Source organism: Sandarakinorhabdus sp., assembly GCF_987265915.1.
Genome location: NZ_OZ503948.1, coordinates 3,160,883 through 3,217,905, shown reverse-complemented (window position 1 = coordinate 3,217,905; position 57,023 = coordinate 3,160,883). Strand labels below are relative to the sequence as shown.

The following is a 57,023-nucleotide window of genomic DNA, read 5'->3' as shown; positions in this document are numbered from 1 at the left end:
CACGCCTGCCGAAGTCGCCGCGTTCAAGGCGGCCGGGTATGACAATCGTGCGATGCTTGATGTGCTGGTGCTCGCGGCAACAAAGCTCATCTCGAACTACACCAATCACTTCGCCGCCACGCCGCTCGACCCGTTCATGAAGGGTGCGGAATGGGAGGCCCCGAGGGCGCCGAGGAACGCCGCCTGAACCGCCGCCCCCGCCTTCGATCGAAACGAAGGCGGAGGTGAGGCGTTTTTTGTCCGGTCGTTGCGACAATTGCAGCGCCACAACCAGATCTCCAACTGAAACCAGGAGAAGCCAAATGATCGATGTCTATGCCTTTGCCACGCCGAACAGCGTCAAGGTGCCCATTGCTCTTGAGGAAATGGCACTCGAATACAGTTTGCACGGTATCAACATCCGCCAAGGTGCGCAGAAACAGCCTGATTTTGTTGCGCTCAACCGCAATGCAAAAGTGCCGGTCTTGGTCGATCATGGCGCGGAAGCTGCTCCTTTCGTACTGACCGAGAGCGCGGCAATCCTCGTCTATCTGGCCGAGAAAACCGGGAAGCTTCTGCCAGCAGCCGGAGCGGATCGGGCACGTGTGTTTGAGCAGCTCTTCTTCCATGCCTCTGGCCTGGGTGTCGCATTCGGCAATGCCGGTTACTTCAGGACGCTGGCACCGGAACCCCTGCCGCTTGCGATCGATCGCTTCGGCAATGAGGCAGACCGCGTCGTGCGCGTTCTGGACGCGGTTCTTGCCCAACATCGCTACGTTGCCGGCGACACGCTGAGCATCGCCGATATTGCGCACTTCGGTTGGATGTGGCGGCGTGCGTTCGCCGGTGTCTCACTGGACGCTGCTCCCCATGTGCAGCGCTGGTTCGATGCGCTGCTCGCACGCCCCGCCTTTGCCCGGGGGATCGATCGCACATTGTCCCTGGCGCCAACCGCGTGAAAGGGGCGGATGCTCCAGTGCCGGCTCTATGGAATCGCCAGCAATCGATTTTTGAGTCGCGGGCCCAGGAAGTCTCGGAAGGCGCGCAGCTTCAGTGGCAGCAGTGTGTGACCGGCGTGCACGAGATGTACCGGTATCGGATCCGGTTCAAACCGACGCATGATCAGCTGTAGTGCGCCATCGGCGACCGGCTGGGCAACCTGGTAGGACAGCACGCGCGTAATTCCCGCACCCGAGATTGCGGCCGTGATTGCGGCATCAGCGGTGTTCACGGCGAGGCGCGGTCGTACCGGCTGTACAAGCGCCTCGGTTCCGGATCCGAATGTCCAGAGATTGTTCGAATAAACTCCATCGAACATGATGCAGTCATGGTTCTGGAGCGCGTCAGGCGTTTCCGGATTTCCGTTCGTTGCGAGATAATCGGGGCTGGCACATGTCACCCAGCGGATTTCGCCCAGTCGCGCTGCGACCATGTTGCTGTCTGCCAGGCGACCGATCCGGATCGCAGCGTCTATATGGCCCTCGATCAGGCCAACCACCTCGTCCGACAGGATCAACCGAACGGTGATCTCGGGGTATGCCCTCAGGAAATCGAGGACCACCGGCGCGACGTGGAGCCGCCCGAGCATGATGGGAGCGGTCACCGTCAAGTGCCCGCGCGGCATCCGATATTCGCCCGATGCGGCACGCTCGGCGTCGTCGACCTCCTCGAGAATACGCCGGCTTGCAGCGACATAGGCCTGTCCGGCCTCGGTCAGCATCAGTTTGCGGCTCGTTCGGAACAGCAACTGGGTCTGCAGATGTGCCTCAAGATCCGACACTTTTCGGCTGACCGTGGCCAGCGGCATGTTCAAGGCGCGTGACGCTGCCGACAGGCTGCCGCCGTCGACAGCGGCAATCAACGTCTTCATCGCATCGAGCCGGTCCATCGAAGCTACCAATTCATGGAAGGATAGTTCCCGAAAATACCGGATACTGGATGAAACAAGAAGCACCTAAAGTAAACGTCACCGGCCAATCACGGTCGTTTACCAGCAAAGGATTGCTCTGATGTCCCGTATCCCCACGCCCGCCACGATTGCCGACGCCCCTGAAAAGTCGCAGCCGCTGCTCGATGCCGTCAATGCCCAGCTCGGCGTTGTCCCCAACATGTTCCGCCTGATTTCGACCAGCCCGCACACGCTTGAAGCCTATCTCGGCGTGTCCGGCGCGCTAGGCAAAGGCGCCTTGCCCGCTGCAACCCGCGAGCGGATCGCGCTGGCCGTCGCCGAGGTGAACAGCTGCAACTACTGCCTGTCGGCGCACACCTATCTTGGCAAGAACCTTGCCAAACTCGACGATGCCGAAATCACTGCCAACCGCAACGGCGCGTCGAACGATCCCAAGGCCGATGCTGCCGTGCGCTTCGCCGCCAAGATCGTCCGTGAACGCGGCCAGGTCAGCGATGCCGATCTCGCGGCGGTCAAGCTTGCCGGATACGCCGACGCGCAGGTGCTCGAGATCATCATGCACGTCGCGATCAACACCTTCACCAACTATGTCAACGAGGTGCTTGGCACCGAGATCGACTTCCCGGTTGTCATTGCTCGCAAGGCCGCCTGACCCCCCTTCCAGCCTGGCGATCCGATATCAGCCGGCCATATTGACCGCCGACAGCGACGGCGATTTCGAACGCGCCAAAAGCGCGGCTGCGGCCTGACATCCTGATTGGCGAAGGGCGTGAAGATGATGAACCTGCCCCCCTCCAGCGACATTGCCTTCACGCCAACCGTCAAGGCGCTTCAAACCATGCGTGGTTCGCGTGAGGCCTATGAGCGGCAGGAAGCGCGTGGTGGCTTTCGCACGCTTGTTGATGACAGCCTTGCCGACGTCCTGGCCGGGATCGACACCGCCTATCTCGCGACCGCAAACGCCGCCGGCCAGCCCTATGCCCAGCACCGCGGTGGGCCGAAGGGGTTCATCCGCGTCCTGGATGACCGCACGCTCGCCTTCGCAGACTATACCGGGAACAAGCAGTATATCTCGACCGGAAACCTTGCCGACAATGACAAGGCGTTCCTGTTCCTGATGGATTACGCCCACCGGCGCCGGATCAAGATCTGGGGGCGCGCGCGCGTTTCGGATGATCTTGAGGTGATCGCCGCCTTGATGCCCGAGAATTACCGCGCCAAGCCCGAACAGGCCATCCTGTTCACGGTCGATGCCTGGGACGTCAATTGTCCTCAACACATCCCACAAAAGCTGGATGCGGCCGACGTCGCTGCTGCCATTGAACGCCTGAACACGCGCATTGTCGAACTCGAAGCCGAAAACGCTCGCCTGAAAGCACAAGCCCGATGAGCCGACCACCACTGCCGCCGTTCACCGATGAAACCGCCGCCCAGAAAGCGCGACTTGCCGAAGATGCATGGAACAGCCGTGATCCTGCACGCGTCGCGCTGGCGTATACGCCTGACAGCCAGTGGCGGAACCGTGCCGAATTCATTATCGGGCGAAGCCAGATCGAGGCCTTCCTCACACGCAAATGGGCGCGCGAGCTCGAATATCGGCTCATCAAGGAGGTTTGGACCCATAGCGCAAACCGCATCGCCGTGCGCTTCGCCTATGAATATCGCGACGACAGTGGCCACTGGTTCCGCGCCTATGGCAACGAAAACTGGCAGTTCGACGCCAGTGGCCTGATGGAACGCCGCATCGCCAGCATCAACGAACACCCGATTGCGGAGGCCGACCGAAGGTTCCGCTGGGCCATCGGCAATCGACCCGATGACCATCCTGGCCTGAGCGATCTTGGATTATAACCCGCAGACGTCGTCGGGCGGCAATTTCAAACCTTGGCCGACCGATCAATCATGGGTCGTCCCAATGATGCCGATCATCCGGTGAAAAACTGTTTGACCCAATTTTCCAGCGCCGAATGTGAACATCGGGATGCTCCAGAACGCTGGCGCCAGACGTTGCATGTGGCAATGATCTGCCTGGGCAACTGGTCCCGGATGAAGCCGCCGCCTACAGGGTCGTTGTGGCGGTGATGGCCCAATCCGGCGACGCGGCAACGATCACGCTTTCCACCCGCCGGTCATAGCCGGTGATGATGAACAGACCCACGGCCAACAGCACGGCACCGAGCGCGCGCTTGCCGGTATTGCCGGTGGCCATCAGCTTGCCGCGCCAGCGGGAAAGCAGGCTGCGTGTCGCTGTTGCCAGCAGCAAGAGCACGGTGGCAATGCCAAGGCCGAACGCCAGCATCGTCAGCGCCACCTGCACCAGATCCTTGCCCTGCGCCGCCAGCACCGTGGCCGCGCCCAGCGTAGGACCGACGCACGGGCTCCAGACCAGCCCGAGCAGCGCGCCGATGGCAAACTGGCCTGCCAGCCCAAACCGGTCGAGCCCGGCCTGACGCGCGCTCGCCCAGCCCGCCAGCGGGGTGGCCGCGCGGGCGAGCGCCGCCTGGATGCCCGGCACCACCAGCGCCAACCCGGCGAGCACCAGCACAACCGCGCCGGCCGACCGCACCAGGTCACCCGAAAGGCCCGCCGACGCGCCCAGCACCGCAACGGCAAAGCCGACGCCGGTGAACGAAAGAACAAGTCCGCAGGCGAGCACCAGCGGTCCGAACCGGTGGCGCTGGGCAGCGCTGCCGAGCACGATCGGCACCAGTGGCAGCACACACGGCGACAGGATGGTCAGCGCGCCGGCGGCAAAGGCAAGGGCGGGATTGAGCGTCGACATGTCAGCGCAGCGCGGTCGCCACAAGCGCCTTGATCGCCTGCTGATCGGTTGTTCCGAGGCCGCGGGCGGTTTCGCGCGCGCCCTTGTAGACAATCAACGTGCTTTGCTTCTGCACGCCAAGCGCGGTGCGTTCCGCTACCTGGCTATCGAAATCGATTTTCAGGATCACCAGCTTGTTAAAGGCCGGATCGTGGGACAGCGCGTCGATCGTCGGTGCCTGTTTGCGGCAGGTGGGGCACCAATCGGCGTGCACGTCGACAAGGATCGGCGCGCCTGCACGCTGCGCCGCCTGCAGAGCTGCCGTTGAATAGGGCCGGATCGGCTGCGCGGCGGCAGGGGCGGCAATCGCCATGGCGATGGCGGCGCTGATCAGAATTGCTTTCACGACATTTTCCTTCTTGGTGTGATCATCCATTCGTCATGCCGCCACAGACGTTACAGGCGCGTTGGCGGCAATGTTGCGACGCCGTGACATGGCATCGAGCCCAGTGATCAGCCGGGCGCCGCGATCGAAGGTCAGGTAACTCCACGTCCATGTGGCACCGACCACCCAGCGGTTGCGAAAGCCGACCAGAAAATACAGGTGCGCCGTTGACCAGATCAGCCAGGCGATCAGCCCGCTCAACTGCAGCCAGCCGAAATCGACCACGGCCCGTTTGCGCCCGATCGTCGCCAGCGTGCCGAAATTGCGATAGCGGAACCGGGCGGGTGCCGGCTTGTCGTGCAGGCGCGCCGCAATCATGCGCGCGACGTGCTGGCCCTGCTGCTTGGCCGCCGGCGCGATGCCTGGCACCGGATTTCCGGCCATATCATTGACCGCCGCCGTGTCGCCGATCACGAACACATCGGCATGGCCGGGCACCGAAAGATCGGGCGCCACTTTCACGCGGCCGGCGCGATCGGCATCTGCGCCAAGCCAAACCGCCGCCGGGGAGGCCTGCACGCCAGCGGCCCAGATGATGGTCGCCGCCTTGATTCTGGTCGAACCAATCTCCACGCTGTCGGCGTTGATCGCTGTCACTCTGGCATCAAGCTGCACTTCGACACCCAGCATTTCGAGCGAGGCCTTCGCCTTGGCCGACAAGGGCGCTGGAAAGGCCGCGAGCAGCCGCGGGCCGCCTTCGAGCAGGACGATGCGCACGCATTTCGGCGTGACATAGCGAAACTCCATCGCCGTCGAATGGCGGGTCAGTTCGGCGATGGCACCCGCCATTTCGACGCCGGTCGGGCCGCCGCCGATCACCACAAAGGTGAGATATTCGTCCCGGCTCGCGACATTTTCCTGGCGGTTGGTTTCCGCCTGTTCCAGCGCCAGCAAGATCCGGCGGCGCACCTGCGTGGCATCGTCGATGGTCTTGATGCCGGGGGCATGGCGCGCCCATTCATCACGGCCGAAATAGCTGTGCGTGGCCCCGGTGGCGAGCACGAGCGTATCGTACGGCACCGAGGCGCCGCTGACCAGATTGACCGCCTTGGCAACGGTATCGACGTTGCACACTTCATCAAGCAGGACATGCATATCCTTGCGGTGGCGCATGATGGTGCGCACCGGCGCTGCGATATCGGCCGGCGACAGCGCCGCCGTCGCCACCTGATACAGCAGCGGCTGAAACAGATGATGGTTCTGCTTGTCGATCACCGTGATTTCGACGCCGGAGCGGGGCAGGCCCTCAACACAGGCCAGGCCGCCAAAGCCGGCCCCCACAATGACGATGCGGTGGAGCGGTTCGGGGGCGGGATCGGTGCTGTTCATGCCGGCTGCATAAACCCCTGACCACTGCCAACGAAAATGCCGATGGCGCATGGGTTTTATACAGAGCGGCATTGTAACGGCGACGGCTGCCAATCCGGATTGGTGAGCACAGGGGACAACTCTGGAAAGGTCCGTCATGAAAATCTCTGAAATTCTTCGCCACAAGGGCAATCTCATCCACACGTTGGGCCGCAACCAGGCCGTTCGGGCCGCTGCCGAAAAGATGCAGGATCACGAAATCGGCTCGGTGGTCATTGTCGATGATGCCAGCGGCGCGCCGCTGGGCATTGTCACGCAGCGCGAAATGATGATGGCCCTGCACGAACTGGGTTCGGCGGCCCCGGGGCATTGCCTGACCGGCATCATGCAACGCCCGGCCCCAACATGCAGCCCCGCCGATGACGTGATGGCGGTGGCGCAACGGATGACCAATCAGCGGCTGCGGCATCTGCTGGTCATGGCCGATGGCCAGATGGTTGGCGTGATCTCGATGGGCGACCTGGTGGCGGCTCGGCTGCGATCGTCACTGCTGGAGGCCGACGTGCTGCGCGACATGGCCCGTGCGCGGGTGCTAGCGGCCTGACCGGGTCGGTACCCGGCGCGCGATCAGCACCAGCGGGACGATGGTTGACATCACCAGGAAGGCGGTGATCCCGCCGATCGTGGCCGCCGGTATGGACGCCAGCAGCAGGGCATCATTGCCTCCGGGGACAAGCGTCGCCCCGACCGCCATGATCGCCCCGCCGATGCCCAGCAGCGCCGCCCCCATCACCAGCCTGGCCGAGACACCCTGATCGGGGACAACATGTGCGGCCGTGCCCAGCAGCCAGGCCATCGGCAGGCAGATCAATCCGGCCACCCCGATCGCTATGGCAAAACCCACCAGCATGGTCAGTTCGCGCTTATGGACCAGCTGTTTGGCGACTGTGACCGAGCAGGTGCTGCCTTGATTGATTGAAAAACCCGTCAGGAAAGCGCAAGCGGCCGCTGTGACCAGAACAAGCAACGACATCAGCATGGAGAACCTCGCTTTGCAGAACCAATCGACCGGGGGCTGCATCCGCGTGATGACAAAGCGACTGTCGGTCGGCAATGCACGCTGGCTATCGAACCCATACCGCGCACCCGCTTCAAATACGCCATCGCATCGCGCATAGTGACAACATGATGACAAATGCCACCACGCTGTCCAATCAGCTGCGCGCTCATGCCGAAGGCACGCCCGAATGGCAGGAATTGTGTGACGGGTTTGTTGCCCGCAAACGGGCGCTGGGCGCGGGCAGCGGTGCGCCCAAGGTGGGCGCGGCGTTTCCTGCACTGACCTTGCCCGATCTTCAGGGCCGCCATCGCAACCTGTCCAGCCTCTATGCCGAAGGGCCCATCGTCCTCAGCTTCAAGCGGGGTGACTGGTGCCCTTACTGCCAGCTCGAGCTTGAAAGCTGGCATCAGGCGGTTCCCGAATTGGCCGATGCGGGCGGCAGGCTTGTCGTGGTGGCCGGGCTTGTCGGCGGACGATCCACGGCGCTGTCCAATATGCTCGGGGATCGCGCGACCATATTGTGCGATGTCGATCACGGTGCCGCTTTGGCGCTGGGCCTTGCCATCCATGCCGGGTTCGATGTCATCAATCGCTATCGGCAGATCGGGCTTGATCTTTCCAGCATGTATGGAACCGCGAGCGGGTTTCTGCCGATCCCGGCGACATTCGTGATCGATCAACAGGGAATCATCCGGTTTGCGTTCGTCAATCCGGATTTCCGCGTTCGTGCCGAGCCTGCTGACGTGCTCGCCATCGTCCGCAGCATCACCGGCCAAGCCTGAAGCGAATTTCGGCGTCCCGGGCAATTCCAGCTGCTTGCCGCTGCGCGCTGCCTGACCACGGGCATGGCACAGGCCACCGCCCGATCCCAGCCGTTCATCCCAGTGACAGGGCGGGGAATCATCTGCTTCTGAACCCTGCTTGACCCGCGCTGCATACGCCGCGTGCATGATCTCCATGCGTGTCTGGTCCGTTCGCAGTGCGCCTGCGATCTGCGAAAAATGTTTCATCGGCAGGGGCATGGCGCCTCCGCCTGGTGGAGACAGTCCATGCACAGCGCTACCGCACTCGCCGCCAAACCTGTCCCGGCCCCAGCGGCCGCCCCGGCTGATGATATCTGGGGCGGGCTGATGGCCGCCGCGCTGGCCGGCAATGGCGGCGCTTACAATCGGCTGCTCAACGAAATCCGGCCCTGGCTGCAGCGCTATTATGCGCGCCGCCTGCCGCCCGGGATGGTTGAAGACGCGGTGCAGGACATGCTGATCGCCGTCCACCAGAAGCGCCACACCTATGAGGTCGGCCGGCCGTTCAAGGCCTGGCTGGGCGCGATTGCGCGGTACAAGTGGATCGACCGGCTGCGCGCCATGGGCCGTCAGCCCACGGTTTCGCTCGACGACGAACTGTTTGAACCTTCTGTTGAGGGCCATGAGGAGTCGGTCACCAGCGCCATCGTGCTCGAAGAACTGATGACCCACATCAAGCCGGCCCAGGTTGCCGTCATCCGACTGGTCAAGCTGCAGGGCTTCAGTATCGAAGAGGCCGCCACTGCGACCGGCCAATCGGAATCGCTGGTCAAGGTCAATATTCACCGCGGCCTGGCCAAATTGTCGGCCTTGATCCAGGGCAACGCCGCCTATTGAGGCGGCGCCGTTACTGCTGCCAGGCGGCCCTTGCCCGCCAGAGCGTTGGTGTGGTGGTTCACATGACATCGGCGCGCGCTTTGGCAAGGCGGCGCCTGCGCAGTGTCTCGACGGGTGCATCGAGCGCCGCGAGGGCCGTCGTCATCGCCTGCTCCCCAGCGGCAACAGCGCGATCATAGGCCCGCCAGTTGCGGATCTCGATCGTCTCCACATCCGGCACCACGTATAGATCACAGGCATCGCGGCTGCGTGCCAGCTCCGGCCCGGCCCCAACGGTCGCCGCCCGCATCAGGATCGACACAATCGGCGGGCCGCGGCGCCAGCTTCCAGACAGGAACCAGCGTGCCAGCGGCTGCGGCCGCGCGACATCGGCGGCCATCAACCCGCGCGATTGTGAGACATCCACACCGATGATGGTTCCACCATGGCGGCCGCGCATCATTTCAGATGGCAGGTTGCGCAGCACGCCGCCATCGACCAGCACCTGGCCGTCGGTCACAACGGGCGGCAAGATGCCGGGAAGCGCCACGGAAGCGCACAACGCCTGCACCAGTAGGCCGCGCTGATGAAGAACGGGGACGCCTTCATTCAGATCGGTTGAAACGCAGAAATAGGGCAGCGACAGATCGGCGATGTCGATGTCGCCGAAATGCTGCGTCAGTCGGCGCGCCACTTTCCGCCCGCGGGTCATGGCAACAAAGGGCAGTGCAATGTCGTCAAGCGGGCTGCTGGCCACAAAGGCCTGTCGCAGTCGGTTATCGATGTCGTCATCGCTCCAGCCGGCAGCCACAGCGGCGGCGATGATCGCCCCCATCGACGTGCCACACACAGCGTCGATCGGCACGCCGGCACGCCGCAAGGCGCGAACCGCGCCAACATGCGCAAAGGCGCGGGCACCGCCGCCCGACAGCACCAGCGCGACGGCTGTGCCGGTCAGCATCCGGGCCAGTCGGTCGGCGCCAGCGGCCTGATCGGCGACCCGCAGGAACCGCGCGGGCATGACCCCATCCAGCCACGCCGCGATATGCATGCCGCCAGCACCGGCCAGCACAAGATCGACTAGCCCGAGATGGTGCTGGGCATAGTCACGCACCGCCGCCGGCACTGCGGGCGGTGGTTGTGAACCGCAACCGATCATCACCACACGATCGACCTGGCGGCGACAGGCCTGGCCCCAGGCGGGATCGTCAAACTCGACCGAGCAAATGACGAGATCATGGTGCGCTTCGATGGCCGACCACTGGCCTGGAGTCAGCCCGTGGTCCTTTGCGGTCAGTCTTGCCACCGACACGCCCAGCGCGGTCACCGCGGCTGAGAGCCCATCGGCCCAGCCGGCCGCGTTGATCGGCGGGTTGGCCGCCAGGATTGCAATGATCTTCGGTTGGGATCGCAGGATATCAGGATCGCCCATCCGGGTGCGCGACACCAGAAGCTGTGCCAGACCGGCCATCGCCGGCGGATGATCGACCAGCGCAGCGAAGAATTGGACGGCAGCAAGGACGACGACCTCGCTGTCGCGCAGTGCCACAATCGTTGCGCTGCGCAACGTTCCAGCCAGCAAGGCCGACTCACCGACAATTTCACCCGGTTTGACCACGGCCACCGGGCTGACCATTGCGCCTTCGCCGCGGAGCACCGCGAGCGCTCCGGCCCGCACCAGGTAAACCGCATCGGCCGGATCACCCTGGCGATACAGGGCGGTGCCGCCCGGCAGCACGCGCACCGCCAGGCCGGGATCGTCAAACAGCCGGGCCAGATCGCGAAACATGGTGCCGGCCCGCCAGCGCCTTCAATATGACGGCCGCAGGCGGTCGATGCCGAACAGATTGTCGAGCGACCAGGCGCCTGGCCCGCGCGCGATGATCGGCAGCAGCAGGCCGGCCCAGAGCAGGTGCGTCGGCCATGCATCGGGATAGACGAAAATCTCAATCACCGCGGTCATGCCGAGCAGACCCAGGGCCCCGAGCCGGCTGAACAGGCCCAGAACCAGCAGGATCGGAAACAGATGCTCCTGATAGGTCGCCAGATGCGCCGCGACATAGGGATCGAGCAGCGGCACGCCGGAATATTCGGTTTCAAACAGCGTATAGGTGGAATCAGTGATGTGCAGGATGCCATCAACCTTGGTGCGGCCAGACAGGAAGAACACCGCCGCAATGCCCACGCGCGCCGTGAGCAGCAGCAGGTTCGACGGGATCAGGTTCAATGGGGAGACCAGGCGCTCATACAGCGACAGCTTGCGTGCAGTCATTGAGGGGGCCAAGGCGGTGCCGTTCATCGTCATTCTCCCACATCTGAAGCTCTGAACACACCGGCGCCGATCAGTTCGGCAAACATGGTGGCCAGATTGCCGCCTTTGTCTGCGGCCGCTGCTGCTGCTTCGCCAAGCGGCAGGCCGGCGTTACAATCATCAAGAAAATCAGCGGTAATGCTGTCGATGGGGGTCACCGTCACCGCGCCCGCCGGGCGCGTCACCAGCGCGGTCTGCGCCATCCAGACCAGGTCTTCCAGTCCGTCCGGATCGCCGCCGGGCTGGTGGGCGAGCCAGATGGAGACCGCCGGTGCCGAAAGGCGCAGCACGCGGCTGGAACTGCGCAGCGCCAGCGCGCGTTCAAGATCGAGCGCCTCGCCGCCGAACGCCCGATCATCGGCAGCGAACAGCGCTTCGACCACGGCGCGCTCAAGTGCCGCAACGTCATCCAGCCAGCCCAGGGCTGCAAAGGGCGCGTAGCCAGTCAGGAAGGGCGCAAAGCCATCACCGTATAGGCACAGACGGGGTTCAACCGGCGGATGTTGCGCAACAAAGGCCGCCGCACAGGCCATGAATGCCGCCTCGCCGACGAGCTGCACAACAACCGGATAGTTCGCCACCAGCGCATCCTGGACGGCCTTGTGGCTGGTGTTGCGGTGAATGATCAGGGCCTGCTGGATGCGCGTATCGGCGCTCCAGCCATCATGGTCGCCCGCCAGTGCGGCGCCGAACGCCTGTTCGAACCGGGCGTGCTCAGACATTGGGCTGAAGCGCGCATGGTGCACCGATGGATATTGCCAGCATGTCATGCGCGCGGTTGCGCTCAGCCATCAGCTGCTCGAACGATGGAATTGCATCGTCGCGCTCGATCAGGGTCGGCCGCGGGCCGACACGCTGGATCAGTTGCGCATAGAGCGTCCACACTGAATCGGCGATCGGCGCGCCGTGGGTATCGATCAACAGTGACGTTTCGCTGTCTTGGCTGTGACCGGCGAGATGAATCTCGCCAATGGCATCTGCATCGATGGCGGCGATGGCGTCGCCGGGATCAAAACCCAGGTTGATCGCACTGACATAGACATTGTTGACATCGAGAATGAGGCCGCAGCCGGTGCTGTAGGCCAGCGCGTTGAGGAAGTCGGCTTCGGCCAGTTCATGGCCCGGCAGATCGACATAGGATGATGGATTTTCGATCAAGAGCCGCCGGCCCAGCGCCTGCTGGATGATATCGACGTTGCGGATCGTGATGGCCAGCGCCTCACGTGTGCGCGGAAAGGGCAGGAAATCGGCATGGTGGACGCCGTTCCAGCGCTGCCAGGCAAGATGGTCCGAAACCAGCAGCGGCGCGATCCGGTCACATAACAGCTTCAGTCGCGCCAGATGGTCCGGCCACGGCCGTGCCGACGACACGATCGACAAGCCAACGCCGTGCACAGACACCGGATGTTGGGCGCGCAGTGCGGTCAACGCCGCCAATCTGGGGCCGCCATCGACCATATAGTTTTCGGCATGCACTTCAAACCACAGGCCTGGGTCGCGCGATGCCAGAGCCTCATCGAGGTGCTCCATCTTGAAACCCAGGCCTGCAGTCTGTTGCACAGCCAACTCCTGTTCGCGGCAATCCGCTGATGGCTCAGCTTTCGGTCAGCGAACCAAAGCCCTTGGGCGTCTTGATCTTGGTGCAGGTGCCGGCCGGAACCAGCTTCCAGGCGTTCTTCTGGTAGTTGACGGTGCTGGTCCCGGCGCAGCTGGTGCCGGCCCCGGCCTTGCAATCGTTCTTTCCAGCCAGCGAAACGCCGAAGCATTTCTCCATCGGCTTCTTGTCGGCGGCATTGGCGGCGGTCAATCCAGCCGAAAGAGCGGCCACCAGAACAGCAGCACGAACGGCAGTCGAAGTGTAGTTGGTCATGTCAAACTCCCTCATTTCTTTGGAATCCATGCCCGGAAGGCGGCGGCTTGCCGGGGGGAATGGCAAGCCGCCGCGGTGACTGATTGGGCGTTGCATCAAGTCACAACAGCCATTCCGCCGCGCCCAGCAGATGCGTTACAGCACGGCGAAATTTTATTTGGCGGCGGCTTTGTCCCCTGCGTCAAACTGTGCCCTGTAACAATTGCGAGCCCGGCGGCGGACCTGTGATCAGACATCCACCGCGATCCGTCACTCTGGGCTGACGCCGCCGCAACGCGAAAAGAACAATGAAACATCATGACCTCATCCTGGCACTGACCGCCGATTTGCAACCCGTCAGTCCGCACCAAGCGGAGCGCGAATTGACGTTGGCGCTTGGCATCGGCGGCGTCGTATCGCTGGCCGCTCTGGTTGCGACACTCGGCGTCCAGCCGGGTCTGGCGGGACCGGCGCTGGGGCCATTCGCGATGAAGGCTTTATATGGTCTGGCGCTGGCCGGCATCGGCGCGGGCGCGGTCGTGCGCCTGGCCCGGCCGGGGCGCGCCCCCAAGGCCTTGGCGATCCCGTTGGCAGCCACGGCAGCCGGGCTTGCCAGCATCGCAGCCCTTCAGTTGTGGCAGGTTGGTGCTTCGCACTGGTCGGCTTTGGCCGCTGGTTCATCCTGGCCGTGGTGTTCCCTGCGCATAACGGCGCTGGCGCTACCGATCCTGGGCGCCCTGCTGGTCATGCTGCAGCGGCAGGCGCCGGTCAATCCGGGCCGCGCCGGGGTCGTGGCCGGGCTGGCGGCCGGCGGCGTGGCATCCGTCATCTATGGGCTTGCCTGTGCTGAACAGTCGGCAGCGTTCGTCATGATCTGGTATTCGGCAGGCATTGCTGCGGTCAGTGCGATTGGCTGGCTGCTTGGCCCGAAATTGCTGCGCTGGTAGTTTTTTCAGCGGCTGTTGTAACGGCCTTGTGGCCCGCAACGGACAGTATTTTGCCAACCCGGCACCATCATTCATCACCCCAAGGAGAAATAGCATGTCCAATGGTTTCAGCATCGCCGCCGCCGCCGCCGTCGTGGCCGTTGCCAGTATTTCGGGCGTCGCCCATGCCGCTCCGGCGCAAAAGGGTGGCTCGGTTGTCCACTGCTATGGCGTCAACACCTGCAAGGGCACGTCGGATTGCAAGTCCTACGGCCATGACTGCAAGGGCCAGAACGAGTGCAAGGGTCAGGGCTTCAAGGCGCTCTCCACCAAGGCCTGCAAGGCCGCCGGCGGTAGCCTGTCCGAGAAGTAAGCCGCAAGCGTGCGGCCCGGTGGCGTTGATCGCTGCCGGGCCGTTTTCGCGTTTCCGACAGGAGCGACCGATGACGACCAATCAGGTTGCGCGCTTTGCCGGCTTTGGTCTGGGTATGCGCGCGCCGCATTATCCTGCCTTCCTCGACGGTGCGGCCCCAGTCGATTTTGTCGAGGTCATCTCCGAAAACTTCATGGTCGCTGGTGGCCGGCCCCTGCATGTGCTCGATCAGGTTCGGGCCCATTATCCCGTCGCACTGCACGGCGTCTCCATGTCCATCGGCGCGGCCCATGGTCTCGACGGCGATTATCTGGCCCGCTTGAAGGCGCTGGCCGATCGCATCCAGCCGCTGTGGGTATCCGATCATCTGTGCTGGACGGGGATTCAGGGTTTCAACTCCCACGATCTCCTGCCGCTGCCCTATACCGATGAAGCCCTGAAGGTTGCCGCTGCCAACATCACCCAGGCCCAGGATGTGCTCGGCCGCGCCATGCTCATCGAGAATCCGTCAAGCTATCTGACCTATGTTGACGATGCGATGAGCGAATGGGATTTTCTGGCCGCGCTGACCCGGCAAACCGGCTGCTATCTGCTGCTCGACATCAACAATATCTATGTCAGCGGCCGCAACCATGGCTTTGATCCGCAAGCCTATATCAACGCCATTCCCGTCGACCGCGTCCGCCAGATCCATCTCGCCGGGCACAGCGCCGGCCGCGACGGGCTGCTGATCGACACGCATGATCATCCGGTCCCTGATCCGGTGTGGCAGCTTTATGCCGATGCCATCGGCCGTTTCGGCGATGTCGCGGTCATGATCGAACGCGATGATGATATTCCGCCGCTGGACGATCTGCTGGCCGAACTTGAAACCGCCCGCCAATGCGCGCGGCAACCGCTGCCGGCATGAGCCTCGCAGCGCTCCAGCACGAATTTGTTGCCTTTCTGAAAGGCGATGGCCCTGATGTGGCCGGCGTTCGCCCGACCGCCGAGCGCGGTCTGGCCGTCTACCATTATGCCTATCGCGCCGCACTGATCGCGGCGCTGCGCGACACGTTTGAGCGCAGCCATGCCTGGCTGGGCGACAGCGCGTTCGATGAAGCCGCCCGCGCCCACATCGCCGCTGTGCCCCCCAAAAGCTGGACCATGTCCGATTTCGGGCTGGGCTTTGATGCCACGCTCGATCGGCTCTATCCCGACGATGCGGAAGTGGCCGAACTGGCCTGGCTCGACTGGTCGATGCGGCGTGCCTTCGATGGCCCTGATGCGCCGGACCTGGATCGGGCCAGCCTGGCCGATGTCGATTGGGATGCGGCCAGATTCGTGCTGGTGCCAACCTTGGCGATGCGCACCATCGTCACCAATGCGCCGGCATTGTGGAATGCCCTGGCTGAGCCCGGCGAGACACCGCCCGCGGCGCAGCGGCTCGATGCGCCGGCCGCTGTGGCGGTTTGGCGCGACGGTCTGCAGCCGCGGTTCCAATCCATCGCCATGGCAGAGCATGATGCGATCATGATGGCGCACAGGGGCGAAACCTTCGGCGCCATCTGCCGATCCCTGGTGTCGATGGCGCATGACGAAGCAGACGTCGCCACCATGGCCGGCGACATGTTGGGCCGCTGGATTGCGGGCGGACTGCTCACGGCCATTGCCTGAACGCCGCAAGCGCCGGCCTGGTGCTCAATCAGGCGCGAGCAGCGGGTCACTGGCAAAGGCCTTGGCCAGATACTCAACCAGAGCCCGGGTTCGCGCTGCGACGTGCCGCACCGACGGCAGCACGATGGAGATCGGCAAGGGCAGCGGCCGGTGATCCGGCAGAACGACCTCCAGACGGCCGTCTGCCAGCTCGCGTTCAAACAACCAGATCGCATTTACGGCAATGCCGACATCCGCCAGCACGGCCGCCCGCAGGGCATTGGGGCTGTCGGCCCGCATCGTGCCCGTAATGGGCACGGCAAGATCCTCGGAAAATCGCCACTGCATACCGGCGTTGCTCAACGAATAGGCAATACAGTTATGGCCTGCCAAATCGCCGGGCACGCGCGGTCGCCCGCGCGCCTGAAGATAGGCGGGCGATGCCACCGCAACGCGGCGGGCGAGACCGACTTTGCGGGCCACCAGCCGTGTATCGCTCAGATGGCCGACGCGCACGGCAAGATCGAGGTTGTCGGCAACCAGGTTGAGCGCATGGTCAGACAATGTCAGATCGATCTCGATGCCGGGGTTGCTGGCCAGAAAGCCGCTCAGCATCGCCATCAGTCGTCCCTCGACCAGCGATAGCGGCGCCGTGATCCGCAACACGCCGCGTGCAGCGCTGATCCGGCCAACGGCGGCTTCGGCTTCATCGATCGCGGCCAACGCCACAACCGCGCTTTCGTAGAACACGGCGCCTTCATGGCTGAGCACGACAGACCGGGTCGTGCGCTGGATCAGGCGGGTCTGGAGATAAAGTTCCAACGCGGCGACATGTTTGGAAATGGTCGATTGCGTGGCATCCAGCCGCAGGGCAGCTGCCGAAAAGCTGCCGGCATCGGCCACAGCGACAAAACTCTTCATCCAGTTTGTGATATCTGACACGGCGCGCTCTGCTTTCACGCTACACTAATTCCGAATCGGACTATGTTAAAGTCCCCAAGTGGCGATTGACGATCGTGATTCGATAGGTAGCACTGACCACATATGGAAATGCACCAGGTCAGATATTTCTTGGCGATGGCGCGCGTCTTGAATTTCACGCGCGCGGCGGCGGAGTGCAACGTCACCCAGCCCTCGCTGACCAGGGCGATCCAAAAGCTTGAAGAAGAATTTGGCGGCCCGCTTTTTCGCCGTGAGCGGTCACGCACGCACTTGACCGATCTTGGCCGGCTGATGCAGCCGCACCTTGAACGCACCTATGAAGCGGCGATGGGGGCGATGCAACTGGCGCGTGGTGTTGGCAAAACCCAGGTCACGCCTTTGGCATTGGGCGTGTCTTCGGTGATCGATGCCGGCACCTTGAACGAGGTGCTTGCCGAAATTGGCGCCTCGCTGCCGGGCTTCGATCTGTCGATCACCAGCGGCACCTCATGCGATCTGATCGAGCAGGCGCTGAGCGGCACCCTGGACCTGGTGATTGTCGAAGCCCCGGACGACGCACCCGATCGCTTCGAAGCCTGGCCGCTCTATGCGCATGAGTATCGGATGGTGACAAACAGCAATCACCCGCTGGCCGCCAAGGCGCACATCACCCTGGCCGATCTACGCGACGAGGTGTGGGTCGATTGCGGCAGTGATGGCACCATGCGCCTGAAGGCTCTGGCCAGGGATGCCGGCTTCGATCCGGTCCTGCGGCACCACGCGACCAGCGATGGCGACATGCATCGGCTTGTGGAAGCGGGGCTGGGCAGCCTGTTTTCGATCAGGTCACACGGCGACAAGATGGTGGCGCTGCAGATAATGGGCGTCGATACCACCCGTGCCGTTGTCCTGGGCGCCATCGCCGGGCGCCGCCGCTCGGCCGTTGCCGATGCATTTCTCCGCGCGTCGCGGGCACGGAACTGGGACCTGCGATAGGAACTCGGTGCAGCATGGTGCGGCTCATGTCCGAAGACCACACAATGGCTGATCGTCGAGATGGTCAGATCGCTGCCAAAACGGCCAACTACAATCATCAATAACTGCATCAGCGTGCATCGCTCCAGCAGCCGTTTTGCGCGATGCAGAGACGAAGGCTCGAAGAGGTCAAAATCAGCCCGGTTGGAAGCGTCTCTCGCCGCCATGGAGTTGCGGGTGCTCTGGCAAAGCCCCGGAAAGCCGGCCAGAAATCCCGTATCATCCCGAAATGTCCCGGCCAATCCCGGGATGGCTGACTGTGTGGTGCGGCCAAGAAGACTCGAACTTCCACGGCCTTTCGGCCACAACGACCTCAACGTTGCGCGTCTACCAATTCCGCCATGGCCGCACACGATGGAATGGGGCCAGGCCCCTTCGGCAGACGGCGCGGGTAGCAGGGGAGGGCGCGTGGTGCAAGCCCTCCCCCGCCTGCCACGCTCTCAATTATATTTGCGCAGCTCGTTCTTGGCGATCGCCTGGCGGTGCACTTCGTCCGGGCCGTCGGCGAGGCGCAGGGTGCGCTGCCCGGCATAGCCGCTGGCCAGGCCGTAATCTTGGCAGACGCCGCCGCCACCATGGGCCTGGATGGCGTGATCGTGGATCAGGCAGCTCATGTTGGGGGCCACCACCTTGATCATGGCGATCTCATTGGCGGCGCCCTTGTTGCCCACCGTGTCCATCATGTAGGCGGCCTTCAGGGTCAGCAGCCGTGCCTGTTCGATAGCGATGCGCGAATCGGCGATGCGCTCATGCCACAGGCTGTGTTCGGAAATCGGCTTGCCGAAGGCGACACGGCTCTTCAGGCGCTTCACCATTTTTTCCAGCGCACGTTCGGCGGCGCCGATGCTGCGCATGCAATGGTGGATGCGGCCCGGCCCCAAGCGGCCTTGCGCGATTTCAAAGCCGCGGCCTTCGCCAAGCAGCATGTTGCTCACCGGTACGCGGACATTGTCGAGGATCACTTCGAAATGGCCATGCGGGGCGTCATCATAGCCGAACACCGAAAGCGGGCGCAGCTTGGTGATGCCGGGCGTGTCGAGCGGGACCAGCACCTGGCTCTGCTGCTGGTGGCGCGGGGCGGAGGGGTCGGTCTTGCCCATCACGATGGCGATGGAGCAGCGCGGATCGCCCACACCGCTCGACCACCATTTGCGGCCGTTGATCACATATTCATCGCCTTCGCGGCGAATCGAGGTCTCGATGTTGGTGGCGTCGGACGAGGCAACCGCCGGTTCGGTCATCAAGAAGGCAGAGCGGATTTCGCCAGCCATCAACGGCTTCAGCCAGCGCTGCTTCTGTTCCTCGGTGCCATAGGTGCGCAGCACTTCCATGTTGCCGGTGTCGGGCGCCGAGCAGTTGAACACTTCCGATGACCAGCCGGCGCGGCCCATTTCTTCGGCCAGCGGCGCATATTCCAGATTGGTCAGGCCCGGGCCTTTCCATTCGCCCTTGTCGTGATCGCAGATGTTGAGGAACAGGTTCCACAGCCCGGCTTCACGCGCCTTGGGCTTCAGCTCTTCGATGATTGGCAGAACCTTCCAGCGCTCGCCTTCCCGCACTTCCTGGGCGTAACGCTCCTCGTTGGGGAAAATATGCTGATCCATGAAGCCGCGGACCTGTTCGATCAGGCCTTTGGTCTTGTCGCTATATTCGAAAAACATGGATCTTCCCCTTCGGTGGACGCTTGTGTCGGAACAGACGCTGTCACGCCACGCCATGCTTGGCCACTGGCAAAAAGGAAAGAGCGGGCATTTGCGTAGGGCGCAGCGTGTGCGGCCTGCGGCTTCACCGCAGGTTTAGAAGGAAAGATGCAATGTACAATCATGGATCATAGCTCACCCCACAAGTCGCCAGACCCGGCCCGCAGCCGCCTTTCGCCGTGGCTGAAAGGGGTGGGCGTGGTGGCTGGCCTGATGGTCTGCGCCTATGTCTATCAATATGTGACCAGGGGTGCCTTCTGGAAATCGACCTTCGAGCGGGTGGTTTCGGATCGTGCCGGCCGCGACGTGCGGGTGGCGGGTGATTTTCAGCTGTATCTGGCGCCCGACATCCGCTTCCGCGCCGAAGGGCTGACCGTCGCCAATCCGGACTGGGCCGAGGCCGATCAATTTCTTGCCGCACGCCGCATCGCGATCGACGCCCCGATCTGGCAGGCGCTGTTCGGCGATCTCACCCTCAGCCGCGTCAGTGTCGATGGTGCGACGCTGAACCTCGAGCGCCGGGCAGACGGGGCCAACAGCTGGACGTTCGGCGGCGGGCCGCTGGACCTGCCCGACATCCTCCGCGCCGCCGCCACCGACAGCTGCGTCGCGTTGATCGATGCGCCCACGCGCACGCGCATGATGTTCACGCTGGGCACCATTGCCGGCAGTGCCGGCAGCATGGGGGCGGGCGATGGCCAGCGCATCGATGGCCCGCTGCTGTTCGCCGGCACCGGCACCACCAGGGGCGCCGCCGCGCGCATCAGCGGCCGGTTGACCACCCCCAACCAGGCCGTGGCGGGCGGCCGGCTCGGGCTGGAACTGGCTGGCAATGTCGCCCACACCGATATCACCCTCACCGGCACGCTGCCCGGTGCCACGCGGCTGGATGGCGCCGATCTGCGCCTGACGGTGAAGGGCCGCAATCTGGCCGAGCCCGGCCTGTTGTTTGGCGTTCCGTTGCCCGCCACGCGGCCTTATGATCTGGCCGCCAATCTCACCCGGCTGGGCAGCGACTATCGCCTGACCAAATTGAATGGCCGCATCGGGGACAGTGATCTGGCCGGCACGCTTACCGTGATGACGGCGGCGCGCCGCAAGCCAAGGCTGGTCGGCGTACTGCGGTCGAATGTGCTGGATATCAAGGATGTCGGCCCGCTGGTCGGCTATGATCCGGCGCGCATCGAGGCGGGGCGGGGCGTGGTTACCACGGTGGCCGGCCGGCCGCGGCTGTTGCCCGATGCGCCGCTGGCGGTGGACGCGCTGGGGGCCTTTGATGCCGACATCGATTATCGCGCCGAAACGCTGCGCACCGGCAAATTGCCGTTCACCAATCTGCGGCTGCGCCTGGGGCTGGACAATAAATTGCTCAGCCTGTCGCCGCTGGCGTTTGATATCGCCACCGGGCGGCTGATCGCCGAAATTGCCATCGACGCGCGCCAGCCGTCGGTGCGCACCGATTATGATATCCGCCTGACGCAGATACCGCTCGGCAAATTGTTCACCGGCTTCAAGGTGGAGGATGCCGGCACCACGGCGTCCTTGCGCGGTCGGCTGCAGCTGCAAGGCATTGGCAACACGGTGCACGCATCGCTGGCCAGCGCCAATGGTCGCATCGCCTTCGTGGTGCCTACCGGCACGTTGTGGCTGCGCAATATCGAATTGGCGGAGCTGGATCTGCAGAATTTCCTCACCGGGCTGATCGGCAAGCGGCTGAAGGAAAAGCGCGACATCAATTGCGGCATCATCGCCTTCACCGTCACCGGCGGCAAGGCGGTGGCTGATCCGATCCTGATCGATACCAATAAGACGGTGCTGCGCGGCCGCGGCGGTTTCAATTTCGGCGATGAATCACTGGCGATGTCGCTGGAAGGCGACAGCAAGCAGTTCAGTCTGTTTTCCGGCCAATCGCCGATCCGCATCAAGGGCTGGTTCGCCGATCCGTCGATCAATCCGATCTCGGGCGAACTGCTGGCCCGCGGCGCGGCCGGGGTGGCGCTTGGGGTTGCAGCCACCCCGCTGGCGGCGCTGGCGGCGTTCATCGATATCGGCGATGCAAAGGATGTGAACTGCACGCCCATCCTGGCCGCCAAACGCGACACGCCGCGCAGCCGGGCCGCAAACGCCAGGGCGAAGAATTAAGGCGCCAACGAGCAGGCCAGAGCTGTGCCGCAGGCGCAAGATGACGCCGGCTGGGGGGTAAACCCCCGCAGCGAAACCACGGCTTTACCGCTCAGCGCACCCGGCCAGAAGGCCATCTGGCAAAATGCGATAGGCCGGACGGCTTGCCCCGGCTCAGGCGGCCGCTGTCTCGACAGCGCTGCGGCGCTTGATTGTCTCCGTCAGCGTGTCGAGAAGCGCGCGCTGGTAAACTGTGTCGAGGTTGCCTTCGAGCTGCTCCCCCTTCGTCTCAATCACCACGATCCGCTCCCGCTGGGCTTCGTCCCGCAGCGCGCCAATCAGGAAGTCGGGATACCCGCACTTGTCCAGCCACCGCCCATCGCCTGGAATAGCGCAATTCGATTGTTCAATTGGTCGGCCTCAATCTGGATCAGCGACAATTCGGCGCTCAAAAGCGCGCGCTGGGCATCGAGTTGTTCGAGAAATGGCGAATAGCCGGCCCTGAAGCGATTGGTCGCGAGGCGAAGGCCGCCGGCAAGGGCATCGCGCTGCGCTGCGATCGCCATCCGCTGCTCGCTCAGGTGCCGGGCGGCGGCAAGCGCATCCTCGACCTCACGAAACGCGGTAAGCGCAGTCCGTCGATAGGCCCAGGCCGCCTGATCCCGCTGCGCACCTGCCGCTTCGGCTTGCGCGCTCAGGCGGCCGCCCTGGAACAAGGGCGCCAGGATGCTGCCGCCGATCGACCACAGCGCGATCGGATCGCCGATCAGCGACGACAGTGCCGCACCGGCTGACCCCGTCAATCGCACTTGCGGCAAGAAGCGCTTGCGTGCGGCCGCGAGCAGCCGGTCACTTGCCGCCAGCTGCAATTCGGCCTGCGCCACATCGGGGCGCCGGCGCAGCAGTTCCGATGGCAAACCCGCGGGAATATCAGGTTGGACAATCCTGCCCAGCGTGGGCGCCCGCACGATCCCACCCGGCAGATCGCCGACGAGGATGCTCAGCGCATTTTCCTGTCGCAAAATTGCCAGCTGTGCCTGCGGCATGATCTGCAGCGTCGCCTGATATTCGGCTTCGGCCTGGCGCAGTTCGAGCAGTGGCGAGTAGCCGTTGCGGGTGCGTGATTGCGCAATCCGCAGCGCATCTTGCCGTGCATCGAGGGTGCGCCGCGCGACCTCAAGCCGCGCGTCGAGCGCGCGCAGCGTGACATAGGAACTGGCGATGGCGGCGGCGATCCAGAGTCGGGTAGCATCCCGCGCGGCCGCACTGGCCAAAAAGGCGTTGCGCGCCGCCGCCGATTGATCCGCCAGGCGGCCAAACAGGTCGATCTCATAGGCGATCTGGAGCGTCGGTTGCGCGCCAATGGAGTCCTGCGGGGTGCCGAACGGACTGGCCGCGCGCGACGCCGCTGCACCCAGCCCGGCGTCGAGTGTCGGGACGGATTGCGCCCGCGCCAATCGGGCCTGCGCACGCGCTTCGCGCAGCCGTCCGATCGCGATGCCGATATCACTGTTGTTCGCCAGCCCGCGTTCGACGAGTGCGTTCAGCTGCGGATCGCCAAAAGCTTGCCACCATTGCTCATCGACCGCGGCCCCGGTGCTGGTCGTTTCTCGCCATTGCAATGGCGGCGTCACCGGCGCGACGCGCGCCCGTTCGACCGTCGGCCCGGCACAGCCAGCAAGCCCGCAGGCCAGCAGCAGAAGCGTCGCGGGCTTGATCACGGCTGTGTTGCAATCCGCACTTCGACCGATATGCCCGGTCGCAGCCGCGCTGCAGACGCCTGTTCCGGATCGATCGCGATGCGCACCGCGATCCGCTGCGCCACCTTCACGAAATTGCCGGTCGCATTGTCCGGCTTGAGCACAGCGAACTCGGAGCCCGCCGCGGGGGCCATGCTTTCGATCCGGCCCGTCAGCGCCGCGCCACCAAGCGCATCGACCGTGAAGGTCGCACGTTGCCCGACGGCCATCACGCGGGTCTGCGCTTCCTTGAAATTGGCGATGATCCAATTTGTCCGCGGTACCAGAAACATCAGCTGGGTTCCGGCGGTCACGAAGGCACCGCGGCGGACGCCGATCTCACTCAACTGGCCATCGGTTGGCGCGCGGATGATACTGTTGTCGAGATCAATTTGCGCCAACCGCAACTGGGCTTCGGCGGCCTGGACTCCGGCACGCAGCCCCCCACGTCCGACCTGCACCGATCTTATGTCCTGCGCGCCGATCGCCCGCGCCGAACGGGCCTGGGCGAGCGCGGCCTGCGCTTGCAACAAGGCGGCGCGGGTCTGATCGCGTTCGCGTGCAGAGATCGACCCGTCGGCCACCAGGGCGTTGGCGCGCTGCATGTCTGCCTGCGCGCGTGCCAGTTGCGCCTGCGCATTGGCGATGCCTGCGTCCTGCGCGCCCAACGCGGCGGCGCGCGATCGTTCGGCCTGTGCTGCGTTCGCCAGCGTCGCATTCTGCGCGGCGACATTCGCCCGCGCCTGTTCCACCCGTGCACGGTAGATCCGGTCGTCGATCGTGGCGAGGATCTGACCCTGCCTGACCGACGCGAAGTCCACGCCCGGCACCGATGTGACATAGCCGCTGACCTGGGGACTGATGATCGTCACGCTGCCCTTCACATAGGCATTGTCCGTGCGCTCATCTCTGCCCGCGAACGGAAACAGCTGCCACGCATAAAGGACGGCGAGGACGGACAGCAGCGCGGCCGCAACAGCAAGCCACGTCGCCCAGCGTGATCGGGCGGGCGGGCTCCATGTTTCGGGCGCCTGTGTTTTCGCAGTGCCGGTCGGTTCGGCGCTGATGTCATTCATGGCGTGTCACCGCGGCTGAGGGGGGCCTGCATCTGTTGCTGCAGCTGGATGATCGGCGAAATCTCGCCCCGGCGGCGCATCGAAACGCGGATCGCCAGTGTCCAGACAAGGGCAGCGCTGGCGAGCACGCCCACAGCCAGGAACACGTCGTTGAAGGCCAGGATATTCGCCTCGCGTGCGACCTGTCGGCCGAGCAGCACCAGTCCCTGAGCGCTGCGTTGATCGGGATCGGTCACCACCGCGCCGAAAGCACCGCCGCCGCCGCGGATGCGAGCGGCAACCAGCGGATCGGTGAGCACGATGCGCTGGACCAGCTCGTTTGAATGGAATTTTTCGCGCAGCGTCTGGAATGTCCCCAACGCGGCCGAGCCCGCCAGCCCGCCGATGCTCTGGCTCACGCTGAACAACACGACGAAGCTGACCAGGTTTTGCGTGCCGGCAAGCAAGGTGCGCGCCATCCCGATGACCATCGCGGTGCCAAGGAACAGGACCGAGGCAAAGCCGATCATCGCCTGCGTGAGGTAGAAATTGGCGGGACGCGTGAGGTTCGTCGTGCCGGCATCCATGAAGGCCGCGACCGCGATCATCAGGATGGCAACGCCGATCGGCAGGCCAACGTCGTCCGGCCGGAACGTGGCGACCATGACGATCACGCCAGCGACGGAGGCCAACACCACGACGAGATTGAGGGTCAACATCTGTTCGACGCCCATGCCCACGACCGTGAGAAAGCCGACCGAACCGAAGCTTTGTTCAGACAGGAGGATGCGGACCGAGGCGGCGACCAGCATCAGCCGGATGATGGCGCCAGTGCCGAGCCAGCGCGTATTGATCAACGGATTGCGGCGACCATGTTCGACCAGGAGCGCGGCCGTGATCAGCACGATCGCCACTGCGATGGCCAGGCCGATCCACGGCGTTTCGGTCCACCAGCGCAGCCGCCCCTGGCACAGCACCGCGATCACCAGGCACAAGCCCGGCGCAAGCAAACCGAACGTCAGGAAATCAGTCCGCTCGAAGGCCTGTTCGCGCTCGCTGGGCGGCAGCGGCAAAAGGATGACGGCCGCCAGTGTCGCCAGCGCCAGGCCGCATTCGAAGACATAGGTCATCCGCCAATCCCCCCAGGTCAGCAGATCGGGCGACAATACGCGGGCGAGCGGGATGGCAATCTGCGGCACGCTGATGCCGAGCATGATCCCGGCCAGCCGCTTGGGCGCGGGCAGGCCCTGCATGAAATAGAGGATGGTGAGCGTGCTGAGGCCGCTCCCCGCCAGCCCGCTGAGCGCGCGAACCGCCAGTGTCGACCAGAAATCGTGGAGGAACAGGTGCGCGACCGTCGCGAGCACATAGGCCCCGAGAATGTAGCGGATGAACGGCTGCAAGCCGAACTGCTGGCGATACTTGATCAGCAGCAGATTGGCGGTGACATTGGTCATGTAATAGGCCGCGAGCAGCCAGGCCCCCTGGTCGGGCGAGAGGCCCAGCGTGCCCTGGACGAACGGCAGGTTGGCAGTGACGAACGCACTGCCGAGGCCGCCCGTGATCCCGATCAGGATCGCGGCCAGAAGATAGAGGATCCGGCGGTGCGCGGGATGATCGGGATTTGCCGGCGAGCCTGGCAGGGTTGGTCGCTCGTGCGGCTTGAACACATAAACGGGTACGGCACTGCTCACGATCAGGTGTGCCTTTGGTTGTGGTACGCTGGAGAAACACCGGCCCTCGGGTCTGGTTCCGCTTTCAGTTCAGGAAACTGGCCTGCAAGAAATGACATTGCGGAGCCGGTGGCCTGACGTCCACAGAACCGGAAATTGCGCAGGGCGAAGAGGAGCAGCTTCAACCCTTGTCGTCAGCAATAGTTCCGAACATTCAAAACGCAGAAAATTGTCATAAAGCTGAGTATTTTCCGAGTCTGCTGGCGCGTGACTCTTCGCTGTTAGGCTTTTTCTCTACCTTAGAAATTCGTGCATTTGTTATAGATCAAATGCTTTGATCATCTGGGGCGCAGAATGATTTCAGATCGTGGCAAGGTCATTGATTGATGAGCAAATATTATTTCGTCGGAAGTGGCATTGCATCATTGGCGGGTGCGGTCATCCTCATTCGCGATGGGGGTGTTTCCGGCAATGACATCGTGATCTTCGAGGAGAGCCATGCGTTCGGCGGTGCGTTCGATGCCCATGGCGATGCCGAAAACGGCTATTTCATGAGCGGCAGTCGCATGTTCGAAGCGATGTATCAGTGCACCTTCGATCTGATGGCGTCGATCCCATCCGTCAGCAATCCCAATATCTCGGTGAAGGAAGAGACCGATCAGGCCAACGCCAGATTGCCGTGGCACAACAAGGTTCGGCTGGTTGACCGCGACGGCCATGTGCCCGATTTTCACACCCTGGGATTTTCGGAGCGCGACCGGATCGATCTCGTCAAGATCATCGCCGAACCGGAATTCATGCTCGATGGCAAGCGCATTACCGACTGTTTCGGCGCGCATTTTTTCGAAACCAACTTCTGGATGGAATGGTGCACGCTGTTTGCCTTTGAACGCTGGCACAGTGCGATCGAGTTCAAGCGCTATCTGCAGCGCTTCATCCACCATTTTTCGACGATCGATACGCAGGAAGGTATCTACCGGAGCCTTTACAACCAGTATGACAGTTTCATCGTGCCGATGGTGCGTTGGCTGAAGGATCGCGAGGTCGATTTCCGGTCCGGTGTGCGCGTCAATGATCTGGGCTTCGCGTCCGACAGCAAGCTGATCACGGTAATCGGGATCGATATCACCACGGCGGGCGTTGCCGACCGCATCGATGTCGACCCGACCGATCTGGTTTTTGTCACCAACGGCTCGATGACCGCCGACAAGACGTTCGGATCGATGACGACGCCGGCGCCGTTTGATCGCAGCGGCAAATCCGGCGCCTGGCAATTGTGGGAAACCCTTGCCGAAGGTCGGCCGCAATTCGGCAATCCTTTGGCGTTCAATGGCGTGATCGCGGAATCGTCGTGGATTTCCTATACGGTCACCGTCAAGGAGCCGCTGTTCTTCGAGCTGATGGAAAAATTCAGCGGGCAACCTGCCGGTGCTGGCGGTTTGATCACCTTCAAGGATTCCAACTGGCTGATCACCATTTCGATCTATCACCAGCCGTTCTTCGTCGGGCAACCCGAAGGGGTCTTTGTCTGGTGGGGTTATGGCCTGTTCCATGACCGGCCCGGCGATTACGTCAAGAAACCGATGATCGCGTGCACCGGCGCCGAAATCCTGGAGGAGGTGCTCGGCCATCTGCACTTTGCGCAAGGCGATACCGCTGCGATCATGGCAGCATCGAACTGCATTCCCTGCACCATGCCTTACATCACCAGCCAGTTCATGGTGAGAACCGGCAAGGACCGGCCAAAGGTGGTTCCCGATGGATCGACCAACCTCGCCTTCATGGGCCAATATGCCGAACAACCCGACGACGTGGTGTTCACTGTCGAATATTCGGTCAGGTGCGCGATGACGGCGGTGTACACGCTGCTCAAGCTCGATAAGCAGCCGCCGCCCGTCTACAAGGGCCTGCACAGCCCGCAGGTCATCGTTGACGCGATCCGCACCATGCATCGCTGATCGGGGGCCACAAGCCGATGAACGATCGAGCCCCGGTCAGCGCACTGCCATTCGATCGAGCCGGTCTCGACACCGCCGCTGTCGACGCGGCGCTGGCGGCGCATGGCCCGAACGCGCTCGCCAAGACCGGCCGGCGATCGGTCATCGGGATTGCCGGCGAGGTGGTGCGCGAACCGATGCTGGCCTTGCTGCTGGCCGGCGGTCTTGCTTATCTTCTGCTGGGCAATCTGGCGGAAGCGCTGATCCTGCTGGGCTTTGCCACCTTTTCCGTGGGCGTTACCGTGGTGCAGGAAGCCCGCACCGAACATGTCCTCGACACCTTGCGCGATTTGTCGGCACCGCGCGCGTTGGTTGTCCGCAATGGGATGCGCGTTCGCATCGCCGGGCGCGATGTCGTCACCGGCGACCTGCTTGTGCTCGAACAGGGCGACAGGGTGGCAGCGGACGCGACCCTGCACGAAGCCAGCGACTTGCAGATCGACGAATCATTGCTCAGCGGTGAATCGCTGCCGGTCACCAAGCTTGCGTTGGCCGCGGCGGACCCGGGCGCCGATCATCGTCCGGGCGGCGATGCGCAGCCCTTTGTCTATTCGGGCTCGCTTGTCGTCCGGGGCAATGGCCTGGCCATTGTAAGCGCGACCGGCGCGCGCAGCGAGATCGGCAAGATCGGTGCCTCGCTGGCGACGCTCGATAGCGAAGCACCGCGCTTGCGTGCGGAAACGGCGCGGATCGTCAAGCTGTGTGCGCTGGGCGGGAGTGCGTTCGCCCTGGCGGTGGTGCTGCTTTACGGGCTGCTGCGCGGCGGCTGGATCGATGCCGTTCTGGCCGGCATTGCCATCGGCATGTCGATGCTGCCCGAAGAGTTCCCGGTCGTCCTCACCATATTCCTCGCCATGGGTGCGTGGCGGATCGGCCAGGCCGGGGTGCTGACCCGCCGGGCAGCAGCCATCGAGACGCTGGGCGCGGCCACCGTGTTGTGCACCGACAAGACCGGCACGTTGACCGAAAACCGCATGCAGGTTGCCGAAGTCTGGTTGCCAACCGGCGAGGCGATGAAACTTGTACCCGACGCGCCTTTGCCCAAGGAATTTGCGCCCATCATCGGCACCAGCGTGCGGGCCAGCGCCATCGATCCGGTGGACCCGATGGAGGTTGCGATCATCGCCGTGCCAGGTGCCCTGCCCGCAGATGCGGGGGCACAACTGGTTCACGCCTATGGTCTGCGGCCGGAATTGCTGGCGATGGCCAATGTCTGGAAGGCTGCCGGGGCGCCCGGTGACTACAACGTGTCTGCAAAGGGCGCGCCCGAAGCGATCGCGAACTTGTGCCGATTGAATCCGGCACAGCAGGCCGCAATGATGGCTGGTGTGGAGGCGATGGCATCGCGCGGCATTCGGGTGCTGGGGGTGGCCGAAGCGAGGACGTCGAGTTCCGACTGGCCTGAAACCATGCGGGCATTTGCCTTCACGCTAACGGGCCTTGTCGGCCTCGCCGATCCGTTGCGTGCCAGTGTGCCCGCGGCGCTGGAGCAATGTCGGTCGGCGGGAATCAGGGTGGTGATGATTACCGGCGACCATGCCGCCACCGCGCGCGCCATCGCTGCGCAGGCGGGGATCGCCGCCGGCGATGTGCTGACCGGCGCCGATCTTGAAGCGTTGGACAACACACAATTGGCGGAGCGGCTGAAGACGGTGACGGTCTTTGCGCGGATCATGCCCGAACAGAAATTGCGCATCGTCACGGCCTTCAAGGCGCGCGGCGAGATCGTCGCGATGACCGGTGATGGCGTCAACGACGCGCCATCGCTGAAATCGGCGCACATCGGAATTGCCATGGGCAAGCGCGGCACCGATGTCGCGCGCGAAGCATCGGCAATTGTCCTGCTCGACGATGATTTCGGCGCGATCGTGACGGCGATCGGGCTGGGGCGGCGCATTTATGACAATATCCGCAAGGCGATGGCGTTCATCTTCGCCGTGCATGTCCCGATTGCCGGCCTGGCGCTGTTGCCTTTGGTGATGGGCCTGCCCCTGTTGTTCGGGCCGATCCACATCGCCTTGCTCGAAATGGTGATCGACCCTGTCTGCGCGCTGGTTTTTGAAGCGGAAAACGCCGAACAGGACATCATGCGTCGGCCACCGCGCGCTGCGGACGAGCGGTTGTTCTCGTGGCGGATGATCGGCTGGAGCGTGTTGCAGGGTGTGATCGCCTTCGTCCTGCTGGCAACGCTGTTCCTTGTCGCGAGCTACCGCGCCATGCCCGAAGGCGAGGTGCGCGCGCTGACATTCTTTGCATTGATCGCGATGATCCTGGCGCTCATCCTCGTCAATCGTTCGTTCAGCACCTCGCTGCGCGACGCGTTGGGCCAGAAAAACCGGGCGCTCGCCCTGGTGTTTGCCGCGATCTCGCTGGTTGCCGCCACCATCCTGCTCGTCCCGGCAGTGCAGACGATCCTGCGCTTCCAGCATTTGCGTGGGGCTGATCTTGCGGTCGCAGCCGGGCTTGGCGGGTTGCTGTTCCTGGCGCTTGAAATCCTCAAACCCTTTGCCAATCGCGCGATCCTGGCGCCAGCGATCAGTTCGTCCAACCCGGTCGCCGCGTGACGACGACTGGCAGGATAGCGGTCCCCGATGGCAGCATCCTCACGCTGAACGGCGGTTCTTCTAGCATCAAATTCGCGCTTTTTGCGGGCGTCGGCCCGGACCGCGTCTGGTCCGGCGCAATCGACCGCATCGGGCCGCACGCGCGGCTGCGTTCAGGCACGCGGCACATGGAGGAAGCGGCGGTATCCGCCGCCGATCATGCCGCTGCCATCGCGACGCTTCTGGCCCATATCGCCAAGGCCCTTGGGCATTGCCGGCCGATCGCCATCGGGCATCGCATCGTGCATGGCGGTCCTGATTTCGTTGCCGCACACCTGCTCGACCCCGAAACCGTCGCCGCCTTGCGCCGGCTGGCGCCGCTCGATCCCGATCATATGCCGCCCGAACTCGCGCTGGTGGAAGCGGCTGCGCGCTGTTTCCCCGGCATCCCCCAGATTGGCTGTTTCGACACCGGCTTCCACCACGATCTGCCGCCGGTGGCGCAAAGACTGACCATCCCGCGCCGCTATCAGCACGGCCTGGTGCGGCGCTATGGCTTTCACGGTCTGTCATATGAGTATCTGATGCACGCGCTGCGCCGGCTGGCGGGTTCAGGCGCTGCCGATGGCCGGATCATCCTCGCGCATCTGGGCAGCGGCAGCAGCCTTTCGGCGGTCCATCATGGCCGGCCTGTGGACACCAGCATGGGCTTCACTCCGGCGTCGGGCGTGATGATGGCGACACGTTCGGGCGATATCGATCCCGGCCTGGGCCGCTATCTGGCGGGCAGCAACGCACTGACGCAGGCACAATTCCACCACATGCTCAATTTTGAATCGGGGCTGCTGGGCATTTCGGAAACCAGCGGCGACATGCACGAACTGCTGGCCAGCGCGCCCACGGACCATCGCGCTGCCGAAGCGATCGAATTATACACGTATCTCGTGAAGCAGCGGATCGGGGCGTTCGCAGCGACGCTGGGTGGGCTCGACACGCTGGTTTTTGCCGGCGGCATCGGCGAGCATGCCCCAGCCATTCGGGCAGCGATTTGCGATGGCCTTGGTTTTCTTGGCATCAGCATCGATGCGGCGCGGAACACGGCCGGCGCGTCGGTGATATCCGCCGACCACGCCGCTGCAACCGTCCGCGTTATCGCGACCGACGAGGAAATCATGATCGCGCGCCTGGTCCGTAACTTCACCGCACCCGCGCAAATGACGGTGTAGTTTCCGACCCTGCTGACAGCAACGCTGCGCGGCTAACCTTCATATTCGCTGCGAGACAGGACCACCGCCATGCAACCGCCGACAGCCATTATCGCGGCGGCTGGAGCCAATCCGGCAGCAACCGCCGCGCTGGCCCACGACGAGCTTCGCCGCATCGATGAATATTGGCGCGCCGCAAACTATCTTTCCGTCGGCCAGCTTTATCTTTGGGACAACCCGATGCTGCGGCGGCCGTTGACGCTTGCCGATATCAAGCCGCTGCTTGTCGGCCATTGGGGCACCACGCCCGGTCAGAATTTCATTTATGCGCACCTGAACCGCGTGATCTGCAGCCACGACCTTGACATGCTCTATGTCGCCGGACCCGGCCACGGTGGCCCGGCCTTGGTTGCCAACACTTGGCTGGAAGGCAGTTACAGCGAAATCTATCCTGACATCAGCACCGACGAAGCCGGCATGACGAAACTGTTTCGGCAGTTTTCGTTTCCCGGCGGCATCTCCAGCCACGTGGCGCCGTCAACGCCTGGCTCCATCCACGAAGGCGGTGAGCTTGGCTATTCGCTGGCCCATGCCTTTGGCGCCGTGCTCGACAATCCTGGCCTCATTGTGGCGTGCGTCGTCGGCGATGGCGAAGCCGAGACCGGTCCGCTGGCTGCCGCATGGCTATCGACCAATATGCTCAGTCCGGTTGGCGATGGCGCCGTGTTGCCGATCCTGCATCTCAATGGCTGGAAGATCAGCAATCCGACGCTGCTGGCCCGCATGCCGCCCACCCAGCTCGACCAGTATCTGCGCGGGCTCGGCTGGGCCCCGCATTATGTGGAAGGCGACGACCCGGCGCTGATGCACAACCGCATGGCAATGGTGCTCGACACGGTCATTGCGGATATTCACCGGATTCAGGCCGCTGCCCGGGCGGGTGAAACAACAGCCCGGCCATGCTGGCCGATGATCGTGCTGCGTTCGCCCAAGGGCTGGACCGGCCCGGAAACCATCGATGGCCAGACGGTCGAGGGCAGTTTTCGTTCGCACCAGATCCCGATCAGCATCGATCCGGCGCACCCGGATCATCTCAGCATTCTCGAACATTGGTTGAAAAGCTATGGGGCCGATGCGCTGTTCGATGCAGGCGGCCGCCTGCGCCCCGATCTCGCTGCGCTCGCGCCCAAAGGCAATCGCCGCATGGGCGCCAATCCCCATGCCAATGGCGGGCTGCTGCTGCACGACCTGACCATGCCCGATTTCCGCGATCACGCCGTCGCGGTGCCGGCGCCGGGCGCGGTCACCGCGCAGGACACGCTCATCCTTGGCCACTTCCTGCGTGACATCATCGAACGCAATGCGGACCGGCGCAATTTCCGCATCTTCGGCCCCGACGAGACCCTCTCCAACTTGCTCGGCGCGGTGTTCGAGGTGACCGACCGGCAATGGGATGCGGCAACGATCAGCGCGGATGAATATCTCGCACCCCAGGGCCGTGTCGTTGATTCCATGCTCAGCGAACATTGCTGTCAGGGTTGGCTCGAAGGCTATTTGCTGACTGGCCGTCACGGCCTGTTCAACAGCTATGAAGCCTTTGTCCGCATCGTCGATTCAATGGCCAGCCAGCACATGAAATGGTTGAAGGTCACCGCCGAACTGCCATGGCGCCGCGAGATTGCCTCGCTCAATTACCTGCTTGCTTCGCATGTCTGGCAGCAGGATCACAACGGCTATACCCATCAGGATCCCGGCTTCATCGACCATATCGCCGCCAAGAAGGCGAGCATCGCCCGCATCTATCTGCCGCCCGACGCCAACTGCCTGTTGGCCGTCATGGATCACTGCCTGCGCAGCCGTCACCGCGTGAACGTTGTCGTCGCCGGCAAGCACGCGATGCCGCAGTGGCTGACGATCACGGATGCGGTGCGCCATTGCCAGGACGGCATCGGCATCTGGCAATGGGCGAGCTGCGCTGCACACGCCCGGCCCGATGCCATCATGGCCTGCTGTGGTGACACGCCGACGCTTGAAGTCCTCGCCGCCGTTTCCATCCTGCGCGCGGCCCTGCCGGAGGTGCAGATCCGGGTCATCAACATCGTCGATCTGATGAAGCTGCGGCCTGCGGCGGACCATCCGCATGGGCTGGACGATGTCGAATATGACGCACTGTTCACGCGCGATACGCCGATCATTTTCGCTTTCCATGGCTATCCGGCGCTGATCCACAGCCTGACCCATGCGCGCGCCAACCGCAATCTTCAGGTCCACGGTTACGAGGAGGAAGGCACCGTCACGACGGCGTTCGACATGCGCGTCCAGAATGCGATCGATCGGTTCCATCTGGTGCAGGACGTCATCGATCAGCTGCCACAGTTGGGGACCCGCGGCGCCGATCTGAAACGGGTGATGGCCGGCCGGCTGGCCGAGCATCACGGCCATATCCGCCGCCATGGCGAAGACATGCCTGAAATCCGGAACTGGCGTTGGGATGCCATGTCATGAGTTCTTGCCGACCTCGTCGAAACGGCGCGCAGCCTTGCTGGCTATGGCCGGGGCATCCTCGCGATGGACGAAAGCATCGCGACGATGGACCGCCGCCTGGCCGCAGCCGGGATTGCGCCGACCGTGGCCTCCCGCCTGGCCTGGCGCGACCTGCTGATCACCACCCCTGATCTGCATGTGGACATCAGTGGCGTCATCCTTTGCGATGAAACCATCCACCAGCACGCGACCGACGGGACCGCGTTCACCGCCGTGCTGGCGGCGCAGAATATCATCACTGGCATCAAGGTTGACACCGGTGCCCGGCCATTGGCCCTTCACCAGGGCGAAACGGTGACCGAGGGCCTCGATGGCCTGCGCGCGCGTCTGGCGCATTATGCCAGCCTTGGCGCCCGCTTCGCAAAATGGCGGGCCGTGCTGGCGCTGGGGCCGGCGCTGCCGAGCGCCGGGGGAATCGATGCCAACGCGCATGCACTGGCGCGGTTCGCCGCGCTTGCTCAGGAATGTGGCCTTGTTCCGGTGGTCGAGCCGGAACTGATCATGGCCGGTGACATGCCGCTTGCGCACAGTGAAGCTGCCACCGAGGCGGTTCTGCAGGGCGTGTTTGCCGCGCTGCATGCGCAAAATGTTGCGCTCGAAGCCATGGTCCTCAAGCCCAACATGGTGCTGCCCGGCCGTGACTGGTCAGGCCAGGTCTCGCCCCATGATATCGCCACGGCAACGCTTGACTGTCTGCTGCGCACCGTTCCGGCTGCAGTGGCAGGCATTGCATTTCTTTCCGGCGGGCAGGCCGGCCCGCTCGCGTGCGCACGGCTGAACGCCATCAATGGCTGCCAGGGCCTCGATCGCGCCTGCCCGCCGTGGCCGTTGGTGTTTTCGTTCGGCCGGGCGCTGCAACAACCCGCAATCGACATCTGGCAAGGCAAGGCCGAAAACCGCGGCGCGGCGCAGGCGGCGCTCCGCCATCGCACCCGCTGCAGCCACGCCGCCATCCATGGCCAATATTCCGACGCGGTGGAAGCCGACCCGGCGTGAGCGCTGCCACGATCACCTTGATCCGACACGGTCAGACGGCGTGGTCCTTGTCTGGCCAGCACACCGGGATCACCGATATCCCGTTGACCCCGGCCGGCACGCAGGAGGCAGCGACACTGGCCCCATATTTGCCGCGGGATCGCCATGCCGCCGTGTTGACCAGTCCGCTGCTGCGCGCGCGCCAGACCTGCACATTTGCCGGCCTGGGTGACGCTGCGACCATCGAACCTGATCTGATCGAATGGAATTATGGCGACTATGAAGGCCGGCTTTCGGCTGACATCCGCCGCGAGCGCCCTGGCTGGGTGATTTTCCGCGACGGCTGCCCCGGCGGCGAATCCCCGGCAGACATTGCTGCCCGTGCCGATCGCGTGATTGCCAGGCTCTGCCGGCAGGGCGGCCGCATCGCCCTGTTCAGTCACGGCCAGTTCGCTTCCAGCCTTGCCGCCCGCTGGATCGGACTCGACATCATCGACGCCGAACATCTCGCGCTGGACACGGCGTCCATCAGCATCCTGGGCCACAGCCATAGCCGGCCGGAAACCCATGTCATCGCCTTGTGGAATTTTGTGCCCCGCCATGTGGCCGGGCCAGCGGGCCAGGCTTGATCGCGCCAAAGCGTAGATTCCGACGCTGCCGATGAAGGGTTCGGGGCTGCTAAACCCCAAATCCGCATTGGCCCCGAGGTCAAGCGTTCTGCTTTGCCTGCATCGGTTGGATCAAGGAGCCTGCATTGAGACCCGCCTTTTTCCGCTCCTTCCTGGGGCATGGGTCCGTGCCACTCGATCCCCCTGTTCGCGCCGAACTGTTCGGCATCGAACGGCTGGAATCCCACGCGCAAACTCTGGCGGCCAGCCAGGAGATTGCGCAAAACCCGCGGACAGGCCGTTCGCTGACTGCCAGGCTGGATGACAACAGCAAGGTTCTGGCCGGTGCCTATCGCGCCGTTGCGGCCGCCGTTGCGTCCCGTCAGACGATCAGTCCGGCAGCAAGCTGGCTGCTGGACAATTACCATATCGTCGATGAGCAACTGCGGCTGATCAGGAATGATTTGCCGCCAGGCTTCTACCGTCGGTTGCCCAAGCTCGCCGATGGGCCGCTCCGGGGCTATCCGCGCGTCTTCGGCATTTCATGGGCGCTGGTTGCCCATACCGACAGCGCCTTCGATGCGACCAAGATCATTCGCTTCGTCAATGCATATCAGAGCGTGCAGCCGCTCGAAATTGGCGAACTCTGGGCGCTGGCGATCACATTGCGGATCACCCTCGTCGAAAATCTGCGCCGTCTTGCCGAAGCCATTCTGGCCCAGCAAGCTGCGGCCAGCGCTGCCGACATGCTGGCCGGCCGGATTTTCGGTTCGATCGACGGGCATCCGCAAAGCGACGATGAGATCATTGCCTGCCTTGCCGCGGCGCCATGGTCGACCGCCTTTGCGGTCGAGCTGGCGCAGCGGTTGCGCCATCAGGATGCGGCCGTCGTTCCGGCATCGCGCTGGCTGAACGACCGGCTGATCGCCGATGGCGCCACCACGGACAGCATCGTGCGCGATGAGCTCAATTGGCAAAGTGCCACCGACGTCACGGTGCGCAACGTCATCACCAGCATGCGGCTGGTTTCGATGTTGAACTGGCCCGAAGTCTTCGAAACTGTCAGCTGTGTCGACGCGGTCCTGCGCGGTGCCGACAACGGCGCCAGCGGTTTTGCGGCCATGGATTTCCAGAGCCGCGATCATTACCGGCGCGCAATCGAGGAATTGGCCCGACAGTGCAAACTGACCGAGGTGGCCGTGGCGACAAGGGTCGTCGACGCTGCTCAAAACGGGAAAACCCGCCGCGAACGCGATCTCGGATATTATCTTGTCAGCAGCGGCCGGCGCAGCCTTGAAGCCGCGATGGGTTGCCGCCTGCCCTTTGGCACGTCCTTGTTCCGCCTGTATTCCGACATCGGCATTCTCAGTTACATTGCGATGATTGCCGCCCTTGCAATCGTCCTGCTCATGCTGGCGTTGGGAACGGTGGGGGCAACGGGGCTGGGGTTCGGCCAATTGCTCGTTCTGGCCATCGTCGGGATTGTTCCTGCCTCGGATATCGCCGTCGCGATCGTCAATCGCAGCATCACCCGGTCGATCGGTGGCCGGCTGCTGCCAGCGCTCGAATTGCGCTGCGGCATCACTGCTGATCTTGGGACGATCATCGTGATGCCCACGTTGCTGGTCGATGTCGCCGGCATATCCGAACAGATCGACCGGCTGGAAGAACATCACCTCGGCAACCCCGATGCGCATTTCAACTTCGCGCTGATTTCCGATTGGCTCGATGCACCAAGCGAACATCATGCCGATGATCAGCCGCTGCTCGATCTCGCCGTGTCCGGCATCGAACGGCTCAACATGCTCTACGGCCTGGCTGCCAATGGCCCGCGCTTCTTTCTGCTGCATCGCAAGCGGGTCTGGAACGCCGGGGAGGGCCGCTGGATCGGCTGGGAACGCAAGCGCGGGAAATTGCGTGAACTCAATCGCTTGTTGCGCGGGGCCACCGATACCAGCTTCATGACGATTTCGGGCCAGGCGCCGAAGCTGCCATCCGATATTCGTTACGTCATCACCCTCGATGTCGATACCCGCCTGCCGATCGGCGCGGCGCGTCGCCTGGTCGGCAAGATGGCCCATCCGCTCAACCAGCCGGAATTCGACGCACGCGTCGGCCTTGTCGTGCATGGCCACGGCATGTTGCAGCCGCGCGTCACGCCCTCCTTGCCGATCGGCAGCCAGGGCTCCCTGTTCCAGCGCGTATTTTCCGGCCCGAACGGCCTTGATCCCTATGCGCTGGCGGTGTCCGACGTGTATCAGGATCTGTTCGAAGAAGGCTCGTTCACCGGAAAGGGGATCTACGAGGTCGACAGTTTCGAGGCGGCGCTGAAGGACCAATTCCCCGACAGCGCCGTGCTCAGCCATGATCTGCTCGAAGGCATCTTCGCGCGGGCCACGCTCGTCTCCGACATCGAAGTGGTTGAAGAATTCCCTTCGCGCTATGCCGTCGCCGCGGCGCGCCAGCACCGCTGGGTGCGCGGTGATTGGCAGTTGCTGCCGTGGATCTTCGGCCTGCCGCGCCACACCGGTGAGCTCGGCAAACAGGAACCCGGCGCTACCGCCACCCGCACCCGCATTCCGCTGATGGGTCGCTGGAAGCTGCTCGACAATCTGCGCCGTTCGCTGTCGGCGCCCACGGCGCTGCTGGCATTGCTGCTGGGTTGGCTGCTGCCACGGCCTGCGGCGGACATCTGGACCGGCCTGATCGTGCTCACCATCGTCCTGCCGCCGCTCTTGCCCGCATTCGGCAACATCATCCCGCGCCGATCCGGCATCTCGCTGCGCAACCATGCGCGCACGGTCGGCGGCGACTTTGCGCTGGGTCTGCAACAGGCCGCCTTCCTGCTGATCTTTCTCGCGCATCAAGCCTGGCTGATGGCCGATGCCGTCGGCCGCACCTTGCTGCGCGTCTTTTTCCATCGCCGACACCTGCTGCAATGGGTCAGCGCGGCGCAATCGCGCGACAACCACCGCTTCGATCCAAGCCGGCTTGCCGGGCAAATCGTCTTCATTTCCGCGTTTGCCGCCGCAATTGCGGTTGCGCTTGTTGTTTCGGGCAACCAGACCGCAGTGATTGCGGCCCCTCTGCTGTTTCTCTGGATCATTTCACCGATCATCGCATGGCGGGCGAGCCAGCCCCCACGCCCCACAGCACAACTGGTCGTCACGCCGGCGGATGACATCACGCTGCGCCTCGTTGCCCGGCGCACCTGGCGCTTCTTTGAAACCTTCATCACCGCGCACGACAATATGCTGCCGCCCGACAATTTTCAGGAAACGCCGCGCGCTGTCGTCGCGCATCGCACGTCGCCAACCAATATCGGTCTTTACCTGCTGTCGGTCATCGCCGCGCGAGACTTCGGCTGGCTCGGCACCCAGGGGGCGCTGGCCCGGCTCGAAGACAGTTTTGCCGCGATGGACCGGCTCGAAAAATTCCGCGGGCATCTGTTCAACTGGTACGACACGCTCGATCTGCGTCCGCTCGAACCCCGCTATGTTTCGTCGGTCGACAGCGGAAACCTTGCCGGCCACTTGCTGGCTTTGCGCAACGCCTGCCTCGACATCACGACGGGGCCGGCTGTCGGCCAGCATTGGCAAGCCGGCGTCGAAGATTGCGCGGCGCTCCTTGGCAACGCCGCCCGGCGCGCCACGGGCGCCGGCAGCGACGCCACCGCCCTGTTGGCGCGCCACGCTTCATTCTGTGCCATTCTGGTTGACCCGGCAGCAAATGCGGCTGCACTTTCGACCAAACTCACCAGCCTTGCCGATCATGCAGCAAGGCTTGTCGACGATGCCCGCCGGATGGCGGGCGAAGACGGTGACGCAAAGACGACCGACGTGCGGGTCTGGGCATCCGCGCTTCAGGCCAACGTCCTCGCCTGGCAGGCCGAAGTCGCAGCGCTCATGCCCTGGTCGCGCTTTGCTGCGCCGCATGCCGGCGACCTGGCGGACGGGCCGTGGCTGGCGCTGGCAAATACACAGCCCACGCTGGTCGATCTTCCCGATCATTGCCGCGCCATGGCGCGTCTTGCCAGCCTCGATCCTGGCGCCGGCCCGCTGGTCGCCAGTCTGAACGCGGCGGTCATCACAGCTGAAGATCTTTGTCGCCGGCTGACGGGTATCGCCGCCCGCGCGAAGACGATGTTCGACGCCATGGACTATGGTTTTCTGTTCGACGCCGAACGCCAGCTGCTTTCGATCGGCTATAATTGTGCAGATGCCAGCCTCGATACCAACTTCTACGATCTGCTTGCATCCGAAGCGCGGCTGGCAAGCTTCATTGCAATTGCGAAGGGCGATGTGCCCGCCAAACACTGGTTCAGGCTTGGCCGCACGTTGACGCCGATCGATGGCAGCTCGGGACTCATCTCGTGGTCGGGCTCGATGTTCGAATATCTGATGCCGTCGCTGGTCATGCGGGCGCCGCCGGGCAGCCTGCTGGCCCAGACCAACACGCTCATCGTCTGGCGGCAGCGTACCTATGCCCAGGCGCTCGGCCTGCCGTGGGGAATTTCGGAATCCCAATATAATGTCCGTGATATCGAGCAGACCTATCAATACTCCAGCTTCGGCGTGCCCGACCTTGGCTACAAGCGCGGGCTTGGCGAAAACCTGGTCATTGCGCCTTATGCCAGCGGCCTTGCCTCGATGGTCGATCCGGCTGCGACCGCGCGCAACTTCCGGTTGATGGATGAACTCGGCGCCAGCGGTGCCTATGGCTGGTATGAAGCCATCGACTATACCCGCGTGCGTCTGCCCGACGGGGCGCCATTGGCCATCGTGCGGGCCTTCATGGCGCATCACCAGGCCATGATCATCGTCGGGATCGGCAACGCCCTTCATGATGGCCGGATGCGCGCCCGTTTCCACGCCGAACCGATGATCCGCGCCGCCGAGCTGTTGCTTCAGGAACGCATGCCCCGTGATTTCGCCGTGGCACGCGCGCCGTCCGACATTGCCGGCGTGGCGCTGGTCGCAAATATCGCCGCCGCGCCGGACACGGATCGCCGTTACCAATCCCCGCATTCGCGCAGCCCGCGCACGCACCTTCTATCAAACGGTCGCCTGTCGACGATGGTGACCACAGCCGGTTCGGGGTACAGCCGGTGGAACGACATCGCGATCACGCGTTGGCGCGAAGACGTGACGTGCGACGACCGCGGCACCCATGTCTTCATCCGCGATCTCGCCAGCGGGGATATCTGGTCCCCAGGCTTCCAGCCAACACTTGCCGTGCCCGATCGCTATGACGTGGCCTTTGCCGAAAGCGCTGCCCGTATCTCGCGCACCGATCGGGACTTCAGCACCTTGATGGAAGTGCTGATATCGCCCGAAGAGGACGCCGAAGTCCGCCGTGTCTCGATCACCAACAATGGCAAGCGGTCGCGAGTTATCGACGTGACGTCCTTTGTTGAACTGGCGTTGGCGCGGCAGGCCGATGATGCGGCGCACCCGGCTTTCGGTTCGCTGTTCGTCGAAACCGAATATATGGCGCCGTTCGGTGCGCTGCTCGCCACCCGTCGGCAACGCTCCAAGGCCGATCCGTCGGTCTGGGCGGCGCATCTGAGCGTGGTGGAAGGCGAGAGCACCGCCGAAATCCAGTTCGAAACCGACCGCGCCCATTTCATCGGGCGCGGCAAGACCGTTCATGCACCAACGGCCATCGCGGGTGATTGGCCAATGTCGAATTCGGCAGGGCCCGTGCTCGATCCGGTCTTCAGTCTGCGCCGCCAGGTGCGCATTGCGGCGGGTACAACGGCGCGCATCTCGTTCTGGACACTCATTGCGGCGTCACGCGATGACGTGCTGGCGCTGGCCGACAAGCACCATGACGCCATTGCCTTTGAACGGGCCGCCACGCTGGCCTGGACCCAGTCCCAGATGCAGCTTCACCATCTTGGCATCGACAGCGATGATGCCAACCAGTTCCAGCGCCTTGCCAGCCATGTGCTGTTCGCCAATCCGGCCATGCGCGCATCGCACAGCCTGATCGCCGCCGGCGCCGGCAACGCGTCGCAACTTTGGCCGGCCGGCATTTCCGGTGATTTGCCGATCGTTCTGGTGCGAATCAACGACGAAAGCCAACTCGAACTTGTCGCGCGTCTGCTGGCGGCGCATGAATATTGGCGGCTCAAGCAACTTGCCGTTGACCTTGTGATCATCAACGATCGCACGGCCAGCTATGCCGAAGGAATGCAGGCCGCGCTTGATGCGATGGTCCGCAAAGAGGTGTCGCCGGGCGCTGCCACGGGCGCTGTGTTCGCGCTGCGCGCCGATCTTGTTTCGGCGGCCCTGTGCAATATGCTCGAAAGCTGCGCGCGCGTGGTGCTCTATGGGGATCGCGGCTCGCTTGGCGACCAGTTGCGCCGGGCAACGGATACTGCCGACCAGCGCTTTGTGCCGCCAGCCCGTGGTCCGCAGCGACCGCAGCGATCGCCGGCCGTTGCACCACCCCAGTCTGCGCCCGTCCTCGAATATTTCAACGGGCTTGGCGGCTTTGCCGACAATGGCCGGGACTATCTGACGATCCTTGATGGTGATCGCACAACCCCGGCGCCATGGCTCAATATTGTCGCCAACCCGGCCTTCGGGTTCCAGATCAGCGCCGAGGGCGGCGGCTTCACCTGGGCCGGCAACAGCCAGCAGAACCAGCTTACATGCTGGTCGAACGACCCGGTCTGCGATCCCGCCAGTGAGGCATTCTACATCCGTGATAACGAAAACGGCGACTTGTGGAGCCCGACGGCGCTGCCAATTCGGGTTGCGGCGACCCGCTACACGGCGCGTCATGGCCAAGGCTATAGTCGTTTCGAGCATGTGGCGCATGGGATCGCGACCGATCTTGCCGTCTATGTGCCTGTCGATGATCCGATCAGGATTTCCCGACTGCGTCTCACCAACAACAGCAGCCGGCCACGCAACCTTTCCATAACGGCCTATGCTGAATGGGTGCTTGGGCGTGGCCGCAGCGCGACGGCGCCGCATGTGGTGACCGAGGTCGATCCGGCGACCGGGGCGATCTTCGCGCACAACCGCTGGAACGCGCTTTGGAGCGATCATGTCGCCTTCAGCGACCTAGCTGGCCGCCAGACCACGCTGACCGCCGACCGCAGCGAGTTCCTGGGCCGCAACGGCACTGCGGACAGCCCGCGCGGACTTGGCGCTGGCTTGCGTCTGTCGGGCCGGGTCGGCGCGGGGCTCGATCCCTGTGCCGCGCTTCAGACGCAGATTCGGCTCGACCCTGGTGCATCGACTGAAATCGTCTGGTTCCTGGGGCAGGCCGCATCCGCTGCCGATGCGCAGGCCTTGCTGGCGAAATATCGCGCCGCAAACCAGGATGCCGTTCTGGCCGCCGTGACCCTGCAATGGGACGATACGCTCGGCACGGTCGAAATCACGACGCCCGATCGCGCCCTCGACATCATGGTCAACCGTTGGCTGCCTTATCAGACGCTGGCGTGCCGCGTCTGGGCGCGGACGGGCTTTTATCAGTCGAGTGGCGCCTACGGCTTTCGTGACCAGTTGCAGGACGTGCTCGCGCTGTGTGTTGCCCGTCCGGACATCGCGCGGGCGCAAATGCTGCGTGCCGCCGGGCGACAATTTGCCGAAGGCGATGTCCAGCATTGGTGGCTGCCGGAAACCGGGCGCGGCATCCGCACACTTGTGTCGGATGATCGCGCCTGGCTGGCCTATGCCGTGGCCCATTATGTCAATGTCACCGGCGATTTCGGCGTTCTCGATGAACAGCTGCCCTTTCTTGATGGCCCCCGCCTCGCCGATGACGAGACAAGCGCCTTTTTCCTGCCAACCATGGCAACCCGCACGGCGACGCTGTTCGATCATGTCGCGCTGGCGCTCGATGCCAGCCTTGCGGTCGGCGTCCACGGTCTGCCGTTGATGGGCACCGGGGACTGGAACGACGGGATGGACGCCATCGGCGCCGGCGGCAAGGGTGAGAGCATCTGGCTCGGCTGGTTCCTGCACACCGCGCTCAGCGATTTCGCTGCGCTCGCCGAGCGCCACAAGCGACCGGAACAGGCCGGCGCCTGGCGCCAACACGCCGCCGTGCTGCGGGTCGCGCTCGATTCTGCCGGCTGGGATGGCGATTGGTATCGACGGGCGTTTTTCGATGACGGCACTGCGCTGGGGTCGGTCGGTGATCGTGAATGCCGCATCGATTCGATCGCCCAGTCTTGGTCGGTGATTTCCGGCGCCGGCGCGCCTGCCCATGCGGCCCGGGCCATGGCGGCGCTCGACAAATATCTTGTCCGCCGCAACGACGGTCTCGTCCTGTTGTTCGAGCCGCCGTTCGACAAGCCGGACCGCGACCCCGGTTACATCAAGGGCTATCCACCCGGAATCCGCGAAAATGGCGGCCAGTATACGCACGCGGCGCTGTGGGCTGCGTTGGCCTTTGCCGGGCTTGGCGACGGTGACCGGGCCGGCGAACTGCTGTCGATGCTCAATCCGATTCGCCATGCCGACACGCCCGGCGCCGCCGATCGCTACAAGGTCGAACCTTATGTGATTGCCGCCGATGTCTATTCCCACCCGCCGCATGTCGGGCGCGGCGGCTGGACCTGGTACACGGGTTCAGCCGCCTGGATGTATCGCGTCGCCTTGGAAGGGCTGCTCGGTTTTCGCATCGCAGGCGGGCAGCTCCACGTCGATCCCTGCATTCCCCGCCACTGGGCCGGGTTCGAAATCGCCTTCCGGCACGGCACCACCTGCTATCGGATCAAGGTTGAAAATCCGAACGGCGTGTGTCGCGGCGTTGCGGCGTCAACCCTTGATGGGGCCTCACTGGTTCCCGGGGCACAGATTTCACTGACCGATGATGGCGCCGATCACCAGCTCTGCATCACCCTCGGCGCCTGAAAACGCCATGACAGCCATCATCGACCCACGCGCCGGCAAGCCGGTACCAGTGGATTTGCTCATCGACATCCCGCGTTTGATGACAGCCTATTTTGCCTTGACGCCCGACCCCACGATCGCAGCGCAACGTGTTGCCTTCGGGACATCGGGGCATCGCGGTTGCGCCTTTGCGACCAGCTTCAACGAAGCCCATGTCCTCGCCATTGCCCAGGCGATCTGCCTGTATCGCAAGCAGGCCGGCATCGGCGGCCCGCTGTTCCTTGGTATCGACACGCATGCCGTATCGCGCGCCGCCTTCGCGACCGTCGTCGAGGTCCTCGCTGCGAACGGCGTTGATACGATGGTCGATGCCGCGGACGGCTTCACCCCGACCCCGGTCATTTCCCATGCCATCCTTGGCCATAACAGATCGCGCACATCCGGCCTTGCCGATGGCATCGTCATCACCCCATCCCATAATCCGCCCGAAGATGGCGGGATCAAATATAATGCCGTCGATGGCGGCCCGGCCGGAACCGTCGTCACCCGCTGGATCGAGGCCATGGCCAATCGGTTCCTTGCCGAAGGACCTGGCACGATCGCACGCATCCCCTATGCCCGCGCGCGCGCCTCGGCGTGTATTCATGACCACGACTATGTCACCCCCTATGTCGCTGACCTTGGCGGCGTCGTTGACATGGCGGCGATCGCGGCCGCTGGCGTCCGCATCGGCATCGATCCGCTTGGCGGCGCAGCGGTCGAATATTGGCAACCGATCATCGATCGCTACCGCATCGACGCGACGGTGGTTGACGCCAGGATCGATCCAACCTTTCGTTTCATGAGCCTCGACTGGGATGGCAAGGTGCGGATGGACTGCTCGTCTTCCCATGCGATGCAGCGGCTGGTGACCTTGCGCGACCGATATGACATCGCCTTTGCCAATGATCCTGATGCGGATCGTCATGGCATTGTCTGCCCGTCCGCCGGCCTGATGACCCCCAACCACTATCTTGTGGCCGCCATCGCCTTTCTGTGTGCCAACCGCCCCGATTGGCCGCCCGGCGGGGCCATCGGCAAGACCATGGTGTCGAGCGCCATGATCGACCGCATCGCGGCAAGGCTCGGGCGGCCGGTGTACGAGGTGCCGGTCGGCTTCAAATGGTTCAGCGCCGGCCTGTTGGACGGCGCGCTGGTGTTCGCGGGCGAAGAAAGCGCTGGTGCCAGCTTTGCGCGCCGCGACGGCACGGTCTGGACGACCGACAAGGATGGCATCATCATGGGCTTGCTGGCGGCCGAGATCACGGCAAAGACGCAATCCGATCCAGCGCAATTTCATGCCAGCACCACGTCCGGCCTGGGCGTTTCGCATTATGCCCGGATCGATGCGCCGGCCTCGTCGGTCCAGCGATCGACCCTTGCCGCCTTGACCGCCGCCGATCTTGTGCTGACTGCATTGGGCGGCGAGGCGGTGACGGCCATTCTCGATTCCGCCCCCGGCAATGGCGAGCCATTTGGCGGCATCAAGGTCGTGACGCAAAATGGCTGGTTCGCCGCGCGTCCATCGGGCACCGAAAGCATCTGCAAATCATATGCGGAATCGTTTGCCGATGAAGCCCAGCTCGACGATCTGCAGGATGATGGCCGGGCCTTCATCCAGACTGTCTTGGCGAGGGATCAGGCCGTGGCCGGCAACGCAGTTCGAGCCGATCCGGATGGTTCATCCAGCGCCGGATAATCGGTGTAGCCGTGGGCGCCGCCGCCATAGAATGTCTCCTGGCCCATCAGCGGGTTCAGGGGGCTGTTGTCGCGCAGGCGCCGCACCAGATCGGGATTGGCGATGAACAACCGCCCAAAGGCCACCATGTCGGCACGGCCGCTGGCAATTTCATCCATCGCCATGGCGCGATCATAGCCGTTGTTGGCGATCCAGGTGCCGTGGAAGCGCTTTCGCAGCGCGCCGAAATCAAACGGCAGATTGTTGCGGGCGCCGCCGGTTTCCCCTTCGACAACATGGATATAGGCGGGGCCGACGGCATCAAGGGCCGTGACAACATGGTCGAACAGCGCCTGTGGGTTGCTGTCGACTGAATCGCCGGCGGTCGAAACCGGTGACAGGCGGACACCCGTTCTGCCGGCGCCGATTTCGGCGGCAATGGCGGTGGCCACTTCGACGAGCAACCGACTGCGGTTGGCGATTGATCCACCATAAGCATCGGTGCGCTTGTTGGTGCCATCGCGCAGAAAGGCATCGAGCAGATAGCCGTGCGCGCCATGGATTTCGACGCCGTCGAAACCGGCGGCCATGGCGCAGCGCGCGGCATGGCGAAAATCGCCGACGATGCCAGGCATTTCATCAAGACGCAGCGCCCGCGGTGCCGAGACATCGACAAAGCCTTCGCCGGCCACAAATGTCTTGGCCTTGGCGCGCAGCGATGATGGGCCGACAGGCGGTTCGCCCTGCAGGAAAACCGTGTGCGAGATGCGGCCGCAATGCCAGAGCTGGACGAACATCAACCCGCCGCGGGCATGGACGGCATCGGTTACGACCTTCCATCCCGCCACCTGGGCGTCGGAATAACAGCCCGGCGTGTCGGAATAGCCTTGCGCCTGCGCCGACACCTGGGTGGCTTCCGCGACAATCAGCCCGGCGCTGGCGCGCTGGGCATAATATTCGGCCGCAAACGGCCCCGGCACCAACCCGGGGCCGGCCCGGTTGCGGGTAAGCGGTGCCATGACGATGCGATTGGCGAGGTGGAGGTCGCCGACGGTGATCGGATCGAACAGCAAGGCGGCGGCATGGGCATCGATCATGCTGCTGCGATCACTTGGCATCGTTGGTGGCGTGCTGGCGGGCGGCAATCGCCTCCAGGGTTGCCAGCTTGGCGTCGGCGAGCGCAGCCTGGGCAAGGACGACCGATGACCGGGCGCTGGCTTCGGCCCGATCCGCATGCATCTCAAGCTTGCCGCGATCCCATTGTTCGCCCAGTCTGTCTTTCCAATCCTTGACCATGGCTTCGCCGGCATTGGCCTGGGCAGCAACCCAGTGGCGAACCTTGATGCCGGCAGCTTCGACTTCGCTGCGCTGGGTTTCAACGGCGGTTTTCGCTTCGGAAAGCGTGCGATCAAAGGCCTCTGCACCATCCTTCTGGGCTTTGCCGATATCGGCCTTCACCTGGCCAAGCTGCGCTTCCATGCCGTTCAGCTGGACTCGCATGGTCTCGCAGAACTGGTCGATCTTGGTGCTCATGGCTTGGCCTTTCCTGATCCGGGATCGATTGGCGGGTGGGCTAAGCCTGACGGCCCCGTCCCGACCTGCGATCGAAGTCTGAACAGCAGATGTCGGCCAGCCGGCCACACCGCGGCAGCGCCGGAAACTACCCGCGCCGCCAATGGGTGCTCATGGGCCTTCCGTCGGCCGGACCGCGTGTTTGCCGAACCTGTCGGTCTGCCTTGCTTCAGGTTAACACCCCTGATCGATACGTCATCGTTGTTTCGACAAGGGATTCGCCATCGATATCGTAACCCCTGAAGCGGCGACCCCGGCAAAGCCGGCGCCAGTTGCGGTTCGCGCCAAATCGCCATGGACCCTGCTGCGGACACATCGCTGGCTGATGGTTGCCATCATCATCATTGGCGGGATTGCGGCCTGGCTGGGATATCGTTTCTTTGCCGGCACCAGCATAGCGGTCGATCTCGTCAAGCGCGGCAATCTTGTTGAAACCGTCGTGGCCAGCGGCCATGTCGAAACGCCCTACCGCGTCGAAATCGGCAGCCAGATGACGGGAACCGTGGCAAAGGTCGCCGTGCGGGAAGGCCAGGCGGTGAAGGCCGGCCAGTTGCTCATCCAGCTCGATACGCATGAGCTGGCCGCAGCGGTGGTCCAAGCGCAAGCTGCCGTGGCCCAGGCCATGGCCCATATGCGCCAGCTGCGCGAATTGATCCTGCCCAGTGCGCGCGACGCGCAACGGGCGGCGCAAGCCAGCCAATTGGGCGCCGCGCAGATCGAGGGTCGTGCCGAAGCGCTGGCCGCCAAGGGCTTCGCAACACGCGCGCTGCTCGACAATGCCCGAAATGATCTGGAGGTCGCCCGCAGTTCGGCCCGCACAGCGGCAGCGCAGGTGCAAACCGCCAGCCCTGGCGGCAGCGACTATGTCACTGGCCAAAGCCAACTTGCCCAGGCGCAGGCCGGGCTCGATACCGCACGCTCGCGCCTCGCCTATGCCCGCATCCTGGCGCCCCGCGCCGGAACCCTGATCAGCCGCCACGTCGAACAGGGCAATGTCGTGGTGCCCGGCAGCGTGCTGATGGTGCTGGCACCCGAAGGGGTCACGCAGATCGTGTTGCTGATCGACGAACGCAATCTGGGCAAGATGGCGCTGCAACAACCGGCCGTGGCATCGGCCGACGCTTATCCGGGCAAGCGATTTCCAGCGACGATTGCCTATATCAACCCCGGTATCGACATTGCCCGCGCGTCCATGGAAATCAAATTGGATGTCACCGCGCCGCCGGCCTATCTGCGACAGGACATGACGGTTTCGGTCGATATCGAGGTGGCGCGCCGCAATGGCGTGCTGGTCGTGCCCGGCCGGTCAGTGCGCGACGCGCTATCGCCGCAGCCCTGGGTGTTGCTGCTGCGCGACGGCCACGCGCGCCATCAGGCCGTGACGCTCGGGCTGCAAAGCAACAGCCAGACCGAGATCAAGACAGGTCTGGCGGCAGGCGACATGATCATCCCGGCGGGATCGCCGATTGTCGCCGGCGCCAGGGTGCGCGCAGACGTGCGCGCGCCAGCGCCGTGAACATCTATCTGCCGTTCGAATGGATCGCGGCCGTGCGTTTCCTGCGCGAAGGCCGCATGCAAACCGCCTTCATCATCCTGGGCATCACCATCGGCGTTGCAGTCATCGTCTTCATGTCGGCGCTGCTTACGGGTTTGCAGGCCAACTTCCTCAACCGTGTGCTCACCTCTTCGGCGCAGATTCAGCTGCTGCCGCCGGACCAGGTGGCCCGCCCGCTGCGCACCAACGTCGGGGCCATCGAAGATGCCATCGTCCAGCGGCCGGCACAGCGCATCGTTTCGATCGACCAATGGCCCAAGATCGCGGCGCGCATGCACGCAATGCCCGAAATCGTCATGGTCTCGCCGACCATGTCGGGCTCGGCGCTCGCCATCCGCGGCGACGCGAGCCGCGCCATCTCGATCTCGGGGATTGAACCCGACAGCTATTTTCGCATCGTCCGCATCCCTGATTACATCACCGCCGGCCGCCCGACGCTCGCCAGTGACGAGATCATCATCGGCATCGAACTGGCCAAGGATCTTGGCGCCAGCCTGGGGGACAAGCTGAACATCCGCACCGCCACCGGCACCACCGTCGTGCTGCGCATCTCGGCGCTGTTCGATCTGGGCAACAAGGGCGCCAACGGGCGCAACGCCTATGTCGCGCTGCGCACCGCGCAATCGCTGCTCGGCCGCATCGGCGCGGTGACGACGATCGAACTGACCATCCACGACATCTATGCCGCCGAAACGCTGGCACAGCGGATCGCCGCCGCCAACCCGGTGCGCGCCGACAGCTGGATCAGCACCAACGCGCAGTTCTTCACCGCGGTAAAGGCGCAGCAGACGTCGAACACCCTCATCCGGGTGTTCGTCGCGCTGTCGGTCGCATTCGGCATAGCGGCGGTGCTGGTTGTCTCGGTCATCCAGCGATCGAAGGACATCGGCATCCTGCGGGCGATGGGCACCACCCGCGGCCAGGTGCTGCGGGTCTTCCTTATTCAAGGCGGACTGCTCGGGCTGGCCGGCGCGGTCATCGGTGCCGCGGTCGGCGTGGGGGGGCTTTACTGGTGGCACGCGGCGGTCCGTCAGATCGACGGAACCGAGCTGTTCCCGCTGATCCTGCAGCCGCAATTGTTCATCGTTACAGCCATCCTCGCACCGCTCACTGGCCTGCTGTCGGCAATGGCGCCGGCGATCCGCGCCGCGCGGCTTGATCCGGTGGAGGCGATTCGTGGTTGAAGCCAAAGCAGCCCAGGCGGTGGTGATTGGCGGCGAACCCGTCTTGCGGCTTGAAGCCGTGACCCGGTCGTACAACATCGGCCTGCCCTCACAGACCGAGGTGCTGCACGCCACCGACATGAAGCTCCATCGCGGCGAGTTTCTCGCATTGATGGGGCCATCGGGATCGGGGAAATCGACCCTGCTCAATCTCGTCGGCCTGCTCGACCGCCCGACATCGGGCCGGATCTTCATCAATGGGCAGGATACATCGCGACTGAACGACGCCGCGATCACCCGGCTGCGGGGCCACACCATCGGCTTTGTCTTCCAGGAACATCACCTGATCTCGGCGTTCAATGCCATCGAGAATGTCATGATGCCGATGATCGTCGACAAGGATCGCGCCAGCGCCGATATCGAGGCACGCGCGATGGCACTGCTGGTCCGCGTCGGGCTGGCAAAGGTGGCGCACAACAGATCGATGAACATGTCCGGCGGCGAGCAGCAGCGCGTCGCCATTGCCCGCGCACTGGCCATGGCGCCCGACCTTGTGCTTGCCGATGAACCGACAGGCAACCTCGATACCAAATCCGCAGACAGTGTTTTCGATCTGCTGCGCGAGGTCAATCGCGACAGCCGTACAACTATCCTGATGGTCACACACAACCTCGAACTGGCGCAGCGCTGCGACCGGATCATTGAGCTGGTCGATGGCCGGTTGGTGCATTGAGTGGCTGCGGCTTGGACGTGCGGTGCGACCATCACCCAGCTCTGCGCGGCCACCGAATGACAACCCAACGGCGTGCGGGCTCCGTTCAGGCCGGCGCAAGGAAACGCGAGCGGAATCCCGCTTTATCCGGGCTTATTTCGGCCCTGGGGAGTGTGTGGTGCCGGATGAGGGGATTGAACCCCCGACCTTCGGTTTACAAAACCGCTGCTCTACCGCTGAGCTAATCCGGCCCGACGAGCGCCATAGCGGGCTGTGCCGCGAGACTCAACAGCCGTTGGCGCAGGCCGGATCGGTCGACCACCAAACGATGCGCGCGATGGTGCCGCCCTGATCGGTGCGCGGATCGGTGGCGATCATGTTGATGCGCCCGTCAACCGGTGCCGCCACCGTTTCCAGCAGCGTGCCGAACGCATCGCGCACCTCGGCCAACGGCTGGCCCTTTTTCACGTTCGCGCCCAATGGCAGCAGCAGCCGCGCCCAGCCGGCTTTGGTGGCGCGCGCCGCGATGATGTCGTTGGCGACGAATACGCTGGCGGGCGGCGGCGTGACGGTGCCCGGCAGCATCTTCAGATCACGCATCAGATTGCGCAGGCCGGATTCGGCGCGGGCGATCATCACGTCATCGAATTGCTCCGGCCGGCCGAGTTCCAGGGTGATCGCCGGCACGCCATCGTCGGTCGCGGTGTTTTCCACCGTGCCCTTGTCGCCCTTGTCCATCTTGATGATGTCCGGCGCCACGAGTTCGGCCATGCGGCGGGTGCGTGGGCTTGAGGCAAAGGCGTACATCACATAGGCAGTGCCGCGCGACTGGGTGTGCAGATCGACCGCCGTGTCGGCATTGGGGCGGATCAGCCGGCTCCACAGGCGGCCGGCGAAATCGGCGATGGCGCTGCCGCCGATCTTGCCCGGCATCTCGCGGTTGAGATTGGGGGCGCTGCGTGACCAGTCCACCGCCCATTGCCGGGTCGATTGCAGCAGGCCGGGCGGGTTCAGCCCTGGCACCAGCGTGATGGTGCCGGCCAGCGTCGCCGGATCGATGGTGGTGGCCAGCCGGTGCAGCACGGCGATGCCGTTCAGTTCATCGCCGTGGATGCCGGCGGTCAGCATCAGGCGGGGCCCTTGCTGCGCGCCGCGGATCACCACCACCGGCACCAGCCACGGCTGCCCGATCGGTGTCGGGCCGGCGCGGAACCAGTAACGCTGCACGCCGCTGGCGACATCGCCCACATCCAGCGCGTCGATGATCGGCACGCCGTCCAGGCTGCCGACGCTCTGTGTGGCGGCGGCCACCGGGCTGGCAAGGAGCAGCGCCATCCCCATCAACAGCCCGCGCATCAGGCGTCTCCCGGCACATCGGCGATGATGCGCAGCGCGTGGATGCGATCGGGCGCCACCAGCTCGCCCAGCGCAGCATAGACGGCGCGCTGGCGGGCGACGCGGTTCAGCCCGGCAAAGGCCGCTGCGCTGATCTTCACGGTGAAATGCGATTCGGCATCGTCGCCGCGATGCCCGGCATGGCCGCGGTGTTGATGGCTGTCGTCGATCACCTCCAGCGCGGCCGGTGCCAACGCGGCGGTGAGCCGGGATTCGATTTCTGCGGCAAGTCTTCCCATATGCGCTCCTGTCCCAGCCGTTATAGACACGGCAAGGCAGATAGGACGAGTTGCAATTTCCAGCCCGAACAATCCCCGACAAAGCCGCTGGCACGGCCGGGTCGATCGCGCCGATCCCGAGGGCTGCGCCTGGCCGGGCTGCAGCGCCGTGGGCGAATTTCGCGCACCGCGCTCCAATCGCGTGCCCGGCGATGTCGGCGGCTGGCAATATCTGTGCCTCGATCATGTCCGCGCCTTCAACGCCGGATACAATTACTTCGACGGGCTTTCGCCGGATGAAATCCATGCCGCGCAATCGCCGCTGGCCGGGTGGGAACAGGAAATGGTGCGCGGCGGCCGCATGGCGTTCACCTTCGGCGATCCGCACGATCTGTTCAAAAACAGTGCCAGTCCTGCGGCACAAGCGCCACAACGCTGGGCGGCAAGGGGCGATGCGCAGGCGCTTGGGCTGCTGGGGCTTGACCGCACGGCCACGGCAGTGGACATCCGGCGGGCCTATCGTGCCCTGGTGCGGCGCTATCACCCTGACAGCAATGGGGGGGATCGCAGCCACGAAGGGAAGTTGCAAGCGGTGGTGGGCGCCTTTACGCACCTGAAGGCAGCGCGTGATTACCAGATGGAGTCGAACAAGACGTGAGCGAGCATAGCGAAACGCCCCCGGTGGCGATGGACGCCCCCGACATCACGGTGGACGCGCGGGAAATCTTCGGTGTCGATGTCGACATGAAGGTGCCAGCGTTCAGCATCGCCGATGAACGTGTGCCCGATCTCGATCCGGCCTATGTGTTCGATCCAGACACCACGCTGGCGATCCTGGCCGGCTTTGCCTTCAATCGGCGTGTGATGATCCAGGGCTTTCACGGCACCGGCAAATCCAGCCATATCGAACAGGTGGCGGCGCGGTTGAACTGGCCGTGCATCCGCATCAACCTCGATAGCCATATCAGCCGCATCGATCTGATCGGCAAGGATGCGATCGTGCTGCGCAACGGCGCGCAGGTGACGGAATTCCGCGAAGGCCTGCTGCCGTGGGCGCTGCAGACGCCGACCGCGCTGGTGTTCGACGAATATGATGCCGGGCGCCCGGATGTGATGTTCGTCATTCAGCGTGTGCTGGAAGTGGAAGGCAAGCTGACCCTGCTCGATCAGAACCGCGTGATCCGCCCCAGCCCATGGTTCCGGCTGTTCGCCACCGCCAACACCGTGGGCCTGGGCGACACCACCGGCCTGTATCATGGCACCCAGCAGATCAACCAGGGCCAGATGGACCGCTGGAGCATCGTCACCACGCTGAATTACCTGCCCCATCACACCGAAAGCGCCATTGTTGTCGCCAAGGTGCCGACCTTCGACAATGATGCCGGCCGCAAGACGGTGGCCAACATGGTGCGCGTGGCCGACATGACCCGCGCCGGCTTCATGGCGGGCGACATCTCCACGGTGATGAGCCCGCGCACGGTGATCACCTGGGCCCAGAACGCCCAGATCTTCGGCGCGGTCGGCTTTGCCTTCCGCCTGTCGTTCCTCAACAAGTGCGACGAAGCCGAACGCAGCATTGTGGCGGAATATTATCAGCGGGTGTTTGGCGAGGATCTTCCCGAGAGCGTGGCGGTGAAGAGCAAGCGGTAAGGGCTCGGCAAGGCGGGAGCGGCTTGCCGAAACCGCCTTGATGGACTAAGTGGACTAATCAAGGAGCCCGCCATGCCCTCCGCGCCGGTAAATGTCCACGACGCCAAGACGCAGTTCTCGCGGCTGCTCGATCGCGCCAATGCCGGCGAGGAGATCGTGATCGCCAAGGCCGGCAAGCCTTATGCAAGGCTGGTGCCTTTGGCGCCTGAAGCTGAGAAGCCAATCCGGCGCAAGCCTGGCGGATGGCCGACAACTGGCCCGATTCCCGATTCGGTGTGGTTCGATCCGATGCCGGAAGAAGAACTGGCGTTGTGGGAAGGCAAACCCGGCGATCTGGTCTGATCGGTGGCGCGCCTGCTGCTTGATACCCATGCCGCGCTTTGGTGGTGGGCGGGTTTTCCGGACCTCAGCCATAATGCCAGTGATGCCATAGAAACTGCATCCTCCGTTTCTGTGAGTGCCATTTCCGCCCTGGAGATCGCGATCAAATATCGGATTGGCAAGCTCGACATGATTGGCGACCCGTCCGTGCACTGGCGGCGTTTGATGGATCTGCACGATTTCAACCAGATTCCGGTGACAGCTGAACTTGCAATCGATGCGGGTCTGCTGCCCGGCGTTCATCGTGACCCATTTGACCGGATCATCGCCGCACAGGCGCTGGCAGAAAACATGGTGCTTGTAACCTGCGACGCCGTCTTCCCCAGCTTCGGCTGCCGCGTGCTCTGGTGACTGAGGGCAACAGCCAATGACCACCCATCACCTCGCCCAGATCAACATCGCGCGGCTGATTGCACCCAGGGGCGATCCGCGCGTCCAGCCGTTTTTCGATGCGCTCGATGCAATCAATGCCATCGCCGATGCCAGCCCCGGCTTCGTCTGGCGCCTGGCCGACGACAGCGGCAATGCCACCGCCATCAATCCCAGCCCGGATGATCGCCTGCTGATCAACATCTCGATGTGGCAATCGGCCGATGCGCTGTTCGGCTTTGTCTATCGCAGCGCGCATGCCGGGCTGATCGGACAGCGCCGCGACTGGTTCGAACGCTTCGATGGTGCGTTTCAGGCGCTGTGGTGGGTGCCGGCCGGTCAGCGCCCGACGGTGGCCGATGGCCTCGGCCGGTTGTGGCTGCTCGATCATCATGGCCCCAGCGCATCGGCCTTCGGTTTCAAGTCAATATTTCCGCCGCCGGCGTGAACAGCCCGCATATCGGCTGGACTTGATGCCTTGTGCCATGCCACAATTTTCACAATCGCCACGGGTTGCATGCCCCACAAGAATGGCATTTGGAATGAACAGCTTCGATACCCTGCCAACCGATATCATCGCCGCGGCCGCCGCATGAGCATCCGCCCCGCCCGCATGGAAGATGCCGCAGCGCTGGCCGCCATCTATGCCCCGGCCGTGCTGCACGGCACCGCCAGTTTCGAGATTGATGCGCCGTCTGCCGCCGATATGGCGACGCGCTTGATGCAGGTGAATTCGCACGGCTGGCCGTGGCTGGTGCATGTCACCATGGGCCAGGTCGATGGCTATGCCTATGCCAGCCAGTTTCGTGACCGGGCCGCCTATCGTTTCTGCGGCGAATGCAGCGTGTATGTGGCACCCGATGCGCAGCGCACCGGCATTGGTCAGGCGCTGTTGATGGCGGTGGTGTCGGCGGCGCGCAGTGCGGGTTTCCGGCAACTGGTGGCGGTGATCGGCGATTCCGGCAACGAAAGCTCCATCGGCCTGCACGCCGCCTGTGGTTTCGAACGGGCCGGCGTGCTGAAACAGGTTGGCGAAAAATTCGGCCGTCCGCTCGATGTCGTGATGATGCAGCGGCGCCTGATTTGATCGGGCCGTGCCGGGGCATGGAATTTATGCGTTCACGGCCTAGGCCAGCACATGC

The 57,023-nt window shown here is 63.9% G+C and carries 51 protein-coding genes, 2 tRNA genes and 2 pseudogenes (2 of these 55 running past the window's edge); 32 read left to right on the top strand and 23 right to left on the bottom strand.

The annotated features are described in order from the left end of the window. Window positions 1–187: the 3' end of a carboxymuconolactone decarboxylase family protein gene (locus AC6UUM_RS15305; protein WP_500803104.1), read on the top strand. The gene continues 392 nt to the left of window position 1, outside the view; the window shows 187 of its 579 coding nt (coding positions 393–579); its start codon lies off the left edge, out of view; it ends in the stop codon at window positions 185–187. 115 nt (window positions 188–302) lie between these two features. Further along, window positions 303–938, top strand: coding sequence for a glutathione S-transferase family protein (locus AC6UUM_RS15300; protein ID WP_500803103.1), 636 nt, complete (start codon window positions 303–305; stop codon window positions 936–938). A gap of 26 nt (window positions 939–964) precedes the next feature. On the opposite strand, the gene AC6UUM_RS15295 is transcribed toward AC6UUM_RS15300, so the two are convergent. After that, the gene (locus AC6UUM_RS15295) at window positions 965–1,867 is read right to left on the bottom strand and encodes a LysR family transcriptional regulator (protein ID WP_500803102.1); all 903 of its coding nucleotides are present in this window, start codon (window positions 1,865–1,867) and stop codon (window positions 965–967) included. A gap of 121 nt (window positions 1,868–1,988) precedes the next feature. Here AC6UUM_RS15295 and AC6UUM_RS15290 point away from each other — a divergent pair, with 121 nt between their 5' ends. The 3 genes from AC6UUM_RS15290 to AC6UUM_RS15280 all read left to right on the top strand — a co-directional run bounded on the left by AC6UUM_RS15290 (window position 1,989) and on the right by AC6UUM_RS15280 (window position 3,739). Further along, window positions 1,989–2,540, top strand: coding sequence for a carboxymuconolactone decarboxylase family protein (locus AC6UUM_RS15290; RefSeq protein WP_500803101.1), 552 nt, complete (start codon window positions 1,989–1,991; stop codon window positions 2,538–2,540). Window positions 2,541–2,645: 105 nt separating this feature from the next. Then, window positions 2,646–3,278: a pyridoxamine 5'-phosphate oxidase family protein gene (locus AC6UUM_RS15285; protein ID WP_500803100.1), complete on the top strand. Its 633-nt coding sequence runs from the start codon at window positions 2,646–2,648 to the stop codon at window positions 3,276–3,278. After that, window positions 3,275–3,739 carry a nuclear transport factor 2 family protein gene (locus tag AC6UUM_RS15280; protein WP_500803099.1) on the top strand — a complete coding sequence of 155 codons (465 nt, stop codon included), beginning with the start codon at window positions 3,275–3,277 and terminating at the stop codon, window positions 3,737–3,739. Before AC6UUM_RS15285 ends, AC6UUM_RS15280 begins: the two co-directional genes overlap by 4 nt. A 208-nt stretch (window positions 3,740–3,947) precedes the next feature. Here AC6UUM_RS15280 and AC6UUM_RS15275 read toward each other — a convergent pair whose 3' ends face one another. The 3 genes from AC6UUM_RS15275 to AC6UUM_RS15265 all read right to left on the bottom strand — a co-directional run bounded on the left by AC6UUM_RS15275 (window position 3,948) and on the right by AC6UUM_RS15265 (window position 6,423). After that, window positions 3,948–4,670: a cytochrome c biogenesis CcdA family protein gene (locus AC6UUM_RS15275; protein ID WP_500803098.1), complete on the bottom strand. Its 723-nt coding sequence runs from the start codon at window positions 4,668–4,670 to the stop codon at window positions 3,948–3,950. A 1-nt stretch (window position 4,671) separates the two neighbouring features. Next, on the bottom strand, window positions 4,672–5,022 hold the full coding sequence (locus AC6UUM_RS15270) for a thioredoxin family protein (RefSeq protein WP_500803097.1): 351 nt from the start codon (window positions 5,020–5,022) through the stop codon (window positions 4,672–4,674). 66 nt (window positions 5,023–5,088) lie between these two features. After that, a complete protein-coding gene (locus AC6UUM_RS15265) occupies window positions 5,089–6,423 on the bottom strand; it encodes an NAD(P)/FAD-dependent oxidoreductase (RefSeq protein WP_500803096.1) in 1,335 nt (444 codons plus the stop codon). 136 nt (window positions 6,424–6,559) lie between these two features. On the opposite strand from AC6UUM_RS15265, the gene AC6UUM_RS15260 reads away from it, so the two are divergent. Next, window positions 6,560–7,006, top strand: a complete 447-nt coding sequence (locus tag AC6UUM_RS15260; RefSeq protein ID WP_500803095.1) for a CBS domain-containing protein — start codon at window positions 6,560–6,562, stop codon at window positions 7,004–7,006. On the opposite strand, the gene AC6UUM_RS15255 is transcribed toward AC6UUM_RS15260, so the two are convergent. Next, the gene (locus AC6UUM_RS15255) at window positions 6,995–7,483 is read right to left on the bottom strand and encodes a hypothetical protein (protein WP_500803094.1); all 489 of its coding nucleotides are present in this window, start codon (window positions 7,481–7,483) and stop codon (window positions 6,995–6,997) included. The genes AC6UUM_RS15260 and AC6UUM_RS15255 overlap by 12 nt on opposite strands. A gap of 104 nt (window positions 7,484–7,587) precedes the next feature. Here AC6UUM_RS15255 and AC6UUM_RS15250 point away from each other — a divergent pair, with 104 nt between their 5' ends. Both AC6UUM_RS15250 and AC6UUM_RS15245 read left to right on the top strand, forming a co-directional pair. Next, window positions 7,588–8,244 (top strand): peroxiredoxin-like family protein, encoded by a 657-nt coding sequence (locus tag AC6UUM_RS15250; protein ID WP_500803093.1) that lies wholly within the window; start codon window positions 7,588–7,590, stop codon window positions 8,242–8,244. A 348-nt stretch (window positions 8,245–8,592) separates the two neighbouring features. After that, window positions 8,593–9,102 carry a sigma-70 family RNA polymerase sigma factor gene (locus AC6UUM_RS15245; RefSeq protein WP_500804992.1) on the top strand — a complete coding sequence of 170 codons (510 nt, stop codon included), beginning with the start codon at window positions 8,593–8,595 and terminating at the stop codon, window positions 9,100–9,102. Window positions 9,103–9,160: 58 nt separating this feature from the next. On the opposite strand, the gene AC6UUM_RS15240 is transcribed toward AC6UUM_RS15245, so the two are convergent. The 5 genes from AC6UUM_RS15240 to AC6UUM_RS15220 are packed head-to-tail and all read right to left on the bottom strand — an operon-like array spanning window position 9,161 to window position 13,262. Continuing rightward, window positions 9,161–10,870, bottom strand: a complete 1,710-nt coding sequence (locus AC6UUM_RS15240; RefSeq protein WP_500803092.1) for a patatin-like phospholipase family protein — start codon at window positions 10,868–10,870, stop codon at window positions 9,161–9,163. 21 nt (window positions 10,871–10,891) lie between these two features. Further along, window positions 10,892–11,353, bottom strand: coding sequence for a DoxX family protein (locus tag AC6UUM_RS15235; RefSeq protein WP_500803091.1), 462 nt, complete (start codon window positions 11,351–11,353; stop codon window positions 10,892–10,894). A gap of 29 nt (window positions 11,354–11,382) precedes the next feature. Beyond that, window positions 11,383–12,114, bottom strand: coding sequence for an HvfC/BufC family peptide modification chaperone (locus tag AC6UUM_RS15230; RefSeq protein ID WP_500803090.1), 732 nt, complete (start codon window positions 12,112–12,114; stop codon window positions 11,383–11,385). Further along, the gene (gene bufB, locus AC6UUM_RS15225) at window positions 12,107–12,952 is read right to left on the bottom strand and encodes an MNIO family bufferin maturase (RefSeq protein ID WP_500803089.1); all 846 of its coding nucleotides are present in this window, start codon (window positions 12,950–12,952) and stop codon (window positions 12,107–12,109) included. Before bufB (AC6UUM_RS15225) ends, AC6UUM_RS15230 begins: the two co-directional genes overlap by 8 nt. 34 nt (window positions 12,953–12,986) lie before the next feature. Then, on the bottom strand, window positions 12,987–13,262 hold the full coding sequence (locus AC6UUM_RS15220) for a BufA1 family periplasmic bufferin-type metallophore (protein WP_500803088.1): 276 nt from the start codon (window positions 13,260–13,262) through the stop codon (window positions 12,987–12,989). 287 nt (window positions 13,263–13,549) lie between these two features. On the opposite strand from AC6UUM_RS15220, the gene AC6UUM_RS15215 reads away from it, so the two are divergent. The 4 genes from AC6UUM_RS15215 (at window position 13,550) to AC6UUM_RS15200 (ending at window position 16,196) form a co-directional block, all read left to right on the top strand. Further along, window positions 13,550–14,188, top strand: coding sequence for an NrsF family protein (locus AC6UUM_RS15215; protein ID WP_500803087.1), 639 nt, complete (start codon window positions 13,550–13,552; stop codon window positions 14,186–14,188). A gap of 94 nt (window positions 14,189–14,282) precedes the next feature. Continuing rightward, window positions 14,283–14,540 (top strand): BufA2 family periplasmic bufferin-type metallophore, encoded by a 258-nt coding sequence (gene bufA2, locus AC6UUM_RS15210; protein ID WP_500803086.1) that lies wholly within the window; start codon window positions 14,283–14,285, stop codon window positions 14,538–14,540. Between the two features lie 70 nt (window positions 14,541–14,610). Next, the gene (bufB, locus tag AC6UUM_RS15205) at window positions 14,611–15,450 is read left to right on the top strand and encodes an MNIO family bufferin maturase (RefSeq protein ID WP_500803085.1); all 840 of its coding nucleotides are present in this window, start codon (window positions 14,611–14,613) and stop codon (window positions 15,448–15,450) included. Further along, a complete protein-coding gene (locus AC6UUM_RS15200; RefSeq protein ID WP_500803084.1) occupies window positions 15,423–16,196 on the top strand; it encodes an HvfC/BufC family peptide modification chaperone in 774 nt (257 codons plus the stop codon). Before bufB (AC6UUM_RS15205) ends, AC6UUM_RS15200 begins: the two co-directional genes overlap by 28 nt. A 24-nt stretch (window positions 16,197–16,220) precedes the next feature. On the opposite strand, the gene AC6UUM_RS15195 is transcribed toward AC6UUM_RS15200, so the two are convergent. Further along, a complete protein-coding gene (locus AC6UUM_RS15195) occupies window positions 16,221–17,117 on the bottom strand; it encodes a LysR family transcriptional regulator (protein WP_500803083.1) in 897 nt (298 codons plus the stop codon). A gap of 102 nt (window positions 17,118–17,219) precedes the next feature. Here AC6UUM_RS15195 and AC6UUM_RS15190 point away from each other — a divergent pair. Both AC6UUM_RS15190 and AC6UUM_RS15185 read left to right on the top strand, forming a co-directional pair. Beyond that, window positions 17,220–17,393 (top strand): annotated as a pseudogene (locus AC6UUM_RS15190) (LysR family transcriptional regulator); the annotation flags it as partial. Between the two features lie 15 nt (window positions 17,394–17,408). Then, the gene (locus tag AC6UUM_RS15185) at window positions 17,409–18,092 is read left to right on the top strand and encodes a LysR family transcriptional regulator substrate-binding protein (protein ID WP_500804991.1); all 684 of its coding nucleotides are present in this window, start codon (window positions 17,409–17,411) and stop codon (window positions 18,090–18,092) included. A gap of 301 nt (window positions 18,093–18,393) precedes the next feature. Here the strand turns inward: AC6UUM_RS15185 and AC6UUM_RS15180 are convergent. Continuing rightward, window positions 18,394–18,480: transfer RNA gene (locus AC6UUM_RS15180), tRNA-Leu, on the bottom strand. A 91-nt stretch (window positions 18,481–18,571) separates the two neighbouring features. Beyond that, a complete protein-coding gene (locus AC6UUM_RS15175) occupies window positions 18,572–19,792 on the bottom strand; it encodes an acyl-CoA dehydrogenase family protein (protein ID WP_500803082.1) in 1,221 nt (406 codons plus the stop codon). A gap of 162 nt (window positions 19,793–19,954) precedes the next feature. On the opposite strand from AC6UUM_RS15175, the gene AC6UUM_RS15170 reads away from it, so the two are divergent. Further along, window positions 19,955–21,973, top strand: coding sequence for an AsmA family protein (locus tag AC6UUM_RS15170; RefSeq protein ID WP_500803081.1), 2,019 nt, complete (start codon window positions 19,955–19,957; stop codon window positions 21,971–21,973). A 153-nt stretch (window positions 21,974–22,126) separates the two neighbouring features. Here the strand turns inward: AC6UUM_RS15170 and AC6UUM_RS15165 are convergent, their stop codons facing one another. From AC6UUM_RS15165 to AC6UUM_RS15150, 4 genes are read right to left on the bottom strand one after another with little or no spacing between them, the layout of a single operon-like run. Next, window positions 22,127–22,249 (bottom strand): hypothetical protein, encoded by a 123-nt coding sequence (locus AC6UUM_RS15165; protein WP_500803080.1) that lies wholly within the window; start codon window positions 22,247–22,249, stop codon window positions 22,127–22,129. A gap of 41 nt (window positions 22,250–22,290) precedes the next feature. After that, on the bottom strand, window positions 22,291–23,673 hold the full coding sequence (locus tag AC6UUM_RS15160) for an efflux transporter outer membrane subunit (RefSeq protein WP_500803079.1): 1,383 nt from the start codon (window positions 23,671–23,673) through the stop codon (window positions 22,291–22,293). Then, complete coding sequence (locus AC6UUM_RS15155) at window positions 23,670–24,767, bottom strand: HlyD family secretion protein (RefSeq protein WP_500803078.1); 1,098 nt, start codon at window positions 24,765–24,767, stop codon at window positions 23,670–23,672. The genes AC6UUM_RS15160 and AC6UUM_RS15155 overlap by 4 nt, the downstream gene beginning before the upstream one ends. Beyond that, the gene (locus AC6UUM_RS15150; RefSeq protein ID WP_500803077.1) at window positions 24,764–26,440 is read right to left on the bottom strand and encodes an MFS transporter; all 1,677 of its coding nucleotides are present in this window, start codon (window positions 26,438–26,440) and stop codon (window positions 24,764–24,766) included. Before AC6UUM_RS15150 ends, AC6UUM_RS15155 begins: the two co-directional genes overlap by 4 nt. Before the next feature lie 365 nt (window positions 26,441–26,805). On the opposite strand from AC6UUM_RS15150, the gene AC6UUM_RS15145 reads away from it, so the two are divergent. The 8 genes and pseudogenes from AC6UUM_RS15145 (at window position 26,806) to pgm (ending at window position 46,887) form a co-directional block, all read left to right on the top strand. Then, the gene (locus AC6UUM_RS15145) at window positions 26,806–28,377 is read left to right on the top strand and encodes an oleate hydratase (RefSeq protein ID WP_500803076.1); all 1,572 of its coding nucleotides are present in this window, start codon (window positions 26,806–26,808) and stop codon (window positions 28,375–28,377) included. A gap of 17 nt (window positions 28,378–28,394) precedes the next feature. After that, the gene (locus tag AC6UUM_RS15140; protein ID WP_500803075.1) at window positions 28,395–30,980 is read left to right on the top strand and encodes a cation-translocating P-type ATPase; all 2,586 of its coding nucleotides are present in this window, start codon (window positions 28,395–28,397) and stop codon (window positions 30,978–30,980) included. Beyond that, a complete protein-coding gene (locus tag AC6UUM_RS15135) occupies window positions 30,977–32,185 on the top strand; it encodes an acetate/propionate family kinase (RefSeq protein WP_500803074.1) in 1,209 nt (402 codons plus the stop codon). The genes AC6UUM_RS15140 and AC6UUM_RS15135 overlap by 4 nt, the downstream gene beginning before the upstream one ends. A 69-nt stretch (window positions 32,186–32,254) precedes the next feature. Continuing rightward, on the top strand, window positions 32,255–34,669 hold the full coding sequence (locus AC6UUM_RS15130; RefSeq protein WP_500803073.1) for a phosphoketolase family protein: 2,415 nt from the start codon (window positions 32,255–32,257) through the stop codon (window positions 34,667–34,669). Between the two features lie 21 nt (window positions 34,670–34,690). Continuing rightward, a pseudogene (locus AC6UUM_RS15125) lies at window positions 34,691–35,704 on the top strand (class I fructose-bisphosphate aldolase); the annotation flags it as partial. Continuing rightward, complete coding sequence (locus AC6UUM_RS15120) at window positions 35,701–36,312, top strand: histidine phosphatase family protein (RefSeq protein WP_500803072.1); 612 nt, start codon at window positions 35,701–35,703, stop codon at window positions 36,310–36,312. The pseudogene AC6UUM_RS15125 and the gene AC6UUM_RS15120, both read left to right, overlap by 4 nt. Window positions 36,313–36,479: 167 nt before the next feature. Beyond that, window positions 36,480–45,170, top strand: a complete 8,691-nt coding sequence (locus AC6UUM_RS15115; protein ID WP_500803071.1) for a glycoside hydrolase family 94 protein — start codon at window positions 36,480–36,482, stop codon at window positions 45,168–45,170. 7 nt (window positions 45,171–45,177) lie between these two features. Then, window positions 45,178–46,887, top strand: coding sequence for a phosphoglucomutase (alpha-D-glucose-1,6-bisphosphate-dependent) (gene pgm / locus AC6UUM_RS15110; protein WP_500803070.1), 1,710 nt, complete (start codon window positions 45,178–45,180; stop codon window positions 46,885–46,887). Here pgm and AC6UUM_RS15105 read toward each other — a convergent pair. Both AC6UUM_RS15105 and AC6UUM_RS15100 read right to left on the bottom strand, forming a co-directional pair. Next, a complete protein-coding gene (locus AC6UUM_RS15105; RefSeq protein WP_500803069.1) occupies window positions 46,827–47,984 on the bottom strand; it encodes an alkene reductase in 1,158 nt (385 codons plus the stop codon). The two genes, pgm and AC6UUM_RS15105, sit on opposite strands and share 61 nt — an antisense overlap. Then, complete coding sequence (locus AC6UUM_RS15100; protein ID WP_500803068.1) at window positions 47,974–48,399, bottom strand: hypothetical protein; 426 nt, start codon at window positions 48,397–48,399, stop codon at window positions 47,974–47,976. Before AC6UUM_RS15100 ends, AC6UUM_RS15105 begins: the two co-directional genes overlap by 11 nt. A 364-nt stretch (window positions 48,400–48,763) precedes the next feature. Here AC6UUM_RS15100 and AC6UUM_RS15095 point away from each other — a divergent pair, with 364 nt between their 5' ends. From AC6UUM_RS15095 to AC6UUM_RS15085, 3 genes are read left to right on the top strand one after another with little or no spacing between them, the layout of a single operon-like run. Beyond that, window positions 48,764–49,954: an efflux RND transporter periplasmic adaptor subunit gene (locus AC6UUM_RS15095; RefSeq protein WP_500803067.1), complete on the top strand. Its 1,191-nt coding sequence runs from the start codon at window positions 48,764–48,766 to the stop codon at window positions 49,952–49,954. Further along, window positions 49,951–51,177: an ABC transporter permease gene (locus AC6UUM_RS15090; protein WP_500803066.1), complete on the top strand. Its 1,227-nt coding sequence runs from the start codon at window positions 49,951–49,953 to the stop codon at window positions 51,175–51,177. The genes AC6UUM_RS15095 and AC6UUM_RS15090 overlap by 4 nt, the downstream gene beginning before the upstream one ends. Next, window positions 51,170–51,889: an ABC transporter ATP-binding protein gene (locus tag AC6UUM_RS15085; RefSeq protein ID WP_500803065.1), complete on the top strand. Its 720-nt coding sequence runs from the start codon at window positions 51,170–51,172 to the stop codon at window positions 51,887–51,889. Before AC6UUM_RS15090 ends, AC6UUM_RS15085 begins: the two co-directional genes overlap by 8 nt. Window positions 51,890–52,044: 155 nt before the next feature. On the opposite strand, the gene AC6UUM_RS15080 is transcribed toward AC6UUM_RS15085, so the two are convergent. From AC6UUM_RS15080 to AC6UUM_RS15070, 3 genes are all read right to left on the bottom strand, one after another. Beyond that, window positions 52,045–52,119: transfer RNA gene (locus AC6UUM_RS15080), tRNA-Thr, on the bottom strand. Between the two features lie 34 nt (window positions 52,120–52,153). Continuing rightward, window positions 52,154–53,224, bottom strand: coding sequence for a succinylglutamate desuccinylase/aspartoacylase family protein (locus tag AC6UUM_RS15075; protein WP_500803064.1), 1,071 nt, complete (start codon window positions 53,222–53,224; stop codon window positions 52,154–52,156). After that, on the bottom strand, window positions 53,224–53,502 hold the full coding sequence (locus AC6UUM_RS15070) for a BolA family protein (RefSeq protein ID WP_500803063.1): 279 nt from the start codon (window positions 53,500–53,502) through the stop codon (window positions 53,224–53,226). The genes AC6UUM_RS15075 and AC6UUM_RS15070 overlap by 1 nt, the downstream gene beginning before the upstream one ends. Window positions 53,503–53,650: 148 nt before the next feature. Between AC6UUM_RS15070 and AC6UUM_RS15065 the strand changes: the two genes are divergently transcribed. From AC6UUM_RS15065 to AC6UUM_RS15040, 6 genes are all read left to right on the top strand, one after another. Beyond that, the gene (locus AC6UUM_RS15065) at window positions 53,651–54,139 is read left to right on the top strand and encodes a J domain-containing protein (RefSeq protein WP_500803062.1); all 489 of its coding nucleotides are present in this window, start codon (window positions 53,651–53,653) and stop codon (window positions 54,137–54,139) included. 29 nt (window positions 54,140–54,168) lie between these two features. Continuing rightward, window positions 54,169–55,131, top strand: a complete 963-nt coding sequence (gene cobS / locus AC6UUM_RS15060) for a cobaltochelatase subunit CobS (protein WP_500804990.1) — start codon at window positions 54,169–54,171, stop codon at window positions 55,129–55,131. A gap of 72 nt (window positions 55,132–55,203) precedes the next feature. Continuing rightward, window positions 55,204–55,473, top strand: a complete 270-nt coding sequence (locus AC6UUM_RS15055) for a type II toxin-antitoxin system Phd/YefM family antitoxin (RefSeq protein WP_500803061.1) — start codon at window positions 55,204–55,206, stop codon at window positions 55,471–55,473. Window positions 55,474–55,476: 3 nt separating this feature from the next. Beyond that, window positions 55,477–55,863 (top strand): type II toxin-antitoxin system VapC family toxin, encoded by a 387-nt coding sequence (locus AC6UUM_RS15050; protein ID WP_500803060.1) that lies wholly within the window; start codon window positions 55,477–55,479, stop codon window positions 55,861–55,863. A gap of 16 nt (window positions 55,864–55,879) precedes the next feature. Then, window positions 55,880–56,329: a DUF3291 domain-containing protein gene (locus AC6UUM_RS15045; RefSeq protein ID WP_500803059.1), complete on the top strand. Its 450-nt coding sequence runs from the start codon at window positions 55,880–55,882 to the stop codon at window positions 56,327–56,329. 144 nt (window positions 56,330–56,473) lie between these two features. Continuing rightward, entirely contained in the window at window positions 56,474–56,968 is a 495-nt protein-coding gene (locus tag AC6UUM_RS15040; RefSeq protein ID WP_500803058.1) for a GNAT family N-acetyltransferase, read from the top strand. Between the two features lie 39 nt (window positions 56,969–57,007). Here the strand turns inward: AC6UUM_RS15040 and AC6UUM_RS15035 are convergent, their stop codons facing one another. Then, window positions 57,008–57,023 carry the 3' portion of a right-handed parallel beta-helix repeat-containing protein gene (locus AC6UUM_RS15035; RefSeq protein ID WP_500803057.1) on the bottom strand. The gene runs 1,139 nt beyond the window's last position, so 16 of the gene's 1,155 nt are visible here — the last part of the coding sequence; its start codon lies off the right edge, out of view; the stop codon is at window positions 57,008–57,010.

Excerpts from the sequence above, each read along its gene's own strand:
- AC6UUM_RS15300 (WP_500803103.1), top strand. The coding sequence starts at position 303 with ATGATCGATGTCTATGCCTTTGCCACGCCGAACAGCGTCAAGGTGCCC.
- AC6UUM_RS15295 (WP_500803102.1), bottom strand. The coding sequence starts at position 1,867 with ATGGACCGGCTCGATGCGATGAAGACGTTGATTGCCGCTGTCGACGGC.
- AC6UUM_RS15290 (WP_500803101.1), top strand. The coding sequence starts at position 1,989 with ATGTCCCGTATCCCCACGCCCGCCACGATTGCCGACGCCCCTGAAAAG.
- AC6UUM_RS15280 (WP_500803099.1), top strand. The coding sequence starts at position 3,275 with ATGAGCCGACCACCACTGCCGCCGTTCACCGATGAAACCGCCGCCCAG.
- AC6UUM_RS15275 (WP_500803098.1), bottom strand. The coding sequence starts at position 4,670 with ATGTCGACGCTCAATCCCGCCCTTGCCTTTGCCGCCGGCGCGCTGACC.
- AC6UUM_RS15270 (WP_500803097.1), bottom strand. The coding sequence starts at position 5,022 with ATGGCGATTGCCGCCCCTGCCGCCGCGCAGCCGATCCGGCCCTATTCA.
- AC6UUM_RS15265 (WP_500803096.1), bottom strand. The coding sequence starts at position 6,423 with ATGAACAGCACCGATCCCGCCCCCGAACCGCTCCACCGCATCGTCATT.
- AC6UUM_RS15260 (WP_500803095.1), top strand. The coding sequence starts at position 6,560 with ATGAAAATCTCTGAAATTCTTCGCCACAAGGGCAATCTCATCCACACG.
- AC6UUM_RS15255 (WP_500803094.1), bottom strand. The coding sequence starts at position 7,483 with ATGCAGCCCCCGGTCGATTGGTTCTGCAAAGCGAGGTTCTCCATGCTG.
- AC6UUM_RS15250 (WP_500803093.1), top strand. The coding sequence starts at position 7,588 with ATGATGACAAATGCCACCACGCTGTCCAATCAGCTGCGCGCTCATGCC.
- AC6UUM_RS15245 (WP_500804992.1), top strand. The coding sequence starts at position 8,593 with ATGGCCGCCGCGCTGGCCGGCAATGGCGGCGCTTACAATCGGCTGCTC.
- AC6UUM_RS15240 (WP_500803092.1), bottom strand. The coding sequence starts at position 10,870 with ATGTTTCGCGATCTGGCCCGGCTGTTTGACGATCCCGGCCTGGCGGTG.
- AC6UUM_RS15235 (WP_500803091.1), bottom strand. The coding sequence starts at position 11,353 with ATGACTGCACGCAAGCTGTCGCTGTATGAGCGCCTGGTCTCCCCATTG.
- AC6UUM_RS15230 (WP_500803090.1), bottom strand. The coding sequence starts at position 12,114 with ATGTCTGAGCACGCCCGGTTCGAACAGGCGTTCGGCGCCGCACTGGCG.
- AC6UUM_RS15220 (WP_500803088.1), bottom strand. The coding sequence starts at position 13,262 with ATGACCAACTACACTTCGACTGCCGTTCGTGCTGCTGTTCTGGTGGCC.
- AC6UUM_RS15215 (WP_500803087.1), top strand. The coding sequence starts at position 13,550 with ATGAAACATCATGACCTCATCCTGGCACTGACCGCCGATTTGCAACCC.
- bufA2 (WP_500803086.1), top strand. The coding sequence starts at position 14,283 with ATGTCCAATGGTTTCAGCATCGCCGCCGCCGCCGCCGTCGTGGCCGTT.
- bufB (WP_500803085.1), top strand. The coding sequence starts at position 14,611 with ATGACGACCAATCAGGTTGCGCGCTTTGCCGGCTTTGGTCTGGGTATG.
- AC6UUM_RS15200 (WP_500803084.1), top strand. The coding sequence starts at position 15,423 with ATGCGCGCGGCAACCGCTGCCGGCATGAGCCTCGCAGCGCTCCAGCAC.
- AC6UUM_RS15185 (WP_500804991.1), top strand. The coding sequence starts at position 17,409 with ATGCAGCCGCACCTTGAACGCACCTATGAAGCGGCGATGGGGGCGATG.
- AC6UUM_RS15175 (WP_500803082.1), bottom strand. The coding sequence starts at position 19,792 with ATGTTTTTCGAATATAGCGACAAGACCAAAGGCCTGATCGAACAGGTC.
- AC6UUM_RS15170 (WP_500803081.1), top strand. The coding sequence starts at position 19,955 with ATGGATCATAGCTCACCCCACAAGTCGCCAGACCCGGCCCGCAGCCGC.
- AC6UUM_RS15155 (WP_500803078.1), bottom strand. The coding sequence starts at position 24,767 with ATGAATGACATCAGCGCCGAACCGACCGGCACTGCGAAAACACAGGCG.
- AC6UUM_RS15145 (WP_500803076.1), top strand. The coding sequence starts at position 26,806 with ATGAGCAAATATTATTTCGTCGGAAGTGGCATTGCATCATTGGCGGGT.
- AC6UUM_RS15140 (WP_500803075.1), top strand. The coding sequence starts at position 28,395 with ATGAACGATCGAGCCCCGGTCAGCGCACTGCCATTCGATCGAGCCGGT.
- AC6UUM_RS15130 (WP_500803073.1), top strand. The coding sequence starts at position 32,255 with ATGCAACCGCCGACAGCCATTATCGCGGCGGCTGGAGCCAATCCGGCA.
- pgm (WP_500803070.1), top strand. The coding sequence starts at position 45,178 with ATGACAGCCATCATCGACCCACGCGCCGGCAAGCCGGTACCAGTGGAT.
- AC6UUM_RS15105 (WP_500803069.1), bottom strand. The coding sequence starts at position 47,984 with ATGCCAAGTGATCGCAGCAGCATGATCGATGCCCATGCCGCCGCCTTG.
- AC6UUM_RS15100 (WP_500803068.1), bottom strand. The coding sequence starts at position 48,399 with ATGAGCACCAAGATCGACCAGTTCTGCGAGACCATGCGAGTCCAGCTG.
- AC6UUM_RS15095 (WP_500803067.1), top strand. The coding sequence starts at position 48,764 with ATGGTTGCCATCATCATCATTGGCGGGATTGCGGCCTGGCTGGGATAT.
- AC6UUM_RS15075 (WP_500803064.1), bottom strand. The coding sequence starts at position 53,224 with ATGCGCGGGCTGTTGATGGGGATGGCGCTGCTCCTTGCCAGCCCGGTG.
- AC6UUM_RS15070 (WP_500803063.1), bottom strand. The coding sequence starts at position 53,502 with ATGGGAAGACTTGCCGCAGAAATCGAATCCCGGCTCACCGCCGCGTTG.
- cobS (WP_500804990.1), top strand. The coding sequence starts at position 54,169 with ATGGACGCCCCCGACATCACGGTGGACGCGCGGGAAATCTTCGGTGTC.
- AC6UUM_RS15055 (WP_500803061.1), top strand. The coding sequence starts at position 55,204 with ATGCCCTCCGCGCCGGTAAATGTCCACGACGCCAAGACGCAGTTCTCG.
- AC6UUM_RS15045 (WP_500803059.1), top strand. The coding sequence starts at position 55,880 with ATGACCACCCATCACCTCGCCCAGATCAACATCGCGCGGCTGATTGCA.
- AC6UUM_RS15040 (WP_500803058.1), top strand. The coding sequence starts at position 56,474 with ATGAGCATCCGCCCCGCCCGCATGGAAGATGCCGCAGCGCTGGCCGCC.